Here is a 57,671-nt window from a genome sequence, read left to right on the forward strand (position 1 = left end):
CGCCAGTCGACCGGCTCGCGGCCCGCTTCGACGAGATAGTCGTTCGCGAGCGCGAAGTGGCGGCAACCGAGGAAGCCGCGGTGCGCGGACAGCGGTGACGGATGCGGCGCCTCGAGCACACAGTGGGCGCTCGCATCGAACAGCGCGCGCTTCGCTTGCGCGTGCGCGCCCCACAGCATGAACACGAGCCCGCGATGGCGATTGGCCAGTTCGCGGATCAGCGTGTCCGTGCATTGCTCCCAGCCGCGCTTTGCGTGGCTCGCAGCCGCGCCGCGCTCGACCGTCAGCACGGTGTTGAGCAGCAGCACGCCCTGGCGCGCCCAGGTATCGAGGCAGCCGTGACGCGGCGTGTCGTGGCCGAAATTCGCGGCGATTTCCTTGAAGATGTTGCGCAGCGACGGCGGCGTGCGGACGGCCGGCGGCACCGAGAACGCCAGGCCGTGGGCCTGCGGTGTGCCGCGATCGTCGCCGTGGTAGGGATCCTGGCCGAGAATCACGATCTTCACGTCGTCCGGGCTCGTCAGGCGCAGCGCGCGAAACACGTCGGTCGGGTAGACCGTCTTGCCGGCCGCGCGCTCGTCGTCGACGAAGCGGCACAGCGGCGCATACGCGTCGCTGTCGGTGAACGGTTTCAACACGTCGCGCCAGGCGGCCGGCAGCGCGTCGAACTGCGCGGCGAGGTGAGGAATGTTCGCGACAACGGGGCGCGCGGGCTGCGGCGCGGCGGAAACCGGGGCGGCTGCCGCGGCCTTCCTTGCGGGCTTGCGCCCGGCAGCGGCCGGCGCGGGCGCCGTGGCGGAAACATCGTCCTGCGCCGTTTCCGGCACGGGATCGTCGAACAGCGACGCCTGCTGCGGCGTGCGGAGAGTCTTGCGGGTTGCCATGCGTGATGCGTGTTTATTGCGCGCGCAGCCGGTAGCCGCGCTGCGCCTTGCTGATGTTTTCGGGGGCGAGGCCCGGCAGCGCCTGCTGCAGTTCGGCGGCGAGCGTCGCGAGCGCCGCTTCCGGGCCGTCGATCAGTTCGAGTTCGATTTCGCTGATCGGTTCGCGGCGCGTATCGTTTTCCGTCTGGACGACGATCTCGCCGACGTCGACCGCGGCTTCGACGGTTGCGCCGCCGATTGCGATGCGCCACAGCGTACGCGAAAAATCCGTCCGGAACAGCGCGTGCAGCGCCGGCGCCGCGTCGCGCAGTGCGGCGGCAGCGTCCGGCACGTCGCACGCGGCGACGAGCGCATCGATTTCGAGCGCATCGCCCGCAACGGGCAACTCCCATTCGTGGCGAATATGCAGGCCGTCTTGCGCGCTGCCGACCGTCTTGAAGGTCTGCAGCCAGCCATGCGGCGTGCGGCGCACGCGCACCGCGCTCTTCGAACGGGCCAGCGCGAGATCGGGCGTGTCGTAGTAGACGTTCGCAAGCGTGATGACGTCGCCGTCTTCGCCGGTCAGCGTCGCGAAAAAGCGCCGCGCGGCATCGGCCTGACCGGCCGGCAGCGCGAGCTTGATTTCCGTTTCGATCGCCATCAGAAGAACATCCGCGCGAGTTCCTCGCCCGGCTGGTCGGCGCGCATGAACGCTTCGCCGACGAGGAACGCGTTCACGTTCGCCGCGCGCATCGTGTCGACGTCGGTGCGCGACAGGATGCCGGACTCTGTCACGACGATGCGTTCCGGCGGAATCATGTCGAGCATGTCGAGCGTGGTCTGGATCGACGTCTCGAACGTGCGCAGGTTGCGGTTGTTGATGCCGAGCAGCGGTGTCTTCAGCGTCAGCGCCTGTTCCATCTCGTCGCGGTCGTGGACTTCGACCAGCACCGCGAGGCCGAGCGAGTGCGCATACGCCTCGAGATCCTGCATCAGCGGCGTGTCGAGCGCGGCCGCGATCAGCAGGATCGCGTCGGCGCCCATCGCGCGCGCTTCGAGGATCTGGTACGCATCGACGATGAAGTCCTTGCGCAGCACCGGCAGCGTGCAGGCCGCACGGGCTTCCTCGAGGTAGCGGACGCTGCCCTGGAAGAACTGCTCGTCGGTCAGCACCGACAGGCACGCGGCGCCGTGGGCTGCATACGAGCGTGCGATGTCGGCGGGCACGAAATGCTCGCGCAGCACGCCCTTCGACGGGCTCGCCTTCTTCACTTCGGCGATCACTGCCGCGTGGCCGGCCGCCTGCTTCGCGCGCAGTGCGCCGACGAAGTCGCGCAGGTCGCGCGCCGATGCTTCCAGTTTCAGTGCCTCGAGCGGCGCGCTGCGCATGGCCGCCGCGACTTCTTCGCGCTTGACGGCAATGATTCGGTCGAGAATGTCGCTCATGTGGGTTCCTGCTTGATTCGTAAAGGGAGTCAGCGCTTGAACTGCTGCGTGAAGCGCACGAGTTCGTCGACCTTCGCGCGCGCCTTGCCGCTCGCGATCGCTTCGCGGGCGAGCTGGATGCCGTCCGCGATCGATTCGGCGATATTGGCCGCGTAGAGCGCGGTGCCCGCGTTCAGTGTAACGATTTCGCGCGCGACGCCCGGCTGGTTGTCCAGCGCGCCGAGCAGCATCGTGCGCGATTCCTCGGCATTTTCCACCTTCAGCGTGCGGTTCGACACCATCTGCAGGCCGAAATCCTCCGGATGGATCTCGTATTCGTGCACCTGGCCGTCGCGCAATTCACCGACGAGCGTCGCGGCGCCGAGCGACACTTCATCCATCCCGTCCTTGCCGTACACGACCAGCACGTGCTGCGCGCCGAGACGCTGCATCACGCGCACCTGGATGCCGACGAGGTCGGGGTGGAACACGCCCATCAGCTGGTTCGGCGCGCCGGCCGGATTGGTCAGCGGGCCGAGAATGTTGAAGATCGTCCGCACGCCGAGCTCGCGGCGCACGGCCGCGATGTTCTTCATCGCCGGGTGGTGGTTCGGCGCGAACATGAAGCCCATGCCGGTTTCGGCGATCGACGCGGCAACCTGGTCGGGCTGCAGGTCGATGTTCACGCCGAGCGCGTCGAGTACGTCGGCGCTGCCGGACTTGCTCGACACGCCGCGGTTGCCGTGCTTCGCGACCTTCGCGCCGGCCGCTGCCGCGATGAACATCGACGCGGTCGAGATGTTGAACGTGTGCGAGCCGTCGCCGCCCGTGCCGACGATGTCGACGAAGTTCGAGTTGTCCTGCACCTCGACGTGATTCGCGAATTCGCGCATCACGGTCGCGGCGGCGGCGATCTCGCCGATCGTCTCCTTCTTCACGCGCAACCCGGTGATGATCGCGGCCGCCATCACGGGCGACATGTCGCCGCGCATGATGAGCCGCATCAGGTGCAGCATCTCGTCGTGGAAGATTTCGCGGTGCTCGATCGTGCGCTGCAGCGCTTCCTGCGGGGTAATCGTCATCGTGCGTCTCCCGTCAGGCGGCCGGCGCGGCCGCATGGGCCGCTGCGCGATTCTGCTTCAGGAAATTCTCGAGCAGCGCATGGCCGTGCTCGGAGAGGATCGATTCCGGGTGGAACTGCACGCCCTCGATCGGCAGTGTCTTGTGGCGCACGCCCATGATCTCGCCGTCGTCGGTCCACGCGGACACCTCGAGGCAGTCGGGCAGCGACTCGCGTTCGATCGCGAGCGAGTGGTAGCGCGTGACGTCGAAATGCTTCGGCAGGTCGGCGAATACGCCGCGGCAGTCGGTTTCGATCCGGCTCACCTTGCCGTGCATGATGGTCTTCGCGCGCACCACGCGGCCGCCGAACGCTTCGCCGATCGCCTGGTGGCCCAGGCAGACGCCGAGAATCGGCTTCTTGCCCGCGAATTCGCGCAGCACGTCGAGCGTGATGCCCGCGTGCTGCGGGTTGCTCGGGCCGGGCGACAGGCAGATGGCGTCGGGGTTCAGGCGCGCGATGTCGTCGAGCGTGATTTCGTCGTTGCGGTACGTGCGCACGTCCTCGCCCAGTTCGCCGAAGTACTGGACCAGGTTGTAGGTGAACGAGTCGTAGTTGTCGATCATGAGCAGCATGGTCAGTCTCCGGTCAGAAGTCGCTATCGAGGCCGTCCTGGACCTGTTCGGCCGCACGCAGCACCGCGCGCGCCTTGTTTTCGGTCTCTTGCCATTCGGATTCGGGCACCGAATCGGCGACGACACCGGCCGCCGCCTGCACATACAGGTTGCCGTTGTGGATCAGGCCCGTGCGGATCGCGATCGCGAGATCCATTTCGCCCGAGAACGACAGGTAGCCGACGGCACCGCCGTACAGCCCGCGCTTGACCGGCTCGAGCTCGTCGATCAGTTCCATCGCGCGCACCTTCGGCGCGCCGGACAGCGTGCCGGCCGGGAACGTCGCGCGCAGCACGTCGTAGTTCGTCATGCCGGGCTTCAGCTTGCCTTCGACCGAGCTGACGATGTGCTGCACGTGCGAGTACTTCTCGATCACCATCTTGTCGGTGACCTGCACCGAGCCGATCTGCGCGATGCGGCCGACGTCGTTGCGCGCGAGATCGATCAGCATCACGTGCTCGGCGATTTCCTTCGGGTCGTTCAGCAGTTCGGTCGCGAGTTCCGCGTCGCGTTCGGGCGTGTTGCCGCGCGGGCGCGTGCCGGCGAGTGGACGGATCGTGACGATCTGGTCTTCGCCGCGCTTTTCCTGGCGCACCAGGATTTCCGGCGACGCGCCGACCACGTGGAAATCGCCGAAGTTGTAGTAATACATGTATGGCGACGGATTCAGCGAGCGCAGCGCGCGATACAGCGACAGCGGATTGTCGCGGTACGGCTTCGTCAGCCGCTGGCCGACCTGGATCTGCATCAGTTCGCCGGCCGCGATGTATTCCTTCGCCTGGCGCACGGCGGCCAGATAGTCTTCCTTCTTGAATTCGCGGAACGTCTCGGTGCGCACGCTCGCCGACGTGACGGGCGGCTGCACGGTCGTGCGCAGGCGCTGCTTCAGCTCGCGCAGGCGTTGCTTCGCCTTCGTATAGGCCTCGGGCTGGGCCGGATCCGCATAGATGATCAGGTAGAGCTTGCCGGCGAGGTTGTCGATTACCGCGACTTCTTCGGTGAGCAGCAGCTGGATGTCGGGCAGGCCGAGATCGTCGCGCGGCGCGGTATTCGCGAGCTTCTTCTCGATGTAGCGCACCGCGTCGTAGCCGAAATAGCCGGCGAGGCCGCCGCAGAAGCGCGGCAGGCCCGGGCGCTGCGCGACCTTGAAGCGCGCCTGGAACGACTCGATGAATTCGAACGGGTCGCCGTCGTGCGTCTCGACGACCTCGCCGTCGCGCACCACTTCGGACACGCCGTTGCGGGTGCGCACCAGCGTGCGCGCGGGCAGGCCGATGAACGAATAGCGGCCGAAGCGTTCGCCGCCGACCACCGACTCGAGCAGGAACGAGTTGGCGCCCGCACGTTCTGGCTGGGCCAGCTTCAGGTAGAGGGACAGCGGTGTTTCGAGGTCGGCGAGCGCTTCCGCGATCAGCGGGATACGGTTGTAGCCTTCGTTCGCGAGCGATTGGAATTCGAGTTCGGTCATGTTCCGGTCCTGTTCGGGACGAGCGGCGGTGTGCGCCAGGGATCACTTGACGCTGTGCGGGCTGCCGTCGGCGAAAGGGCGGTCGATCGAGAAGTGCCTGTTGCCGGCCGGCATTCCGGGCGTGAGCGTCGCGAGCCTGCGGCCGATCCTGAACGCAAGGGTTCGGGCGCGGTGGAACTCGAGGTGGTGCGACGATCGGCGCGCGGATGCGCAGCGAGATAAAAAACGGCGCTGAAGACGTGCCTCAGCGTACCTCATCGAAGAGGTTAGCGCGACCAGCGACGCCAGGGCCAGGCTCCCCGGTCGATGCTGCTCAGACTCCGTTTTTTATTCAGAAACATGCGGATGGAAGAAATAATCAGATGGTTGGCCGGCCGGCGTTGTGCGCGGTGATCGCGCGTGCTGCGACCAGCAACGAATCGACTATACCATCCGAATTTATCGTTTGTATAGCCTTGCCGTGGTTGTACCCGTACGGCACCGTCAGCGTCGCCATGCCGGCCGCACGGCCCGCCAGCGCGTCGTTTTCCGAGTCGCCGATCGCGACCGCCGCGTCCGGCGCGACGCCGAGCGCGTCGCACGCCGCCAGCATCGGCAGCGGATCGGGCTTCTTGCGCGCGACACTGTCGCCGCCGAGTACGATGCCGAAGCGATCGATCAGCCCGTATTGCTCGAGCAGCTCGACCGCGAAGCGGTGCGGCTTGTTCGTCACGCACGCGAGCCGGATGCCGGCCGCGCGCAATGCCTCGAGACCGGCCGCGACCTCGGGATAGAGGCGCGTGTGACGGCCGTTGATCTTTGCGTATTCGGTCTGGTAGATCGCGAGCGCGTCGTCGAAGCGCGCGTGCGCTTCGTCGGGCGTGAAGCGCGCCTTCAGCACGCTCTGGATCAGATGCTCGGAGCCCTTGCCGACGTAGCCGATCACCTCGTCGCGCGACGTGGCCGGCGCGCCGAGCTGCGCGAGCATTCCGTTCAGCCCGGCCGTGAAATCGTCGGCCGTATCGACCATCGTGCCGTCGAGGTCGATCAGCGCCGCGTCGATGCGCGGCGCCGCGAAACGGATCGGGCCGTCGGCTTCGGCCGGTGCCCGGCCCGCCAGCGGGGAATCGGCCACGGCGTCAGCTCCGCTCGACGGTAGCGAGCGCGGCGCGCATCTCGTCGATCACCGTGCGGTAGTCGGGCTTGCCGAAGATCGCCGAACCCGCGACGAAGGTGTCCGCGCCGGCTGCCGCGATTTCCGCGATGTTGTCGGCCTTCACGCCGCCGTCCACCTCGAGCAGGATCTCGCGGCCGGTGCGCTCGGTGTACGCGTCGATGCGGGCACGCGCCTCGCGCAGCTTGTTCAGCGTTTCCGGAATGAACGACTGGCCGCCGAAGCCGGGGTTCACCGACATCAGCAGCACGAAGTCGAGCCGGTCCATCACGTGGTCGAGATAGTTCAGCGGCGTGGCCGGATTGAACACGAGGCCGGCCTTGCAGCCGTGATCGCGGATCAGCGACAGCGTACGGTCGATGTGGTCCGAGCCTTCCGGGTGGAAGCTGATCAGGTTCGCGCCGGCTTTCGCGAAATCGGGCACGATCCGGTCGACCGGGCGCACCATCAGGTGCACGTCGATCGGCACCTGCACGTGCGGGCGGATCGCCTCGCACACGAGCGGGCCGATCGTCAGGTTCGGCACATAATGGTTGTCCATCACGTCGAAGTGAATCCAGTCGGCGCCGGCGGCGACCACGTTGCGGACTTCTTCGCCGAGCCGTGCAAAGTCGGCCGACAGGATGCTGGGAGCGATGCGGAATTGAGTCATGACAGGGGAGCGGGGACGCTGCGGCGCAAAACCGTCATTCTACCGTCCGGCGACCCGCTGCGCGGCGACAGGCCGTGCGGTGGCGGCCCGATTGCGCATAGAATGCCGAACCAATGCGGCGCGCCCGCGGCCCGGCCGCTCGAATCGGCGCGGGCGCTTACCTACAGCGGAAACATCATGAGTCAGTATCAGTTCACCGTTTCGGTGAAAACCAGCTACTTGCCGGAACAATCCGACCCCGATCGACGTCAATACGCATTCGCGTACACGCTGACCATCCGCAATACCGGACAGATCGCGGCGCAGCTGATCGCGCGTCACTGGATCATCACGGACAGCGAAAACCACGTGCAGGAAGTGAAGGGGCTCGGCGTCGTCGGGCACCAGCCGCTGCTGCAGCCGGGCGAACACTTCGAATACACGAGCTGGGCCGTGATCGCGACGCCGGTCGGCACCATGCGCGGCGCGTACTTCTGCGTGGCGGAGGACGGCGAGCGGTTCGAGGCGCCGGTCGAGGAATTTGCGCTGCACATGCCGCGCACGCTGCATTGAGCGTGCGGGCGGGGCGGTCAGCGCGGCTGGCGGTCGTTGCCGCGGGCATGCTTCTTCCTGCCCGACGACGTCCACACGACGATGAAGATCAGCAGGGCGAGCGCGACGAAAGCTTCGAGCGCGAAGATGAGCATCGGATATTGGTCGAGAAAATCTGACATGGCGGTTTCCATCAAGAACGGACATTGTATGTGGTTTGGGCCCCGGCTGGCCGGCTGGGTTGCAGCGGCCGCGACGGCCGCACTGCTTGCCGCATGCGGCGGCGCGCCGACGCGGACGTCGACGCTCAAGCCGCCGACCGGCACGGCGATCGTGCCGGGGCAGATCGCCGCGAAGCGGCTGACGCCGGTCGCCTGGCAGCAGGTGCCCGGCTGGCAGGACGATTCGCTGATCGGCGCGGCGGCCGCGCTGCGGCAGAACTGCGTGCGGCTCGCGCGCCAGCCGGCGTGGCAGCGCGCTTGCGCCGCGGCCGATCGCCTCGACGAACTCGACGTCAGCGGCGCGCGCGCATTCTTCGAAACGTATTTCACGCCGTTTCAGCTGGCGAACACCGACGGCACGCTCGACGGGCTCGTGACCGGCTATTACGAGCCGCTGCTGCACGGCTCGCGCGTGCGGCGCGGTCCTTACCAGTACGCGCTGTACCGCTGGCCGGCAGGCTATCGCGCCGGTGCCGCGCTGCCCGCTCGCGCGCAGCTCGAACGCGCCGGCATCCTCAACGGCAACGAACTCGTGTGGGTCGACGATCCGATCGAGGCGTTCTTCCTGCAGGTGCAGGGTTCGGGGCGCGTGCTGCTCGACGACGGCTCGGTGATGCGGGTCGGTTTCGGCGGGACCAACAACCAGCCGTACCGCTCGATCGGCAAGTGGCTGCTCGATCGCGGCGAGTTGACGCCGGCACAGGCGACGATGCAGGGCATCAAGGCGTGGGCGAAGGCGAACCCGACTCGCGTCGACGCGTTGCTCGACACGAATCCGCGATTCGTGTTCTTCCGCGACATGCCGACCAAGGAAGATGCGCCGCACGGCGGCGCGGACGGCCCGATCGGCGCGCTCGGCGTGCCGCTCACGCCCGAGCGTTCGATCGCGGTCGATCCGTCGTCGATCCCGCTCGGCACGCCCGTGTTCCTGCAGACCACGCGTCCGTTGACGAATACGCCGATGAACCGGCTCGTGTTCGCGCAGGATACGGGCTCGGCGATCCGGGGCGGCGTGCGGGCCGACTATTTCTGGGGGCTCGGCGACGACGCTGGCGATCAGGCCGGCCGGATGAAGCAGACCGGCCGGATGTGGCTGCTGTTCCCGAATTCGTGATGCGCGGCGGTGCCGGCGTGCACGTGTAGCCGGGTATCGCAACGAAACAGCCCGATCGGTTGGTTGGCCGGTCGGGCTGTTTTTTTGTGTACGCGATTGCTGCTTCGCGGGGCGACGGGGCCGCGGCGGGTGTCAGCCCTTGCGCTTGTCGATCACGCGGCGGGCCTTGCCGACCGAGCGTTCGATCCCGTTCACGGGCAGCACGTTGATCACGGCCGTCACGCCGATCAGTGACTTGATGTCGTGCGCGAGCGCCTGCCTGGCTGCATGGATCGCCGCCGTGTCGGGGGCCGTTTCGGGACACGGTTCGACGTTGAGCGTCAGCACGTCGAGCGGCCCTTCCTTCGTCAGCACGATTTGATAGTGCGGTGCGAGCGCGTGCTGCTTCAGCAGCTGCTCCTCGATTTGCGTCGGAAAGACGTTGACGCCCCGCACGATCATCATGTCGTCCGAACGCCCGGTGATTTTTTCCATCCGGCGCATCGTGCGCGCGGTGCCGGGCAGCAGACGCGTCAGGTCGCGTGTCCGGTAGCGGATGATCGGCAGCGCTTCCTTCGTCAGCGACGTGAACACCAGCTCGCCGAGTTGGCCGTCCGGCAGCACGTCGCCGGTCTCGGGATCGATGATTTCCGGATAGAAGTAGTCTTCCCAGATGGTCGGACCGTCCTTGGTCTCGACGCATTCCGACGCGACGCCAGGACCCATCACTTCGGACAGTCCGTAGATGTCGACCGCATCGATGCCCATGCGCTGCTCGATGGCCACCCGCATGTCGTTGGTCCACGGTTCCGCGCCGAAGATGCCGATGCGCAGCGAGCTTTGCGCGGGGTCGAGGCCCTGGCGCTCGATCTCGTCGGCGATCGACAGCATGTAGCTCGGCGTCACCATGATGATGTCGGGCCGGAAATCCTGGATCAGCTGCACCTGCTTCTCGGTCTGGCCGCCGCCGAACGGAATCACCGTCAGCCCCGCGCGTTCGGCGCCGTAGTGCGCGCCGAGCCCGCCCGTGAACAGCCCGTAGCCGTAGCTGACGTGAACCTTGTCGCCACGGCGCGCGCCGGCCGCGCGGATCGAGCGCGCGACGAGATTCGCCCACGTGTCGATGTCGCGCGCCGTATAGCCGACGACGGTCGGCTTGCCGGTCGTGCCCGACGACGCGTGAATGCGCGAGATCTGGTCCTGCGGCACCGCGAACATCCCGAACGGATAGCTGTCGCGCAGGTCGCTCTTGGTCGTGAACGGGAAGCGCGACAGATCCGCGAGCGTTTTCAGGTCGTCGGGATGCACGCCCGCTTCGTCGAATTTGCGGCGATAGACGGGGGAGTGCTCATACGCATGCCGGAGCGACCATTTCAGGCGTTCGAGTTGCAGCGCGGTCAACTCGTCGCGTGAAGCGGTCTCGATCGGCTCGAGCGGTAGCGGGGTGGTCATGCGTGTCTCCAGTGATTGTTATGAGCGAGCCGTGCACGTCAGCGGTCTTCCGGGAGGACCGTGCCCTTGATCTGGGCCGATTTGCCGCGAAACATTGCGACCGTTTCGCCTGCCTGGTTCGTGACGCGGATGTCGTAGATGCCGTACCGGCCGTTGCGTGTCTGTTCGATCGCTTCGGCCGTCAGCAGGTCATTGCCGTATACGGGACGCAGGTATTCGATCGAGCAGCCCGCCGCGACGGTATTCAGGTTGTACGAGTTGCACGCGAACGCGAACGTCGAATCGGCGAGGGTGAAGATGATGCCGCCGTGGCAGGTCTGGTGTCCGTTCAGGAATTCCGGCCGTACGCGCATCTGCAGGCGAGCGTAGCCGGCGCGCACTTCGGCGATTTCCATGCCGAACGCACGGCTGCAGGCATCCGCATCGTACATGGCCTGCGCTGTCGCGCGGGCGAGCGCATCGGGGGCGAGCGTGTCGGTGGACGTGGTCATGTCAACGCCCCTCGAAGCGCGGCGCGCGCTTCTCGATGAACGCCTGTACGCCTTCCGCGTAGTCGGCCGACTGGCCGAGCTTGCGCTGCAGGTCGCGCTCGAGGTCGAGCTGCTGGTCGAGCGTATTCGTCATGCTGTCGCGCATCGCCTGCTTGATCGATGCGATCGCGAGCGTCGGCTGCTGCGCGAGCTGGTTGGCGACCTGGCGGGCCGACGCGGCGAGCGCGTCGTCGTCGACCGCGCGCCAGATCAAGCCCCACTGTTCGGCCTGTTCGGCGCCGAGCTTGTCGCCGGTCAGGGCGAGCCCGAGCGCGCGGGCCATGCCGACGCGTTGCGGCAGGAACCAGGTGCCGCCCGAATCGGGCACGAGCCCGATCTTGACGAAGGCCTGGATGAAACTGCTCGAGCGCGCGGCAAATACGATGTCGCATGCGAGCGCGAGATTCGCGCCGGCGCCGGCCGCCGTGCCGTTGACGGCGGCGATCACCGGAATCGGCATGCGTTGCAGGCGGCGGATCAGCGGATTGAAATGCTCGTCGATCAGCGTGCCAAGGTCGGTGGACGCGCCTGGCGTGAAGTCGAGGTCGGCCAGATCCTGGCCCGCGCAGAAGCCGCGCCCCGCACCCGTCAGGATCAGCGCACGCGCGCCGCCCGCCTCGACTTCATCGAGCGCCGCCTGCAGTTCGCGGTGCATCGCCCGCGTGAAGCTGTTCAGCTTGTCCGGACGGTTGAGGGTGATCGTGGCCGCGCGGGCCGCCTGATCGATATCCAGCTGGATCGCCTGATATGACATGCAGAGTCTCCTTCATGACTTCGTTATAGGCGCGCGGCGCGTCGGTTACACGCGTTCGATCGCGATCGCGATGCCCTGGCCGACGCCGATGCACATCGTACAGAGCGCAAAGCGGCCGCCCGTACGCTCGAGTTGGTGAAGCGCCGTGGTCACGAGTCGCGCACCCGATGCGCCGAGCGGATGGCCGAGTGCGATCGCACCGCCGTTCGGGTTCACGCGCGGATCGTCGTCGGCGACACCGAGCATGCGCAGCACCGCGAGACCCTGCGAGGCGAATGCTTCGTTCAGCTCGATCACGTCGAACTGATCGATTGTCATGCCGAGCTGGCGCAACAGTTTCTGCGTGGCCGGCGCCGGGCCGATACCCATCACGCGCGGCTCGACGCCGGCGCTCGCCATGCCGACGACACGTGCGCGGCGGCGCAGCCCATATTGATCGGCGGCTTCTGCATTCGCGAGCAGCAGTGCGCATGCGCCGTCGTTGACGCCTGACGCGTTGCCGGCCGTGACCGAGCCGTCGGGACGCACGACGCCCTTCAGCTTCGCGAGCGCTTCGAGCGATGTTTCGCGCGGATGCTCGTCGAGCGATACGACGAGCGCGTCGCCTTTTTTCTGTGCAATCGTGACCGGGACGATTTCCTCGGCGAGCGTGCCGTCCTGCTGTGCACGCGCGGCCTTCTGCTGGCTGCGCAGCGCGAACAGATCCTGGTCGGCGCGGCTGATGTTGTAGTCGACCGCGACGTTCTCGGCCGTCTCGGGCATCGAATCGACGCCATATTGCTGTTTCATCAGCGGATTGATGAAACGCCAGCCGATCGTCGTGTCGAACATGGCGGCCTGGCGCGCGAATGCGCTGGCGGCCTTGCCCATCACGAAAGGCGCACGCGTCATGCTTTCGACGCCGCCCGCGATCATCAAGCGCGCCTCGCCCGCCTTGATCGCGCGCGCGGCCGTGCCGACGGCGTCCATGCCCGAGCCGCACAACCGGTTCAGCGTCGTGCCCGGCACGGCGGTCGGCAGGCCCGCGAGCAGCGCGGACATGCGCGCGACGTTGCGGTTGTCTTCGCCGGCCTGGTTCGCGCAGCCATAGATCACGTCGTCGATCGCCGACCAGTCGACGTTCTGGTTGCGTTCGATCAGCGCCTTGAGCGGCACCGCGCCGAGATCGTCGGCACGAACGTCTTTCAGGGCGCCGCCGTAGCGGCCGATGGGAGTGCGAATCGCGTCGCAGATGTAGGCGTCGGTCATGGATATGTCGATGTGCAACGAACCCGCCGGGTGGCGGATTCGTTCATGGTAGGGAATGTGGCGGCGTTTGCACGTCGGCCATTCGGGTTATGCAGTCTGGCCGGCTTCCGCGGGCACTGCCTTCGGCGCAACATGGACGCGGCTTTGCACCACGCGGAACCGGTTGGCGACGAACGCCGGGTCGGCCAGCGCCGCGTTGGCGGCCGGGTTCGCACCGGTGCCGTGGAAGTCGGAGAACGCGGCCGATTGGTTGACGAACACACCACCCGTCAGGTTGATCGACAGTGCGACGCCACCACGCACCGCCGCATCGTGCGCGGCGTCGAGGATCGTGTCGTCGATGCTATAAACGGAAAGCGTCAGCGCGCCATGCTCCGCGGCGATTTCGCCGGCGAGATCGAGCGACTGGGCGGTCGAGTCGGTCGCGATCACGAACGAGATCGGGCCGAACCACTCCTGCGTGAATTTCGCGCGGTCGGCCACGTCGAGCTGCAGCACCAGCGGCGTGCGCAAGCGCGCGTCGGGGAACGCCGGGTGCTGGAGCGTCTGGCTGTCGGCGAGCACGCGGCCGAGCTTGCGGGCATCGTCGATGCGCGCGGTCACGCCGTCGTTCTGGATCGCGCCGATCAGTTCGACCGAGCGAGCCGGGTCGCCGGTCAGCTTTTGCACGGACACGGCGATCGCCTGCGCGACTTCGTCGAAGCTCGCGTGGCCGTCCGCCGTCCGGATGCCGTCGCGCGGCACGTAGATGTTCTGCGGTGCGGTACACATCTGGCCGGAGTACAACGCCAGCGAGAACGCGATGTTCTTCACCGCGGCCTTCAGGTCGTCGGTCGAGTCGATCACGATCTGGTTGACGCCGGCCTTCTCCGTATACACCTGGGCCTGATGGGCATGGCGTTCGAGCCACGTGCCGTTTTGCGTGCTGCCCGTGAAGTCGATCAGCTTGATTTCAGGACGCAGCGCGAGGTCCTGGACGAGGGCGCCGTCGTTAGGTTCGGTTGCGAGGAGCGTGATGACGTTCGGATCGAAGCCGGCCTCGCGCAGCACGTCGCGGGCGATGCGGACCGTGATCGCGAGCGGCAGGATCGCACCCGGGTGCGGTTTGACGATGACCGTGTTGCCGGTCGCCAGGTCGGCGAACAGGCCGGGGTAGCCGTTCCAGGTCGGGAACGTGCAGCAGCCGAGCACGAGGCCGGTGCCGCGCGGGACGATCGTATAGCGCTTGTGCATCGCGAGCGGCGGGTTCTTGCCTTGCGGCTTTTCCCAGTGCGCATCGGCGGGGATGCGACGCAGTTCGTCCCACGCATAGGCGACCGCTTCGAGTGCGCGATCCTGCGCATGCGGGCCGCCGGCCTGGAACGCCATCATGAACGCCTGGCCCGTGGTGTGCATCACGCTGTAGGCAATCTCGAAGCTTGCACGGTTCAGCCGCGCAAGGATTTCGAGACTGACGCCGATCCACGCGCTCGGGCCGGCTTCGCGCCATGCCCGCTGGGCAGCGGCCGCGGCTGCAATCAGCTCGTCGGGCGTCGATTTCGGATAGCGGATGCCGAGTGCGATCCCGTACGGCGACTGCTCCGCGCCGACGGTTCCGCCGGACGCCGGCTGGTCGAGCACGAACGTGTTGCCGAGGTGTGCTTTGAACGCCGCTTCACCCTCCGCGTTGGCGCTTTCCCCGTACACTTTGGGACTCGGCATCTCCGCGAACGGGCTCCAGTACCCGCGGCTCTCGATGGCGGCGAGGGCGTGTTTCAGCGTGTCTTCGTGCTTCGTGAACAGTGCATGGGTCATGACGGCGGCCTGATGGACGTTGAGAGGGGTTGGATCGATTAATTAACCGACCGGTTGGTCGGAGAATGGTAGCATCAAACTATTCGCATGTGCGAGGCGTTTCTCATTTCATTGATCGAGGAGAAATAGATGTCTTACGAGAACATCCTGGTGGAGACCCGGGGGCGTGTCGGGCTGGTCACGCTCAACCGCCCGAAGGCGCTCAATGCGCTGAACGATGCGTTGATGGATGAGTTGGGCGCTGCGCTGAAAGCGTTCGACGCGGACGACGAGATCGGCGCGATCGTCGTGACGGGGAGCGAGAAGGCATTCGCGGCGGGGGCCGACATCGGCATGATGGCGACCTATTCCTATATGGATGTTTACCGCGGCGACTACATCACGCGTAACTGGGAGACGGTCCGCGAGATCCGCAAGCCGATCATTGCTGCCGTGGCGGGGTTCGCGCTCGGCGGCGGCTGCGAGCTCGCGATGATGTGCGACATCATCTTCGCGGCGGATACAGCCAAGTTCGGCCAGCCCGAAATCAAGCTCGGCGTGATGCCGGGTGCGGGCGGCACGCAGCGCCTGCCGCGCGCGGTGTCGAAGGCGAAGGCGATGGACATGTGCCTGACCGCGCGCTTCATGGATGCGGCCGAGGCTGAGCGGGCCGGGCTCGTTTCGCGCGTGCTGCCGGCCGACAAGTTGCTCGACGAAGCGATTGCCGCAGCGACGACGATCGCCGAGTTTTCGCTGCCGGCGGTCATGATGGTCAAGGAGTCGGTGAACCGTGCGTATGAGACGACGCTGGCCGAGGGTGTTCATTTCGAGCGTCGACTGTTCCATTCGCTGTTCGCGACCGAAGATCAGAAGGAAGGGATGGCGGCATTCGTCGAGAAGCGGAAGCCGGTATTCAAGAACCGCTGATCCGGTGGCGACGGGTGTCGGTCGCCGGCAGGATCTCCTGGTGCAACGGACCCCCAGCCCCCGGTGCGCGACAGCGCCCGGGGGCTTTTTCAAAATATTTTCACAAAGGGGTTGCGTCGGCAGGGGCGGGTGCTTAGAATCACGCCTCTTTCGCGCTAACGGAAACGCGGCGCGGGAGGAAGGGAAGCGGTGCTGACGAAGGTTGCTGTAGCGACCTCGGCGCACACGAAGTTGAACCCCTCGCGGTCGCAACGAAGCAGTTCAGAAAGTTGTTGACGAGCGAAGAAGGATGGTTCATAATCTCTCTTCTCTGCTGCTGAAAACGCAGCGCTGCTGGGAAGCGGAAGGTTTCTCGCAGAAATGCTCTTTAAAAATTAACAGCCGATAAGTGTGGGCGCTTGATGGCAGCGAGCTGATCCTCGGATCAGATAGCGAAAGTATCAAGAGTCTCACACTAAAGTAAGTCAGGTTTATGAAGTGATTCATATTCCTGTCAGCTTTGAGTGAGCGACCGGTTCTTAACCGAACCGAAAACAGTAACAGGTTTAAACTGAAGAGTTTGATCCTGGCTCAGATTGAACGCTGGCGGCATGCCTTACACATGCAAGTCGAACGGCAGCACGGGTGCTTGCACCTGGTGGCGAGTGGCGAACGGGTGAGTAATACATCGGAACATGTCCTGTAGTGGGGGATAGCCCGGCGAAAGCCGGATTAATACCGCATACGATCTACGGATGAAAGCGGGGGACCTTCGGGCCTCGCGCTATAGGGTTGGCCGATGGCTGATTAGCTAGTTGGTGGGGTAAAGGCCTACCAAGGCGACGATCAGTAGCTGGTCTGAGAGGACGACCAGCCACACTGGGACTGAGACACGGCCCAGACTCCTACGGGAGGCAGCAGTGGGGAATTTTGGACAATGGGCGAAAGCCTGATCCAGCAATGCCGCGTGTGTGAAGAAGGCCTTCGGGTTGTAAAGCACTTTTGTCCGGAAAGAAATCCTTGGTTCTAATACAGCCGGGGGATGACGGTACCGGAAGAATAAGCACCGGCTAACTACGTGCCAGCAGCCGCGGTAATACGTAGGGTGCGAGCGTTAATCGGAATTACTGGGCGTAAAGCGTGCGCAGGCGGTTTGCTAAGACCGATGTGAAATCCCCGGGCTCAACCTGGGAACTGCATTGGTGACTGGCAGGCTAGAGTATGGCAGAGGGGGGTAGAATTCCACGTGTAGCAGTGAAATGCGTAGAGATGTGGAGGAATACCGATGGCGAAGGCAGCCCCCTGGGCCAATACTGACGCTCATGCACGAAAGCGTGGGGAGCAAACAGGATTAGATACCCTGGTAGTCCACGCCCTAAACGATGTCAACTAGTTGTTGGGGATTCATTTCCTTAGTAACGTAGCTAACGCGTGAAGTTGACCGCCTGGGGAGTACGGTCGCAAGATTAAAACTCAAAGGAATTGACGGGGACCCGCACAAGCGGTGGATGATGTGGATTAATTCGATGCAACGCGAAAAACCTTACCTACCCTTGACATGGTCGGAATCCCGCTGAGAGGTGGGAGTGCTCGAAAGAGAACCGGCGCACAGGTGCTGCATGGCTGTCGTCAGCTCGTGTCGTGAGATGTTGGGTTAAGTCCCGCAACGAGCGCAACCCTTGTCCTTAGTTGCTACGCAAGAGCACTCTAAGGAGACTGCCGGTGACAAACCGGAGGAAGGTGGGGATGACGTCAAGTCCTCATGGCCCTTATGGGTAGGGCTTCACACGTCATACAATGGTCGGAACAGAGGGTTGCCAACCCGCGAGGGGGAGCTAATCCCAGAAAACCGATCGTAGTCCGGATTGCACTCTGCAACTCGAGTGCATGAAGCTGGAATCGCTAGTAATCGCGGATCAGCATGCCGCGGTGAATACGTTCCCGGGTCTTGTACACACCGCCCGTCACACCATGGGAGTGGGTTTTACCAGAAGTGGCTAGTCTAACCGCAAGGAGGACGGTCACCACGGTAGGATTCATGACTGGGGTGAAGTCGTAACAAGGTAGCCGTATCGGAAGGTGCGGCTGGATCACCTCCTTTCCAGAGCTTCTCGCAAAGTTGAGCGCTCACGCTTATCGGCTGTAAATTAAAGACAGACTCAGGGGTCTGTAGCTCAGTCGGTTAGAGCACCGTCTTGATAAGGCGGGGGTCGTTGGTTCGAATCCAACCAGACCCACCATTGTCTTGTCTGCGGTAGGTACCTGAGGAAATCTGTACTCATGGGGGCATAGCTCAGCTGGGAGAGCACCTGCTTTGCAAGCAGGGGGTCGTCGGTTCGATCCCGTCTGCCTCCACCAATCACCAACGCTAAGGGCTTGGTTCAGACACTGAACCGAGAATTTTGCATTGGCGATTGAGCCAGTCAGAGCGGTACGAAAGTATCGGCTGTCGTTCTTTAACAATCTGGAAGAAGTAAGTAATTTGGATAGCGGAAGCGTCTTGAGATGGACGTGAAAGTTATCCGGGTTGTGATTGTATCGATGTATCTCAAGATGATTCGAACTCTATGTTTGACTCAATTGGAATACGGCACAACGCGAGAACTCAACCTGTAGCGACTGTCGCGTCGAAAGATGAGACAGACTCGTTATAGGGTCAAGCGAACAAGTGCATGTGGTGGATGCCTTGGCGATCACAGGCGATGAAGGACGCGGTAGCCTGCGAAAAGCTACGGGGAGCTGGCAAACGAGCTTTGATCCGTAGATGTCCGAATGGGGAAACCCACTCCTTTTGGAGTATCCATGGCTGAATACATAGGCCATGCGAAGCGAACGCGGTGAACTGAAACATCTAAGTAACCGCAGGAAAAGAAATCAACCGAGATTCCCAAAGTAGTGGCGAGCGAAATGGGATGAGCCTTGTACTCTTTATTTGTATTGTTAGCCGAACGCTCTGGAAAGTGCGGCCATAGCAGGTGATAGCCCTGTAGGCGAAAACAGTATGAAAGAACTAGGTGTACGACAAGTAGGGCGGGACACGTGAAATCCTGTCTGAAGATGGGGGGACCATCCTCCAAGGCTAAATACTCGTGATCGACCGATAGTGAACCAGTACCGTGAGGGAAAGGCGAAAAGAACCCCGGGAGGGGAGTGAAATAGATCCTGAAACCGCATGCATACAAACAGTCGGAGCCTCGTAAGGGGTGACGGCGTACCTTTTGTATAATGGGTCAGCGACTTACGTTCAGTAGCAAGCTTAACCGTATAGGGCAGGCGTAGCGAAAGCGAGTCCGAATAGGGCGTTCAGTTGCTGGGCGTAGACCCGAAACCAAGTGATCTATCCATGGCCAGGATGAAGGTGCGGTAACACGTACTGGAGGTCCGAACCCACTAACGTTGAAAAGTTAGGGGATGAGCTGTGGATAGGGGTGAAAGGCTAAACAAACTTGGAAATAGCTGGTTCTCTCCGAAAACTATTTAGGTAGTGCCTCGTGTCTCACCTTCGGGGGTAGAGCACTGTCATGGTTGGGGGGTCTATTGCAGATTACCCCGCCATAGCAAACTCCGAATACCGAAGAGTGCAATCACGGGAGACAGACATCGGGTGCTAACGTCCGGTGTCAAGAGGGAAACAACCCAGACCGCCAGCTAAGGTCCCCAAATATAGCTAAGTGGGAAACGAAGTGGGAAGGCTAAAACAGTCAGGAGGTTGGCTTAGAAGCAGCCACCCTTTAAAGAAAGCGTAATAGCTCACTGATCGAGTCGTCCTGCGCGGAAGATGTAACGGGGCTAAGCTATATACCGAAGCTGCGGATGCGTGCTTTGCACGCATGGTAGGAGAGCGTTCCGTAAGCCTGCGAAGGTGCGTTGAAAAGCGTGCTGGAGGTATCGGAAGTGCGAATGCTGACATGAGTAGCGATAAAGGGGGTGAAAGGCCCCCTCGCCGTAAGCCCAAGGTTTCCTACGCAACGTTCATCGGCGTAGGGTGAGTCGGCCCCTAAGGCGAGGCAGAAATGCGTAGCTGATGGGAAGCAGGTCAATATTCCTGCACCATTGTTAGATGCGATGGGGGGACGGATCGCGGAAGGTTGTCCGGGTGTTGGAAGTCCCGGTCGCTGCATTGGAGAAGGCACTTAGGCAAATCCGGGTGCGCAATTCAAGGGTGTGGCGCGAGCTCCCTCGGGAGCGAAGCAATTGGAAGTGGTTCCAAGAAAAGCCTCTAAGCTTCAGTCTAACGATGACCGTACCGCAAACCGACACAGGTGGGCGAGATGAGTATTCTAAGGCGCTTGAGAGAACTCGGGAGAAGGAACTCGGCAAATTGGTACCGTAACTTCGGGATAAGGTACGCCCTTGTAGCTTGATGCGCCTGCGCGCAGAGGGTGAAGGGGTTGCAATAAACTGGTGGCTGCGACTGTTTAATAAAAACACAGCACTCTGCAAACACGAAAGTGGACGTATAGGGTGTGACGCCTGCCCGGTGCCGGAAGATTAAATGATGGGGTGCAAGCTCTTGATTGAAGTCCCGGTAAACGGCGGCCGTAACTATAACGGTCCTAAGGTAGCGAAATTCCTTGTCGGGTAAGTTCCGACCTGCACGAATGGCGTAACGATGGCCACACTGTCTCCTCCCGAGACTCAGCGAAGTTGAAGTGTTTGTGATGATGCAATCTACCCGCGGCTAGACGGAAAGACCCCATGAACCTTTACTGTAGCTTTGCATTGGACTTTGAACCGATCTGTGTAGGATAGGTGGGAGGCTATGAAACCGGAACGCTAGTTTCGGTGGAGCCGTCCTTGAAATACCACCCTGGTTTGTTTGAGGTTCTAACCTTGGCCCGTGATCCGGGTCGGGGACAGTGCATGGTAGGCAGTTTGACTGGGGCGGTCTCCTCCCAAAGCGTAACGGAGGAGTACGAAGGTACGCTAGGTACGGTCGGAAATCGTGCTGATAGTGCAATGGCATAAGCGTGCTTAACTGCGAGACCGACAAGTCGAGCAGGTGCGAAAGCAGGTCATAGTGATCCGGTGGTTCTGTATGGAAGGGCCATCGCTCAACGGATAAAAGGTACTCTGGGGATAACAGGCTGATACCGCCCAAGAGTTCATATCGACGGCGGTGTTTGGCACCTCGATGTCGGCTCATCTCATCCTGGGGCTGTAGCCGGTCCCAAGGGTATGGCTGTTCGCCATTTAAAGAGGTACGTGAGCTGGGTTTAAAACGTCGTGAGACAGTTTGGTCCCTATCTGCCGTGGGCGTTGGATATTTGAAGGGGGCTGCTCCTAGTACGAGAGGACCGGAGTGGACGAACCTCTGGTGTACCGGTTGTCACGCCAGTGGCATCGCCGGGTAGCTATGTTCGGAAGAGATAACCGCTGAAAGCATCTAAGCGGGAAACTCGCCTTAAGATGAGATATCCCTGGGGACTAGATCCCCTTGAAGGGTCGTTCGAGACCAGGACGTTGATAGGTCAGGTGTGTAAGCGCAGTAATGCGTTCAGCTAACTGATACTAATTGCCCGTAAGGCTTGATCCTATAACAAGTCTGCCTTGTAGATCGGCGCCGTGCGCAAGCACTGGCCGCGATCCCAAGCGACAAGTTGGATTCTCGTGTGTGATACACACAACTCAAAATTACTGCTTCTTCCCAGATTGGTCGCGTTGCGAAGCAGCGCGACAACCCTCTTTGCCTGATGACCATAGCGAGTCGGTCCCACCCCTTCCCATCCCGAACAGGACCGTGAAACGACTCTACGCCGATGATAGTGCGGATTCCCGTGTGAAAGTAGGTAATCGTCAGGCTCCCTAAGCCAGAAACCCCCGCCCGAAAGGCGGGGGTTTTTGCATTGGCGTGGCGAAAAAGCGATGGATCCCGATCGGTTCTCCAGCCTATTCGTTTCTATCCCGGATCAAACCTGCGACCCGTATCGGCGCAGCGAAGCCACCACCAGGGTTGCATCTACACCCGTACCGCCGCCGCACCGGCCGTTCGAAGCCGCTCAACCGTCGATATTCCCCATCCTCCGCTTCTGCTTTTCTCCAAAATAGACGGGAAATTCGTGCGAATTGACGTCTTATTCGGCCCACCCACGTAAAATTTGCGAATCCTCCCCACCGAGTTGCATCCGGAACGATGAACGCAGCCACTCAAATAGCTCGGGCCGTATGCCCACACGATTGTCCGGACACGTGCGCGATGCGCGTGACCGTCGAAAACGGCCGGGCGATCAAGGTCACCGGCGATCCCGACCATCCGCCCACGCAAGGCGTGTTGTGTACGAAAGTCAGCCGATATGCGGACCGCGTTCATCATCCGGACCGTCTCACCGTTCCGCTCAGGCGCGTCGGCGCGAAGAGAGAAGGGCGTTTCGCGCCGATCAGCTGGAGCGAAGCGTTCGACGAGATTGGTCGCCGCCTCGGTGAAATCGCCGCGCGCGCGCCGGAGGCGATCCTGCCGTACAGCTATGCGGGAACGATGGGGCTTGTGCAGGGCGAAGGCATTGCGCAGCGGTTCTTCCACAAAATCGGCGCGTCGCGGCTCGAGCGGGCAATTTGCTCCGCGGCCGGCGCGGCCGGGCTGCGCTATACGTACGGCGGAAACGTCGGCATGCATCTCGAGCATTTCGAGGAAAGCGAGCTGATCCTGATCTGGGGCGCCAATCCCATCGCATCGAGCCTGCATTTCTGGACCCGCGCGCAGGAAGCCAAGCGTCGCGGTGCTCGTCTGGTCGCGATTGATCCGTACCGCTCGCTGACGGCGGAGAAATGTCACCAGCACATCGCTCTGAAACCGGGCACCGATGGTGCGTTCGCGCTCGGGATGATGCATGTGCTGATTACCGAAGATCTGCTCGATCACGACTACATCGCGCGTTATACGCTCGGCTTCGATGCGCTCAAGGCGCGAGCCCTGTCCTATCCGCCGGAACGTGTCGCACGGATCTGCGGCATCGAAGCGTCGGACCTGATCGAACTCGCACGTCGTTACGGCGCAACCCGCAAGGCAGCGATCCGGCTCAATTACGGGATGCAGCGCGTCCGCGGCGGCGGCAATGCCGTGCGCGTGGTCGCGAGCCTGCCTGCGCTGACGGGCGCGTGGCGCGACCGGGCAGGCGGCCTGCTGCTGTCGTCGTCGGAATCGGCGCCGGTCAATCACGCGGCACTGCTGCGCCCCGATCTGATGCCCGGCTGGCCGCACAAGCTGCCGCGCATCATCAACATGAACACGATCGGCGACGCGTTGCTGAATCCGGGCGACGCGGCTTTCGGGCCGAAGGTCGAAGCGGTGGTTGTCTACAATTCCAATCCGGTCGCGGTCGCGCCCGATTCGTCGAAAGTAGCGGCGGGGTTCGCGCGCGAAGATCTGTTCACGGTCGTTCTCGAGCACTTCAAGACCGATACGGCCGATTTCGCCGACATTGTATTGCCGGCCACGACGCAGCTCGAGCATCTCGACGTCCACAAGTCGTACGGCCACACCTATGTGATGGCGAATCTGCCGGCGATTCCGCCGGTCGGCGACGCGCGGCCAAACACCGAAATCTTTCGGGGCATTGCCCGCAGCATGGGGCTCGACGAGCCCGCGCTTTTCCACAGCGATGAAGAGGTCGCACAGGCTGCGCTCCGTTGGGACGACCCGGCGCTCGACAGCAATTGGGATACGTTGAAGCGTGCCGGCTGGCTGAAGCTCAAGCTGGCGGAGGCGCCTTTCGCGAATGGCGGCTTCCGTACGCCGTCAGGCAAATGCGAGTTCCATAGCGCGCGACTCGAACAGATGGGCATGGATCCGGTGCCCGATTACCTGCCGCCGTTCGAATCGGCGGAGGCCGCGCCCGAACTCGCCGCCCGCTATCCGCTCGCGATGATTTCGCCGCCGGCGCGGCACTTCCTGAACAGCACGTTCGTCAACGTGGACAGCCTGCGCAGCACGGAAGGCCAGCCGCACCTCGACTTGCATCCGGCCGACGCCGATGCGCGCGGCATCCACGACGGCGATGTCGTACGCATCTTCAACGACCGCGGCTCGATGCAGGCAGTTGCGCGAGTGACCGATCGCGCGCGACAAGGGCTCGTCGTCGGTCTGTCGATCTGGTGGAAGAAGCTCTCGGCGGATGGGCGCAACGCAAACGAAGTGACAAGCCAGGCGCTCACCGATCTCGGCAACTCGGCGACGTTCTACGATTGTCTCGTCGAAGTTGAGCGGATTTGACCGAACTTCGGGATATGATCAGACGAAATCGTTCGAAAGTTGGAACTGGGCATCTAACCCTGTTGTCTCGGAACCGGCGAGCCGCTACGATGCGTTTTAGCACGACCATTCGAAAATCTGTGAGGAGACGCGCAGTATGGAAAAAATTTGGCTGAAATCGTACCCACCCGGCGTTCCAGCCGAAATTGACGCGTCCCCATACCCCTCCATTCCGGATCTCCTCGACGAAAGCTTCAGGCAGTATCGCGACCGCAAGGCGTTCGTCTGCATGGGCAAAAGCATCACCTACGGCGAGCTCGATGCACTGTCGCGGCAGTTCGGCGCGTGGCTGCAGTCGCGCGGTCTGGCGCGCGGCGCGCGCGTCGCCCTGATGATGCCGAACGTGCTGCAGTATCCGGTGGCGATCGTCGCGGTGCTGCGCGCGGGCTACACCGTCGTCAACGTCAACCCGCTCTATACGCCGCGCGAGCTCGAACATCAGCTGAAGGACAGCGGGGCGGAGGCGATCGTCATCCTCGAGAACTTCGCGTCGACGTTGCAGGCCGTCATCGCCAATACCGCGGTCAAGCATGTCGTGGTCGCGTCGATGGGCGACCTGCTGGGCATCAAGGGCTGGCTGGTCAATTACGTCGTGCGCAGCGTGAAGAAGATGGTGCCGGCCTGGCAGCTTCCGTCGTTTACGCGCTTCAAGGCCGCGCTGTCGGAAGGCGCGCGCCAGACCTTCAAGCCGCAGAAGCTCGGCCCCGACGACGTCGCGTTCCTCCAGTACACGGGCGGCACGACGGGTGTCGCGAAGGGCGCGACGCTGCTGCACCGGAACATCGTGTCGAACGTGCTGCAGGCCGGCGCTTGGCACCATCCCGCGCACGAGAAGTACCCCGACGTGAAGCAGTTCGTGACGGTCGTCGCGCTGCCGCTCTATCACGTGTTTGCGCTGACGGTCTGCGGATTCCTGACGATGCGCACGGGCGGCATGGGGATCCTGATTCCGAACCCGCGCGACATCGGCGGCATGATCAAGGAGCTGAAGGGTTACCAGATCTCGACGATCCCGGCCGTCAACACGCTGTACAACGCGCTGCTGAACCATCCCGAATTCAATCAGCTCGACCTGTCGAAGCTCGCGATCGCCAACGGCGGCGGCATGGCGATCCAGGAAAGCGTCGCGAAGCGCTGGTATGAGAAGACCCATACGGCAATCGTCGAAGGGTATGGCCTGTCCGAAACGTCGCCGGTTGCCACCTGCAATCCCGTGACGGCGACCGAGTACAGCGGGACGATCGGCTTGCCGCTGCCGTCGACCGAGGTTGCCATCCGCGACGATGCCGGCGCCGACGTCGCGCTCGGCGAGCCTGGCGAGATCTGCATCCGCGGACCGCAGGTCATGGCCGGCTACTGGAACCGTCCGGATGAAACCGCGAAGGTCATGTTCCCGGACGGCTTCTTCAAGACCGGCGACGTCGGCGTGATGGACGCGCGCGGTTACGTGAAGATCGTCGACCGGAAGAAGGACATGATCCTGGTATCCGGCTTCAACGTGTATCCGAACGAGGTCGAGGACGTGGTGGCGTCCCACCCGGGCGTGTTCGAGGTGGCGGCGGTCGGCGTGCCGGACGAGCACTCGGGCGAAGCCGTGAAGCTGTTCGTCGTGAAGAAGGATCCGGCGCTGACCGACAAGGATATCCTCGCGTACTGCAAGGAGCGGCTCACCGGCTACAAGCGGCCGAAACTCGTCGAATTCCGCACGGAGCTGCCGAAGACGAACGTCGGCAAGATCCTGCGGCGCGAATTGCGCGACGGACGCGCGTAACACCGAAGTCGAACAACGAGCCCGGCCTGTGCCGGGCTTTTTTGTTTGTGATGCCGGCATCGGGGTTGCGGCGCACCGATTCGGCTATCGCTGGAACGGCGCGCGCGTTCGGCCGGATGAGTCGCAGCCGATGGAACGCCTCAACCGCGTCGGATGGCGCTCGGTGCATTCCGCGAGCAATCGGCTAAGGCGTGCGCGTCGATGGCGCCTCGCGAACGATACGTTGCAGTCGGCGCGATGTGCTGCGACCGTCCCGCTTGCCACTTCGCTCCCGGCACCACAAAGAAAAAGGCGCCCGAAGGCGCCTTCAATATGCTGCGGCTTGTCAGGCAAGCTGATTAGAACTTGTGACGGATGCCGACGCGGGCTGCGACCTGGTTGCTGGTCGTCGACGGGTCGAGACCGTTGATTGAAGCATGTGCTTGAACGACGTTGCCTGCTGCGTCGAGCGCGTTGCCCGATGCATGCTGGTACACGCCGATCACGTAGACGTCCGTGCGCTTCGACAGGAAGTAGTCGACACCCAGCGAGCCCTGGTGGTACTTGGCTGCCGAGTTGCCGTCGATCTTGCTGCCTTGCGTGTAGTCGTACGCGGCGCCGACGATCAGCGCCGGGGTCAGCTGATACTTGAAGTTGATTTCGCCGTTGTTGAACGTCGCGGTCTGGTTCACGAACGGACCCACCGAGAAGCCCTTGAACTTCGTGTTCGAGTACGTCGCGCCGATCGTCGCCGCGCCGAACGTATACGCGCCGCCCGCACCGATGACCTGGTACGTGTTCGCGCTGTTCGCGTACGCACCGTACACCGGCGACGACACGGCCGTCGTGGCAGCCGACGCGCCGGTGTTGAACATGCCGCCGAAGTTCGCCGGCGTGCGTGCGTTCAAGTAGCCGACACCCAACACCAGCGGGCCGTTGTTGTAACCGGCGCCGAGCGACCAGACCTGGTTCCGCGAGAACTGGCCGGCCTGACCGCCGAAGCTGTACATGCCGCCGAACGAGAAGCCGCCGTAGGTCGGGCTCGTGTACTTGACCGCGTTGTTCACACGGTACGCGTTGTTGAAGTTGTCGAGGTCGCCCGGGTGAGCAGCGATGTAGCCGCCCCACTGGTCGCCTGCCTCGAGCGGGCCGACGAAGTCGACGACGGAGTCGTACTGACGACCCAGCGTGACCGTACCGAACTGGCTCGACAGGCCGACGTAAGCTTGGCGACCAAACATCAGGCCGCCCTGGCCGAGCCTGCCGGAGTTGACGTCAAAACCGTTCTCGAGCACGAAGATCGCCTTGAGGCCACCGCCCAGATCTTCGGTGCCGCGCAGGCCGAAGCGGCTGCCTTGCATCACGCCGCTCGACAGACCGTACAGATGGCCGCCCTTCGCATTGTTGTTGAAGATGAAGCCTTCATCGATGATGCCGTAAAGCGTCACGCTGCTTTGCGCATGAGCTGCGCCAGCGAACGCGCCCAGCGCGACGAGCGCGAGAAGCGACTTTTTCATTAACGGATCTCCAAGAATCACTGAATTTTTTTGGCGGGGCGGATAGTTATGTTCTGTTGACGGGCCCCACCAACTTCGCAAGAAGTCGCACGTAATGTAGCAAAACCGATTTTTCGGACAAAGCGAAATGCCGTCGCTCAAGGTCGCCATGTTTCCTTTATGCAACAATGGTTAAAATCACGGGTTAACCGCAATTTCCGCTGAATAATCAAGTCGGTTACGCAGCGGAGCACGTGCCTTTGCCGCCCGCGGCGGCACACGCAGCCAGGAGAACAGGATGGTGTTGGATGAACTGATCAGCGAATTCGATCGCGGCTTGCGCTCGCTGACCGGCATTAGCCGGATGAGCCGCCCGGTGCCCGTGCCGACGGAGCCGACCGTCGGCGAACTGACGCCCGCGGAGCGCGCGCATGCCGCCGGGCTGATGCGCGTGAACCACGTCGGCGAGGTCTGTGCGCAAGCGCTTTATCAGGCGCAGAAGCTGACCGCGCGCTCGGCGTCGTCGAAGGCGATGTTCGAGGAAGCCGCCCGCGAGGAGGAGGATCACCTCGCGTGGACCGCGCATCGGCTGAAGGAACTCGATTCGCGTCCGAGCCTGCTCAACCCGCTGTGGTACGCGGGCGCGCTCGCGATCGGCGTCGCGGCCGGCACGCTGGGCGACAAGGTCAGCCTCGGCTTCATGGCGGAGACGGAGCGTCAGGTCGAGAGCCACCTCGACGGGCACCTTTCCGAGTTGCCGGCCACCGACACGGCGTCGCGCGCGATCGTCGAGCAGATGCGGGTCGACGAGGTGAAGCACGGCAAGGCCGCGACCGACGCCGGCGGCATCGAACTGCCGCTGCCCGCGCGGATGCTGATGCGCGCCGCGTCGAAAGTCATGACGCGCACTGCGTACTATCTCTGACGTCCGGGGCCGGCGCGACGCACGACGCCGCGCCGGTCCGCCGAACCCGATACCGCCCGTTTTTTCCGCGTTTTCCCGCCCCCGAAAGTCCCGTCCGCACGCCAGTCTGGCCCGCCTTTCTCACGTATCACCTTCACAAGCTTCCCTAGCCCATTCATTTATAACGGTTTTTGGTATGAGGGGTGGCATGAGCATGTGCGCGTAAGTCCTTGTTCTAACTAACAAAATTCGTCAAAAAACCGGGCCGCTCCCTTGACCGTGCCAAACCCTTCCTCTAAAGTGGGAGACAGTGTGAGAAAGTGTATTTTTGTGTGATTTGGCGGGCTGTTCGGGCTAAATTCTTGAGCGTTGGGCGGGTGCTTCGGTGCCCTGAACGGGAGAGCGGAAAGTGTTCCAAGGGGCGTCGGCGCTGACGCTCGATGCGAAAGGGCGGATGTCGGTGCCGGCTCGCTATCGCGAAGCGCTGCAAGGACAGGCAGAAGGACGGGTGACTGTGACCAAGCACCCGGACGGCTGCCTGTTGCTGTTTCCGCGCCCCGAATGGGAAGTATTCCGCGCGAAGATCGCCGCGCTGCCGATGGACGCCCATTGGTGGCGGCGGATTTTTCTCGGCAATGCGATGGATGTCGATCTCGACAGCGCGGGCCGGATTCTCGTATCGCCCGAGCTGCGGATGGCAGCCGGACTGGAAAAGGAAGTCATGTTGTTGGGAATGGGTAGTCACTTCGAGCTGTGGGATTCGCAGACCTACATCGCGAAGGAGCAGGCAGCGATGGCGCAGGGCATGCCCGATGCGCTCAAGAACTTTACGTTCTGATTGCGGTGACGGAGACGCCCGCGATGGGAAATGAATTGCAGCATCGGACCGTGCTGTTGGACGAAGCAGTCGAGTCGCTCGTGACGCGGCCGGACGGCATTTATGTCGACGGCACGTTCGGGCGCGGCGGTCACAGCCGCGCGGTACTCGCGCGGCTGGCGGAGGCCGGCCGGCTGATCGCGTTCGACAAGGATCCGAGGGCGATCGAGACGGCGCAGCGCATCGAGGATGCGCGCTTCTCGATCGTGCATGACAGCTTTGCATCGATGCGCGACGCGCTTGCGGCGCGCGGTATCGAGAAGGTGTCGGGTGTGTTGCTGGACCTGGGCGTGTCCTCGCCGCAGGTGGACGATCCGGCGCGCGGTTTCAGCTTTCGCGCCGATGGCCCGCTGGACATGCGAATGGATCCGACGCGTGGGGAGTCGGCGGCCGAGTGGCTCGCGCGGGCTTCGGTGCAGGAATTGACGGAGGTGATACGGGATTATGGGGAAGAACGGTTTGCTTTTCAGATTGCAAAGGCGCTTGTTGCTCGCCGGGCAGAGTCCGACCGTCTTGGGCCTCTCGACACCACGGGCGAGCTTGCCCAAATCGTGGGTCACGTCGTCAAAACCCGTGAGAAGGGCAAGGATCCGGCAACCCGCACCTTTCAGGCTATACGGATTCACGTCAATCAAGAGCTTGCGGACCTGCAAGTCGTACTAGACGCGGCATTGTCGTTGCTGGAGCAAGGGGGGCGGCTGGTGGTCATCAGCTTTCATTCACTCGAGGACCGGATCGTCAAGCGATTCATGCAGGCGCACGCGAGTGCGCCCGCGGTCGATCGTCGCCTGCCGATCCGTGCCGTCGACCTCCCGAGCCCGCCGCTCAAGATAATCAGCCGTCAATTCCCGAGCGAAGCGGAAGTCGTCGCGAATCCGCGCGCCCGGTCGGCCGTGATGCGCATCGCGGAGCGCGTCACGCCATGAGCCGCTTCAATATCTTCCTGCTGATTATCGTGATGGGTTGCGCGCTGTCGGTCGTCAACTCGACGAACCAGCAGCGCCAGATCTTCATCCAGCTGCAGCGCGCGCAGTCGCAGGAGCGTCAGCTCCAGCAGGACTATGCGCAGCTTCAATATCAGCAGAGCGCGCTGTCGAAGACGTCGCGCATCGAGCAACTCGCGAACGATTCGCTGAAGATGCAGCCGATCACGACGGGCCGCACCCAATACCTGACGCTGCCGCCGGGCGCCGTGAAGGCGATCGATGCGCCGATTCCCGCGTCGGCCGACGCGGTCGCGAAGGGCCACGGAGGCGCGCGATGAAGCCGTCGCAAAAGCGCCAGGACGTGAAATTCTCGTCGAGCCCGGTGCTCGGCGTGCACCTGCCGATGTGGCGCTCGAAACTCGTCGTGTTCATGCTGTTCATGGCGTTCGTCGCGCTCGCCGCGCGGGCGTTCTGGATCCAGGGGCCCGGCAACGCGTTCTATCAGAAGCAGGGCGAAAGCCGCTATCAGCGCACGCTCGAGCTGCCCGCCACGCGCGGCAAGATCCTCGACCGTAACGGGCTCGTGCTCGCGACGAGTCTGCCCGTGCGCGCGATCTGGGCGATTCCGGACGCCGTGCCGGACGATCTCGGCGCCGACAAGATCAACCAGCTCGGCAAGCTCCTCGGCATGACGCCGAAGGAGTTGCGCGTGAAGCTGTCGGAAGACAAGGGTTTCGTCTACGTGAAGCGCCAGGTGCCGATCGACGTCGCGGACAAGGTCGCCGCGCTCGATATCCCCGGTATCTATCAGCGCAACGAGTACAAGCGCTTTTATCCGGAAGGCGAGATCACCGCGCACCTGATCGGCTTCACGAACGTCGAGGACGAAGGTCAGGAAGGCGTCGAGCTCGGCGACCAGAAGCTGCTGTCCGGCACGTCCGGCGTGCGCCGCGTGATCAAGGACCGGCTCGGGCACATCGTCGAGGACGTCGCCGAACAGGTTCCCCCGCACAACGGGACGGACGTCGGCCTGTCGATCGACAGCAAGATCCAGTACATCGCCTATGCGAACCTGAAGGCCGCCGTCGAGAAGTTCAAGGCGAAGGCCGGCGCGGCGATGGTCGTCGACGTGCGCACCGGAGAGGTGCTCGCGCTGGTCAACTATCCGACCTACAACCCGAACGACCGTACGCGCCTGACGGGCGAGCAGCTGCGCAACCGGATCCTCACCGACGTGTTCGAGCCGGGCTCGATCATGAAGCCGTTCACGGTGTCGCTCGCGCTCGACCTGCATCGCGTGACGCCGAACACGCTCGTCGAGACGGGCAACGGCCACTTCGTGCTCGACGGCGCGCCGATCACGGATGATGCGGGCTTCGGCACGCTGACGGTCGGCGGCGTGATCCAGAAGTCGAGCAACATCGGCGCGACGAAGATCGCGATGACGATGCGGCCCGAGGAAATGTGGAATATGTATACGAGTATCGGCCTCGGCCAGGCGCCGAAGGTCGGCTTCCCGGGCGCCGCGGCCGGCCGCCTGCGTCCGTGGAAGAGCTGGCGCCGCATCGAGCAGGCGACGATGTCGTACGGCTACGGCCTGTCGGTGTCGCTGTTCCAGCTGGCGCGCGCTTACACGGCGATCGCGCACGACGGCGAGATGATGCCGGTCACCATTTTCAAGACCGACCCCAATCAACAGATCACCGGCACGCAGGTATTCACGCCGACCACCGCGCGTGAAGTGCGCACGATGCTCGAGACCGTGGTCGCACCGGGCGGTACGTCGCCGGACGCTGCCGTGCCCGGCTATCGTGTCGGCGGCAAGAGCGGTACCGCGTACAAGCATGAAGGCCACGGCTACACGCGCAAGTACCGCGCGTCGTTCGTCGGGATGGCGCCGATGCCGAATCCGCGCATCGTCGTTGCGGTGTCGGTCGACGAACCGACCGCCGGCAGCCACTTCGGCGGCCAGGTGTCCGGCCCCGTATTCTCGGCGATCGCCGGCGATACGATGCGCGCGCTGAACGTGCCGCCGAACATGCCGATCAAGCAGCTGGTCGTGTCCGACGACGCGCCGGGCGCGCCCGCGAAGCCGGGGCCGCAAAAGCTCGCCGCGGGCAGCGGTGCGAAGCATATGATCGTATCCAGCACGACACGAAATTCACCAGGAGTTGTTCGATGAGCGCCGCTCGCAGTTCCCATCCGGCGCATCAGCAGATCGCAGCCGCGCTTGCGTGGCTGCGCCAGCATGTGGCCCCCGCGGCGCAACTGCATGCCGACACGCGCAGCCTGCAGGCCGGAGACGTGTTTCTTGGCTATGCGGTCGACGGGGCAGACAATCGCGCCTTCATTGCCGATGCCGTCGCGCGTGGCGCGGACGCGGTGCTGTATCAGCCGGAAGGCCTCGCGGCCGCGCCGGCCGTGCCCGTCGCACTCGCGGTGCCGGCGCTCGACCAACTGGCCGGCGACATCGCCAGCGGCTGGTACGGCGACCCGAGCGACAGCATGCTCGCAATCGGCGTGACCGGCACGAACGGCAAGACGTCGTGCACGCAATGGATCGCCGCCGCGCTGACGGCGCTGCACCAGCCGTGCGCGGTGATCGGCACGCTCGGCAGCGGCATGCACGGGCATCTGGTGCCGACCGGCTTCACGACGCCGGACGCGCCGCAGCTGCAGCGCAGCCTCGCGCAGTTGCACGATGCGGGCGCGAAGGCCGTCGCGATGGAAGTGTCGTCGCACGCGCTGCATCAGGGCCGCGTGAACGGCACGGCATTCGACATCGCCGTGTTCACGAACCTCACCCAGGATCACCTCGACTATCACGGCACGTTCGACGCGTACGAAGCCGCGAAGGCGAAGCTGTTCGCGTGGCGCGGCCTTCGCGCGGCGATCGTCAATCGCGACGACGCAGCCGGGTGCCGCCTGCTCGAGAAGCTGGCCGGCCGCGTGCGCACGATCGCATACGGGATCGGCGACGCGCAGACGCCCGACGCCGATCGCGAACTCGTCGCGCTCGACGTGCGCGCCACCGCCACGGGCACGGCATTCCACCTGCGTTCGTCGTGGGGCGACGCGGACGTCGAGGTCGGCACGCTCGGCGCGTTCAACGTCAGCAATCTGCTCGCGGTGCTCGGCTCGCTGCTCGCGGCCGACGTGCCGTTCGACGCGGCGGTCGCGGAGATCGCACGGCTCGAGTCCGTCAATGGCCGCATGCAGCGCCTGGGCGGCCGGCTGCAGAACGACGAGCCGCTCGTCGTGATCGACTATGCGCATACGCCCGATGCGCTCGAGAAGACGCTCGACGCGTTGCGCCCGATCGCGGCCGCGCGCGGCGGCCGGCTCGTGTGCATGTTCGGCTGCGGCGGCGATCGCGATGCGACGAAGCGCCCGCTGATGGGCGCGATCGCCGAGCGGCTCGCCGATGAAGTCGTCGTCACGAGCGACAACCCGCGCAGCGAAGATCCGCAGCGCATCATCGACCAGGTCATCGCGGGCATGACGGCGCCCGATCACGCGCGCCGCATCGAGGATCGCGCAAGCGCTATCCTGCAGGCCGTACGCGGCGCCGCGCGCGAGGACGTCGTCGTGCTGGCCGGCAAGGGGCACGAGGCGACGCAGGAAATCATGGGCAAGAAGCGCGCGTTCTCCGATCAGGATCACGCACGGCTCGCGCTCGCGGCACGCGCGACGCACGTCAAGGGAGGTGCCGAATGACGATGCTCAGTCTCGGCGAAGCCGCCCGCCTGATTCCCGGCGCCACCGTCCACGGCGATCCGGACACGACGTTCGAGCGCGTGTCGACGGACAGCCGCACGGTCGGCCCGGGCGACCTGTTCGTCGCGCTGAAGGGCGACCGCTTCGACGCGCACGACTTCCTGGGCGACGTGGCCGCGCGTGGCGCAGCCGCGGCGCTCGTCGCGCACGTGCCGGCGGGTCTCGCGATGCCGGTCGTCGAGGGCGGTGAAACGCGTGCCGCGCTCGGCGCGCTCGCGCACGGCTGGCGCAAGCGCTTCGCGGTGCCGCTCGTCGCGGTGACGGGCAGCAACGGCAAGACGACCGTCAAGGAAATGATCGCGTCGATCTTCGCGGCGGCAGTCGGCGCCGACGCGCGATTGGCGACGGCCGGCAACCTGAACAACGACATCGGCGTGCCGCTGACGCTGTTGCGCCTGTCCGGCGCGCATCGCGTCGCGGTGATCGAACTCGGGATGAACCACCCGGGCGAGACGGAAATCCTCGCGCGCCTCGCGGCACCGACCGTCGCGCTCGTCAACAATGCGCAGCGCGAGCACCAGGAATTCATGGCGACGGTCGAAGCCGTTGCGCTCGAGCACGCGGCCGTGATCCACGCGCTGACGCCGGACGGCGTCGCGGTGTTCCCGGCCGACGATGCGTACGCGAGCATCTGGCGCGTCGCGGCGACCGGCAACCCGATCCTCGATTTCGCGCTGCACGATGCCGAACGGCAGGTCGAAGCGCAGGTCACGGGCCGTCTGCACGGCGGCGAGCTTGCGATCGACACGCCGGCGGGCCCGATGACAGTGCGGCTGCGCGCGCTCGGCGAGCACAACGCACGCAACGCATTGGCGGCAGCGGCGGCGGCACTCGCGGCCGGCATCGAGCTGGCCGCGATCAAGCAGGGCCTCGAATCGTTCGAGCCGGTCAAGGGGCGTCTGCAGGTCCGGCAGGCGGACGTCGGCAGCCTCGCGGGCGCGACGGTCGTCGATGATACCTACAACGCGAACCCCGACTCGATGCGCGCGGCGATCGACGTGCTGGCCGCGCAACCGGCGCCGCGCGTGCTGGTGATCGGCGACATGGGCGAGGTCGGCGACGAAGGCCCGGCATTCCACCGCGAGATCGGCGCGTATGCGCGCGAGCGCGGCATCGATGCGCTGTTCGCGCTCGGCGACGCGTCGCGCGATGCGTGCACGGCGTACGGCGACACGGCCCGCCATTTCGTCGACGTCGGCGCGCTGGTGACGGCGCTGCTCGCCGCAGGCTACGGCGCGCAGGCCACGGTGCTCGTGAAGGGCTCGCGGTACATGAAGATGGAGCGCGTGGTCGACGCGCTGACGAACCAACCCGCGGCGGGCACGGTGCCCGCCACACACTGAGTAGAAGGAAGGAAGCATGCTGCTGGCGCTGGCGCAATGGCTGCAGGGCGACGCAAGCTTTTTGCGCTTGTTCACGTACCTGACGTTCCGTGCGGTGATGGCTACCATCACCGCGCTGGGGATCGGGCTCGTGTGCGGACCGTGGGTGATCCGCAAGCTGACGCAAATGAAGGTCGGGCAGGCCGTGCGCAAGGACGGCCCGCAGAGCCACCTCGTGAAGTCGGGCACGCCGACGATGGGCGGCGTGCTGATCCTGATCGGCATCGCGGTCGCGACGCTGTTGTGGGGCGACCTGACCAACCGTTTCATCTGGATCGTGATGCTCGTCACGTTCGGTTTCGGCGTGATCGGCTGGGTCGATGACTATCGCAAGGTCGTCTACAAGGACCCGCGCGGGATGTCGTCGCGCGAAAAGTACTTCTGGCAGTCGGTGATCGGGCTGTTCGCGGCGGTCTACCTGGCCTTCAGCGTGTCCGAGGCGAACAACGTGCGCGTGTTCGACCTGTTCATGGCGTGGGTGCGCAGCGGCCTGTCGATGGGGCTTCCCGCGCGTGCCGACCTGATGCTGCCGTTCCTGAAGTCGATCAGCTATCCGCTGGGCGTGTGGGGCTTCATCGTGCTGACCTACTTCGTGATCGTCGGCGCGAGCAACGCGGTGAACCTCACCGACGGCCTCGACGGCCTCGTGATCATGCCGGTCGTGCTGGTCGGTGGTTCGCTCGGCGTTTTCGCGTACGTGATGGGCAGCTCGGTCTATTCGAAATACCTGTTGTTCCCGCACATTCCGGGCGCGGGCGAACTGCTGATCTTCTGTTCGGCGATGGGTGGGGCAGGGCTCGCGTTCCTCTGGTACAACACGCACCCCGCGCAGGTGTTCATGGGCGACGTCGGCGCGCTGGCGCTCGGCGGCGCGCTCGGCACGGTCGCGGTGATCGTGCGCCAGGAAATCGTGCTGTTCATCATGGGCGGCATCTTCGTCGCGGAAACCTTGTCGGTGATGCTGCAGGTGTCGTGGTTCAAGTACACGAAGAAGCGTTACGGCGAAGGGCGCCGCCTGCTGAAGATGGCGCCGCTGCATCACCATTTCGAATTGTCCGGCTGGAAGGAAACGCAGGTGGTGGTGCGTTTCTGGATCATCACGCTGATGCTGTGCCTGTTCGGTCTGTCCACCCTCAAGTTGCGGTAAAGGAAAGGTAAAAGGATGTCTGGCGAGATGTTTGGAGATCGGCAGCGGCCGATGGTGCTCGTACTGGGGCTCGGGGAATCGGGCCTCGCGATCGCGCGATGGTGCGCGAGGCACGGGTGCCGGCTGCGTATTGCCGATACCCGCGAGGCGCCGCCGAACCTTGCCGCGCTGCAGGCCGAAGGCATCGATGCCGAGTTCGTCGGCGGGCCGTTCACGCCCTCGCTGCTCGACGGCGGCGTCGAGATCGTCGGCCTGAGCCCTGGCCTGTCGCCGCTCGAACCGGCGCTCGCCGCGCTGATAGCGGCCGCGAACGAGCGCGCGATCGCGGTGTGGGGCGAGCTCGAATTCTTCGCGCAGGCGCTGCGCGCGCTTGGCACGAGCGGCTACCAGCCGAAGGTGCTCGCGATCACCGGCACCAACGGCAAGACCACGACGACGAACCTCACGGGCCTGCTGTGCCAGCGTTCGGGCAAGAAGGTCGCCGTCGCCGGCAACATCAGCCCGGCGATGCTCGACCGGCTCGCGCGCGCGATCGACGAGACGGCGCTGCCCGACGTCTGGGTGCTCGAACTGTCGAGCTTCCAGCTCGAGACGGCGCGCACGTTCGCGCCCGACGCGGCCGCGATTCTCAACATCACGCAGGATCACCTCGACTGGCATGGCAGCTTCGACGCGTATGCGGCGGCGAAGGGCCGCGTCTTCGGCGCGACGACCACCCGCGTGCTCAATCGCGACGATGCGGCCGTGATGAAGTTCGCGCCGGCCGCCGGCGCAGCCGATGCGGCGCGCACGGTCACGTTCGGCCTGAACGAGCCGGCGCAGCAGGGCGACTACGGCCTGTCGCGCGACAACGGCGTCGCATGGCTGGTCGAGGCGGTCGACCGCGACGCGCCGGACGAGACGACGAGCCGCCGGCGCAAGCGCGACGGCGCGCATACGCCCGACATCGCGCAAAAGCGCCTGATGCCGGCCGACGCGCTGCGCATTCGCGGGCTGCACAACGCGGCGAACGCACTGGCCGCGTTCGCGCTCGCGCGTGCGATCGACCTGCCGGCCGCGCCGCTGCTGCACGCGCTGCGCGAATACCGCGGCGAAGCGCATCGCGTCGAGGTGATCGCGACGATCGACGACGTGGACTACGTCGACGACAGCAAGGGAACGAACGTCGGCGCGACGGTGGCCGCGCTCGACGGGCTCGCGCAGAAGATCGTGCTGATCGCGGGCGGCGACGGCAAGGGGCAGGATTTCGCGCCGCTGGTCGCGCCCGTCGCGCGGTGGTGCCGCGCGGTGATGCTGATCGGCCGCGATGCGCCGGCGATCCGCGACACGCTCGCCGAGACGGGTGTGCCGCTTGCCGACCACGCGACGCTCGAGGCGGCGGTGCATGCGGCGGCCGAGCTCGCGGAGCCGGGCGACGCGGTGCTGCTGTCGCCCGCGTGCGCGAGCCTCGACATGTTCAGGAACTACGCCCATCGCGCGGATGTGTTCCGCGCGGCCGTGGACGAAATCGCCATCGACAAAGGAGCGACGACATGAGCTGGTCCGATCGCCTCGTCTCCCGTTTCAACGACCGGCGCGGCACCGGCGGCAATGCCGCGGGCGGCCGCGTCGCGTCGGCCACGCGCGCCGCGACGGGCGGCCTCGCCAGCGTCGTCAACGGCGTGCGGCCGAGCCGCTCGCGGATGCTCGATTTCGACTACTCGCTGCTGTGGGTCGCGATCGCGCTGCTCGGGCTCGGCGTCGTGATGGTGTATTCGGCGTCGATCGCGATGCCCGATTCGCCGAAATACGCGGCGTATCACGATTACGCGTTCCTGATGCGTCACTGCGTGTCGCTCGGCGTCGCGTTCATCGCGGCGGTGATCGCGTTCCGCGTACCGGTGTCGACGTGGGATAAATACGCGCCGCATCTCTTCCTGATCGCACTCGTCGGGCTCGTGATCGTGCTGATTCCGCACGTCGGCAAGGGCGTGAACGGCGCGCGCCGCTGGATTCCGCTCGGCATCACGAACATGCAGCCGTCGGAAATCATGAAGCTCGCGGTGACGATCTACGCGGCGAACTACACGGTGCGCAAGCAGGAATACATGCAGAGCTTCGCGAAGGGCTTCCTTCCGATGGCGTTCGCGGTCGGTCTCGTCGGCGCGCTGCTGCTGCTCGAGCCGGACATGGGCGCGTTCATGGTGGTCGCCGCGATCGCGATGGGCGTGCTGTTCCTCGGCGGCGTGAACGGCAAGCTGTTCGGCGGCCTCGTCGCGACGGCGGTCGGCACGTTCACGATGCTCGTGTGGCTGTCGCCGTGGCGTCGCGAGCGGATCTTCGCGTATCTCGATCCGTGGGACGAACGCTACGCGCAAGGCAAGGCATACCAGCTCACGCACTCGCTGATCGCGTTCGGCCGCGGCGAGTGGTTCGGCGTGGGCCTTGGCGGCAGCGTCGAGAAGCTGAATTACCTGCCCGAAGCGCATACCGACTTCATCCTCGCGGTGATCGGCGAGGAGCTCGGCTTCGTCGGCGTGCTGGTCGTGATCCTGCTGTTCTACTGGATCGTGCGCCGCGCGTTCGAGATCGGCCGCCAGGCGCTCGCGCTCGACCGCACGTTCGCGGGGCTGACCGCGAAGGGCATCGGCATCTGGTTCGGTGCGCAGACGTTCATCAACATGGGCGTGAACCTCGGCCTGCTGCCGACTAAGGGCCTGACACTGCCGCTCGTGAGCTACGGCGGCTCGGGCATTCTGCTGAATTGCGTCGCGCTCGCGGTGTTGCTGCGGGTCGATTATGAAAATCGCGTGCTGATGCGGGGAGGAAAGGTATGACCGCGTCGCGACGCACGCTGATGGTGATGGCAGGCGGCACCGGGGGCCACGTGTTCCCGGGGCTCGCTGTCGCGCACCGGATGGAAGCGGCGGGGTGGCGCGTCGTATGGCTCGGCAATCCGGCCGGGATGGAAGCGACGCTCGTGCCGAAACACGGCATTCCGATGGAATACGTGCGCTTCGGCGGGCTGCGCGGCAAGGGCCTGAAGACCAAGCTGACGCTGCCGTTCAACCTGCTGCGCGCGTGCTGGCAGAGCCTCGGCGCATTGCGCCGCGTGCGGCCCGACGTCGTGCTCGGGATGGGCGGCTACATCACGTTCCCGGCGGGCGTGATGGCCGCGCTGTCGGGTCGTCCGCTCGTGCTGCACGAGCAGAATTCGATTGCCGGCCTCGCGAACAAGGTGCTCGCGAAATTCGCGAAGCGCGTGCTCGTCGCGTTCCCCGGCGCACTGCCGCACGCGGAATGGACCGGCAACCCGATTCGCGCGGAACTTGCGCGCACGGAAACGCCCCAAGCACGCTATGCATCGCGCAGCGGCCCGCTGAACCTGCTGGTGGTCGGCGGCAGCCTGGGCGCGGCCGCACTGAACGAAGTCGTGCCGCGCGCGCTGGCGCTGCTGGCGCCGGGCGAGCGCCCGCGCGTCGTGCACCAGGCCGGCGCGAAGCACATCGACGCGCTGAAGGCGAATTACGAAGCGGCCGGTTTCGCGGGCGGCGACGCCGTGCGGTTGGTGCCGTTCATCGACGACATGGCGAGCGCGTACGCGGCGGCGGATCTCGTGATCTGCCGTTCCGGCGCGATGACGGTGTCGGAGATCGCGGCGGTGGGCGTGGCGGCGCTGTTCGTGCCGTTCCCGTACGCGGTCGACGATCACCAGACGACCAACGCCGCGTTCCTCGCCGATGCGGGCGCGGCGGTGCTGGTGCAACAACGCGACCTGTCGGCCGAGTTGCTCGCCGATTGGCTGCGCAGCCAGTCGCGGGCATCGCTCGCGGACATGGCGGAGCGTTCGCGCTCGCTGGCCAAGCCCGAGGCCACCGATGAAGTCGCGCGCATCTGCGCGACGGTGGCGGGCGCGAACCTGGAAGAAATCAAATGAAACACATCGTCAAACAGATTCATTTCGTCGGGATCGGCGGCGCGGGCATGAGCGGCATCGCCGAAGTGCTCGTCAACCTCGGCTACGAGGTCAGCGGCTCGGACCTGTCGCGCAACGCGGTGACCGATCGCCTCGAGGCGCTCGGCGCGCGGATCGCGATCGGTCACGACGCGGCGAACATCGCGGGCGCGAACGCGGTCGTCGTGTCGACGGCCGTACGCTCGGACAATCCCGAAGTACTGGCCGCACGGCACCAGGGTGTGCCGATCGTGCAGCGCGCGGTGATGCTCGCGGAGCTGATGCGCCTGAAGCAGGGGATCGCGATTGCCGGCACGCACGGCAAGACCACGACGACGAGCCTCGTCGCGAGCGTGCTCGCAGCCGGCGGCCTCGATCCGACCTTCGTGATCGGCGGCCGGCTGATCAGTGCCGGCGCGAACGCGCGGCTCGGCACGGGCGACTTCATCGTCGCCGAGGCCGACGAGTCGGACGCGTCGTTCCTGAACCTGTATCCGGTGATCGAAGTCATCACGAACATCGACGCCGACCACATGGACACCTACGGCCACGATTTCGCGCGGCTCAAGCAGGCGTTCATCGAGTTCACGCAGCGCCTGCCGTTCTACGGCAGCGCGGTCGTGTGCGTCGACGATCCGAACGTGCGGCAGATCATCCCGTTCATCTCGAAGCCGGTCGTGCGCTACGGCCTGTCGCCGGATGCGCAGGTGCGCGCCGAAGACATCGACGCGCGCGACGGCCGCATGCACTTCACGGTGATCCGCGAAGGCCGTGCGCCGCTCGCGGTGGTGCTGAACCTGCCGGGCCTGCACAACGTGCAGAACGCGCTCGCGGCGATCGCGATCGCGACCGATCTCGGCGTGTCTGACGACGCGATCCAGCAGGCGCTGGCGGAATTCAACGGCGTCGGCCGGCGCTTCCAGCGCTACGGCGAGGTGCCGAGCGCGGACGGCGGCCAGTACACGCTGATCGACGACTACGGCCACCACCCGGTCGAGATGGCCGCGACGGTCGCGGCCGCGCGCGGCGCGTTTCCGGGCCGCCGCCTCGTGCTGGCGTTCCAGCCGCACCGCTATACGCGCACGCGCGACTGCTTCGACGACTTCGTCAACGTGCTGTCGACGGTCGACGCGCTGGTGCTGACGGAAGTCTATGCCGCGGGCGAAGCGGCGATCGCGACGGCCAACGGCGACGCGCTGTCGCGCGCGCTGCGTGCGGTGGGGAAGGTCGACCCGGTGTTCGTCGCGTCGGTCGACGACGTGCCGGGCGCACTGGCGGGGGTCGCTCGGAACGGCGACGTGGTGATCACGATGGGCGCGGGTTCGATCGGCGGCGTGCCGGCGAAGATCGTGCAGAACACGCAACAGAAGGAATGACATGAGCGGGATCGATCCGAAACGTTTCGGCAAGGTGGCAGTGTTGTTCGGCGGCGAATCCGCCGAGCGCGAGGTGTCGCTCACCTCGGGCCGCCTCGTGCTGCAGGGCCTGCGCGACGCGGGCATCGACGCGCATCCGTTCGACCCGGCCGAGCGGCCGCTGTCGGCGCTGAAGGATGAAGGCTTCGTGCGCGCGTTCAACGCGCTGCACGGCGGCTATGGCGAGAACGGCCAGATCCAGGGCGCGCTCGATTTCTACGGGATCCGCTACACGGGCAGCGGCGTGCTCGGCTCGGCGCTCGGCCTCGACAAGTTCCGCACGAAGCTCGTGTGGCAGCAGACGGGCGTGCCGACGCCGCCGTTCGAGACGGTGATGCGCGGCGACGACTACGCGGCGCGCGCGACGGACATCGTCGCGAAGCTCGGCCTGCCGCTGTTCGTGAAGCCGGCGAGTGAAGGCTCGAGCGTCGCGGTGCTGAAGGTCAAGACGGCCGACGCGTTGCCCGCCGCACTGTCGGAAGCCGCGACGCACGACAAGATCGTGATCGTCGAGAAGAGCATCGAAGGCGGCGGCGAATACACCGCGTGCATCGCCGGCGATCTCGATCTCCCGCTGATCAAGATCGTGCCGGCGGGCGAGTTCTACGACTACCACGCGAAGTATGTCGCCAACGATACGCAGTACCTGATTCCGTGCGGGCTGCCGGCGGAGCAGGAAACCGAACTGAAGCGCATCGCGCGCCGCGCGTTCGACGTGCTCGGCTGCACCGACTGGGGCCGCGCGGATTTCATGCTCGACGCCGCCGGCAACGCGTATTTCCTGGAAGTGAACACGGCCCCCGGGATGACCGACCATTCGCTGCCGCCGAAGGCCGCGCGCTCGATCGGCATCGGCTATTCGGAGCTGGTCGTGAAGGTGCTGTCGCTTACGCTCAACGACTGACGCAGGAACGGAACGACGTATGTGGAACAACGTTCGCCAACTCAACCTTGCCGCCAGCGCGCTGTACGCGCTGCTGCTGCTCGTGTTGGCGGCGGCCGGCTGCTACTGGCTGATCCAGCGTCCGACGTTCGCGTTGCGCGAGATCCGGATCGACGGCGACACCGAGCACATCAACTCGCCGACGGTGCGCGCGGGCGTGGTCGGCCGGCTGAAAGGCAATTTCTTCACGGTCGATCTCGACTCGGCGCGGGCCGCGTTCGAGCAGATGCCGTGGGTGCGTCACGCGAGCGTGCGCCGGGTGTGGCCGAATGCGCTGGCTGTCACGCTCGAGGAGTACAAACCGCTCGGGACCTGGGGCAGCGCGCAGCTCGTGAGCGTCGACGGCGAGCTGTTCACCGCGAACCAGGGCGAGCTCGATCAGGAGCTGCCGGCGTTCGACGGCCCGGAGGGCAGTGCGAAGGAAGTCGTCACGCGGTATCGCGACTTCGCGAAATGGTTTGCGCCGCTGAAGGCGGCGCCGGAAGAAGTGACGCTGTCGGCGCGCTACGCGTGGACGGTGAAGCTGTCGAACGGCATGCAGGTCGAACTGGGCAAGGAGCGCACCAGCGAGACCCTGCATGACCGGAGCCAGCGCCTCGTCGCCGCATGGCCGGCCGTCACGGAGCGTTGGGGCAACGACATCGAGTACGCGGACCTGCGTTATCCGAACGGATTCGCGATTCGTGCGGCAGGCATGCGGTTCCTGACCGATACCGACAAGCGCAAGAAGTAACGAGAGATCACACGCAAGAGCACTTTATGAGCAAAGACTACAAGGATCTGCTGGTTTCCCTCGACATCGGCACGTCGAAGGTGGTGGCCATCGTCGCCGAGCTGAAGGGCGAAGGCCATTACGAGGTCATCGGCCTCGGCCAGAGCGAATCGAAAGGTCTGAAGAAGGGCGTGGTGGTCAACATCGAGGCCACCGTGCAGTCAATCCAGCGCGCGCTCGAGGAAGCCGAGCTGATGGCCGATTGCAAGATCACCAACGTGTTCACGGGGATTGCCGGCAGCCACATCCGCAGCTTCAATTCGAGCGGGATGGTCGCGATCAAGGACAAGGAAGTCACGCAGACCGACGTCGCGCGCGTGATCGAGACCGCGAAGGCGATCAACATCCCGACCGACCAGCAGGTGCTGCACATCCTCACGCAGGAATTCATCATCGACGGCCAGGAAGACGTGCGCGAGCCGATCGGGATGAGCGGCATCCGCCTCGAGGTGAAGGTGCACATCGTGACGGGCGCGGTCAGCGCCGCGCAGAACATCGTCAAGTGCGTGCGCCGCTGCGGGCTGGAAGTGAATGACCTGATCCTGCAGCCGCTCGCGTCGTCGCTGGCCGTGCTGACGGAAGACGAGAAGGATCTCGGCGTGGTGCTGGTCGACATCGGCGGCGGCACGACCGACATCGCGATCTTCGCCGAAGGCGCGATCCGTCATACCGCGGTGATTCCGATCGCCGGCGACCAGATCACGAGCGACATCGCGATGGCGCTGCGCACGCCGACGCCGGACGCGGAAGACATCAAGGTCGGCTACGGCATCGCCAAGCAGGCGCTCGCCGATCCGGACGAGATGGTCGAAGTGCCGGGCCTCGGCGAACGCGGTCCGCGCACGCTGTCGCGCCAGGCGCTCGCGGCGGTGATCGAGCCGCGCGTCGAGGAACTGTTCTCGCTCGTGCAGCAGGTCGTGCGCGAGTCGGGTTACGAAGAACTGCTGAGCTCCGGCGTGGTCATTACCGGCGGGGCTTCGATGATGCCGGGCATGGTCGAGCTCGGCGAAGACATTTTCCTGAAGCCGGTGCGCATCGGCGCGCCGGAATACGCGGGCGGCCTCGCCGACGTGGTGCGCAATCCGCGCTATTCGACGGCGATGGGCCTGCTCGTCGAAGGCAGTGCGCAGCGCATGCGTGGCCGCAAGGTCGCCGTGCAGTCCGGCAACGCGGGGCAGATCTTCTCGCGGATGAAGGAATGGTTCCTGAGCAATTTTTGAGTACCCCACGGCTCGGTACGCCGAGCCTGCCCCCGACGGGGCCAGGAAAACGCGGGGCGGCCCGGCGTTGTCCCGAGGATGAACCGAATCGAAATTCGCGCCGGTGCCGGCGGCTGGCGCGCGACAGGGGGTTGCCCGATCTCCTGCCGAATAACGGCCGAGTAGTCTTATTTTCTTGACGGAGGCAACAATGGAATTCGAAATGCTGGAAACCGAAACCAACGGCACCATCATCAAGGTGGTCGGCGTTGGCGGCGCTGGCGGCAATGCCGTTCAGCACATGATCAACCGCGGCGTGCAGGGCGTCGACTTCATCGTGATGAACACGGACGCCCAGGCGCTGTCGCGTTCGCGCGCATCGTCGGTGATCCAGCTGGGCAACACGGGCCTGGGCGCCGGTGCGAAGCCGGAAATGGGCCGTGCCGCGGCGGAAGAAGCGCGTGAGCGCATCGCCGACGCACTGCGCGGCGCGCACATGGTGTTCATCACGGCCGGCATGGGCGGCGGCACGGGCACGGGCGCGGCGCCGGTGGTCGCGCAGATCGCGAAGGAGATGGGCATCCTGACGGTTGGCGTCGTCAGCAAGCCGTTCGAATTCGAAGGCGGCAAGCGCATGCGCGTCGCGGAAGCAGGCTCGCAGCAACTGGAGGATCACGTCGACTCGCTGATCGTCGTCCTGAACGACAAGCTGTTCGACGTGATGGGCGATGACGCCGAGATGGACAAGTGCTTCCAGTGCGCGGACGACGTGTTGAACAACGCGGTCGCGGGCATTGCCGAAATCATCAATGTCGATGGTCTCGTGAACGTCGACTTCGAAGACGTGAAGACGGTGATGGGCGAGCAGGGCAAGGCGATGATGGGCACGGCGACGGTCGCCGGCGTCGATCGCGCCCGCCTCGCGGCGGAACAGGCCGTGGCGAGCCCGCTGCTCGAAGGCGTCGATCTGTCGGGCGCGCGCGGCGTGCTGGTCAACATCACGTCGAGCCGTTCGCTGCGCCTGTCGGAAACGCGCGAAGTGATGAACACGATCAAGAGCTACGCGGCGGAAGATGCGACGGTGATCTTCGGTGCGGTGTACGACGACGCGATGGGCGATGCACTGCGCGTGACGGTCGTGGCGACGGGTCTGGGCCGTGCGGCGAAGAAGCAGCAATCGGCTCCGATGACGCTGCTGCGCACGGGTACCGACAACCAGCCGGTCAGCGCGGTCTCGCACGGTTACGCGCAGCCGCAACACGTCAGCACGGCCGACTACGGCGCGCTCGATACGCCGGCGGTGTGGCGCAACTCGCGCGAAACCGCGGCATCGCACGTGCAGGCGCTGCAGGAGAAGGGCGTCGATACGTACGACATCCCGGCTTTCCTGCGCAAGCAGGCTGACTGACGACGCACACAGGCGAAGCCGCGGCGCAATCGCTGAAATCGCCGCGGTAACGCCGGCGTGACGGATGCCACGGACCACGACAGGCCGCGTCGGATGCGACGCCGGGCCGGGAAACGTGCCCTCTTCGCATGAGCGGAGCGGGATGGGACGTGCTGTCCGCAATACGCTGAAAAACCGTATCGCTATGAGGGACCAGCCATGATTCAAGTGGGCGACGCGCTGCCCGACGCGCAATTGTTCGAGTTCATCGACGACGCGCGCGCAGGCTGCACGCTGGGGCCGAACGCCTTCAGCGTGCGCGACCAGGTGGCGGGAAAGCGGGTGGTGATCTTCGGATTGCCCGGTGCTTTCACGCCGACCTGTTCGGCGCAGCATGTGCCGGGCTATGTCGAGCACGCCGGGCAATTGCGCTCGGCGGGCATCGACGAGCTCTGGTGCGTGTCCGTCAACGACGCATTCGTGATGGGCGCATGGGGACGTGATCTGCACACCGCGGGCAAGGTGCGCATGATGGCGGACGGCAGCGCTGCTTTCACTCATGCGCTGGGGCTGACGCAGGATTTGTCCGCGCGTGGCATGGGAATCCGTTCCCTGCGCTACGCGATGGTGGTCGACGACGGTGTGGTCAAGACGCTGGCCGTCGAAGCGCCGGGCAAGTTCGAAGTGAGCGATGCGGCGAGCGTTCTCGCGACGTTGACGTCCTGATCGTGCGGTGCGCCGTTGCCTGCCGGCAACGCTGCTCACCGCCGTCGGGGCAGTTGTAACACGGGCCGATGACCGGAAACGCCTCCGTTCCGGGCATCGGCCCGTCCCGTATCGGCGCGGGTAAACAGTCGAAACAGATTGATACGCAGTTTCCAACAGCGTTGAATAGGGAATTACGCTATAATCTCACCTATCGAATATAACTCCTGATTGATATTCTCAATCAAGTTGAAGAAGACCATGCTGAAGCAGCGCACCATCAAATCGATCGTGAAGACCGTGGGTATCGGTCTGCACTCGGGCCGCAAGGTTGAACTGACGCTCCGTCCGGCCGCGCCGGGCACGGGGATCGTTTTCTCGCGCGTCGACCTGCCCACGCCCGTCGACATCCCGGCATCCGCGATGTCGATCGGCGACACGCGGCTCGCGTCGGTGCTGCAGAAGGATGGCGCGCGCGTGTCGACCGTCGAGCACCTGATGTCGGCGTGCGCCGGCCTCGGCATCGACAATCTCTATGTCGACGTGACGGCCGAGGAAATCCCGATCATGGACGGCAGCGCCGCGTCCTTCGTGTTCCTGATCCAGTCCGCGGGCATCGAGGAGCAGAACGCGCCGAAGCGCTTCATCAAGGTGACGAAGCCGGTCGAAATCCGTGACGGCGACAAGTTCGCGCGTCTCGAGCCGTATTTCGGCTTCAAGTTGAAGTTCACGATCGACTTCCGTCATCCGGCGGTCGACAAGACCGGCCAGGAGCTCGAGGTCGACTTCGCAAACACGTCGTACGTGCGCGAGATCGCGCGCGCGCGCACGTTTGGTTTTGCCCACGAAGTCGAAATGATGCGCGAGCTGGGTCTCGCGCGCGGCGGCAGCATGGACAACGCGATCGTGCTCGACGAATACCGGATCCTGAACAACGACGGGCTGCGCTACGACGACGAGTTCGTGAAGCACAAGATGCTCGACGCGATCGGCGACCTGTACGTGGTCGGCCATCCGCTGCTGGCGTCGTACACGGCGTACAAGTCGGGTCACGGGCTGAACAACGCGCTGCTGCGCGAGCTGCTCGCCCACGAAGACGCGTACGAGATCGTCACGTTCGACGATCCGCAGGCCGCGCCGAAAGGATTTGCATTCGACGCGCAGACGGCCTTCGCCTGATCGGCGTTCGTCCCGAGCGAATAAAAAAAGCGACCTTCGGGTCGCTTTTTCGTTGGGCGGCGCGGTTGGTGGCGCGCTCAGCGCGACGACTTCGCGCCGTGCCGCGCGGCCATCCGCGCGAGCGCGGCCTGCAGCGGCGACGGCTCGAGGTGATCGGCGAGTTCGCGCAACGCGGCGGCGCCGACGGTCGTCATGCGCGCCTGCTTCACGTGCGGCGGCTCCGGCGCGTCCTTCGGCCGCACACGCACGCGCAGCGCCGAAACCGGCCAGCCGCGCTTCTGCAGTTCGGCGAGCAGCCGCGGCTCGACCTGCCGCAGCCGGGCAGCGAGCGCATTGTGCGCGGCAAAGAGGGTCAGGGTGCCGTCCTTGATCGAGCCCGGTTCGACATGATTTGCAAGATAGTCGGGCAGGAGCGCGGTGAGGTCGCGCTGCAGCGACGCGACCTGCTCGACGCCGGCGCGCAGCGCGGCGAACGCGTCGGTGCGGTTGAGCACTTCGGACACGGGTTGGGGGCGATACGCGGAGAGCGGGCCGAAACGCTTGGAAAATCGGTTCATCGAGGCATTCTTCGGGCGCGCACGTGCGCGGACGTTGATGCCGATTGTACCCGCGCCGGCCCGCGCACGGGCGGCTTTCGGGCCGTGCGCCCGGTGGCCCGCGCGGGTTCGCCGCGCGGCGCGCGTCCAGCCGGCACGCGGGCGCATGCGTCCCCGCGTGCTAAAATTCCTCGTTTGATTCCACTAATTCGCTAAGCCGCCGAGGCTCGGGCGTCGGGGCGCGCAACACGCGCCGGGCGCCGGTGCTGCGACGCAGGATCCGATCCGATGACAACCGGTTTTCTCCAGAAAATTTTTGGCAGCCGCAACCAGCGGCTCGTCAAGCAATATCAAAAGACCGTCGAGACGATCAATGCGCTCGAAACGCAGATCGAGCAGCTGACGGACGACCAGTTGCGCGGCAAGACGGACGAGTTCCGCCAGCGGGTCGCGGCCGGGGAGTCGCTCGACAAGCTGCTGCCCGAGGCGTTCGCGGTCTGCCGGGAGGCGAGCCGCCGCGTGCTGAAGATGCGCCACTTCGACGTGCAGTTGATCGGCGGCATGGTGCTCCACTACGGCAAGATCGCGGAAATGCGCACCGGCGAGGGCAAGACGCTCGTCGCGACGCTGCCCGTGTACCTGAATGCGCTGGCTGGCCGCGGCGTGCACGTCGTGACGGTCAACGACTACCTCGCCCAACGCGACGCCGAATGGATGGCGCGTCTCTACAACTTCCTCGGTCTGTCGGTCGGCATCAACCTGTCCGGCATGGAGCACGAGCAGAAGCAGCAGGCCTACGCGTCGGACATCACCTACGGTACGAACAACGAGTTCGGCTTCGACTACCTGCGCGACAACATGGTCTACGAGACCGAGGCGCGCGTGCAGCGGGCACTGAACTTCGCGGTCGTCGACGAAGTGGACTCGATCCTGATCGACGAGGCGCGTACGCCGCTGATCATCTCGGGCCAGGCCGAAGATCACACCGAACTGTACGTGCGGATGAACGCGCTGCCGCCGCTGCTCGAGCGCCAGATCGGCGAGGAGAAGGCCGACGGCACCGGCGTCGAGAAGCCGGGTGACTACACGCTGGACGAAAAATCGCGCCAGGTGTTCCTGACGGAGTCGGGCCACGAGAAGGCCGAGCGGCTGCTCGCCGAGTGGGGCCTGATCGGTGAGGGCGAGAGCCTGTACGCGCCGCAGAACATCACGCTGATGCACCACGTCTACGCGGCGCTGCGCGCGCACACGCTGTTCTACAAGGACCAGCACTACGTCGTGCAGAACGGCGAAGTGGTGATCGTCGACGAATTCACGGGCCGCCTGATGGCGGGCCGCCGCTGGTCCGACGGCCTGCACCAGGCGGTCGAGGCGAAGGAGCACGTGAAGATCCAGAGCGAGAACCAGACGCTCGCCTCGATCACGTTCCAGAACTACTTCCGGATGTACGCGAAGCTCGCGGGCATGACGGGTACGGCGGACACCGAAGCGTACGAATTCAACGAGATCTACGGGCTCGAGACGGTCGTGATCCCGACCAACCGCCCGCCGAAGCGGATCGACAAGCAGGACCAGATCTACAAGACCGCCAAGGAGCGCTACGACGCGGTTATCCGCGACATTCGCGAGTGCTACGAGCGTGGTCAGCCGGTGCTGGTCGGCACGACGTCGATCGAGAACTCGGAACTGCTGTCGCACCTGCTGAAGCAGGCCGGGCTGCCGCACGAAGTGCTGAACGCGAAGCAGCACGAGCGCGAAGCTGCGATCGTCGCGGAAGCCGGCCGTCCGAAACGCATCACGATCGCGACCAACATGGCCGGCCGCGGTACCGACATCGTGCTCGGCGGCAACGCCGAGAAGCAGGCGGCGTTCATCGAAGCCGACGAAGCGATTCCGGCCGACGAAAAGGCGCGCCGCATCAAGCAGCTGCACGACGAGTGGGAGACGCTGCACGAGCAGGTGAAGGCCGCGGGCGGCCTGCACATCATCGGCACCGAGCGCCACGAATCGCGCCGGATCGACAACCAGCTGCGCGGCCGTGCGGGCCGTCAGGGCGACCCGGGTTCGTCGCGCTTCTACCTGTCGCTGGACGATCCGCTGCTGCGCATCTTCGCGGGCGACCGCGTGCGTTCGATCATGGATCGCCTGAAGATGCCCGAAGGCGAGGCGATCGAGGCCGGCATCGTCACGCGTTCGATCGAATCCGCGCAGCGCAAGGTCGAAGCACGCAACTTCGACATCCGCAAGCAGCTGCTCGAATACGACGACGTGTCGAACGACCAGCGCAAGGTGATCTACCAGCAGCGCAACGAACTGCTCGAAGCCCACGACATTACCGAGACGATCTCGGCGATGCGTCACGGTGTGATCACCGAAGTCGTCCGCCAGTTCGTGCCGGAAGGCAGCATCGAGGAACAGTGGGACGTGCCCGAGCTCGAGGAAGCGCTGCGCAACGACTGGCAGCTCGACCTCGCGATCCAGGAAATGGTGAACGAGTCGTCGTCGATCACGGCCGACGAGATTCTCGACGCCGTGACGACCGCCGCCGACGAGCAGTACGAGGCGAAGGTCGCGATGGTCGGCCGCGAATCGTTCAGCGCGTTCGAGCGTTCGGTGATGCTGCAGACGGTCGACCGCCTCTGGCGCGAGCACCTCGCGGCGCTCGACCACCTGCGCCAGGGCATTCACCTGCGCGGCTATGCGCAGAAGAACCCGAAGCAGGAATACAAGCGCGAAGCGTTCGAGCTGTTCGCCGCGATGCTCGATGCGATCAAGCAGGAAGTCACGCGCATCGTGATGAACGTGCAGATCCAGTCGCCCGAGCAGCTCGAGGAAGCCGCCGAGCAGATCGAGGAGCGCAGCGGTCATCTCGAGAACGTCGAGTATCAGCACGCCGACTACGCGGAATCCGGCGCACCGGTGGCGAACGTCGCGGCCGCCACGGCGGCCACCGCGACGGCCGACATGGTCGGCAGCGCGATGACCCACGGCCACGGCGGCGAGCTGCCGAAGGTCGGCCGCAACGATCCGTGCCCGTGCGGCAGCGGCAAGAAGTACAAGCAATGTCACGGGAAGCTGTCATGATCGGCGGCGGCGCGCATCGGCGTGCCGCTTCATCCGCAGCTTTCGAGTCAGTGAAGTGAGTTGCGGCGGCCCGCTCGTGCGGCCGTCGGTTCTTCCAATCAATGCCGGCGCGTGCCGGCATTTTCCATCCGGCAGGTGTGCCCCATGGCTGTCAATTTTCCGTCGATCGATCCCGCCCAACTGCATCCCGTCGCCGGCGTCACGCTCGGCTGGGCGGAAGCGAACATCCGCAAGCCGAATCGCAAGGACGTGCTGGTCATCTCCGTCGACGAAGGGGCGACGGTCGCCGGCGTATTCACCGAGAACCGCTTCTGCGCCGCACCCGTGATCGTGTGCCGCGAGCACCTGGCCATCGTGCGTGCGGGCGGCGCGGGCATCCGTGCGCTCGTCGTGAATACGGGCAATGCAAATGCGGGCACCGGCGAGCCGGGCCTCGCGCACACGCGCGAAACCTGCGCGGAACTCGCGCGCCTCGCGGGCATCGACGCCGCCCAGGTGCTGCCGTTTTCGACCGGCGTGATTCTCGAGCCGCTGCCGATCGACCGCCTGAAGGCCGGGCTGCCGGCCGCGCTCGCGAACCGCAAGGCCGCGAACTGGTACGACGCCGCGCAGACGATCATGACGACCGATACGCTGCCGAAGGCCACGTCGCGCCAGGTGACGATCGACGGTCACACGGTCACGCTGACGGGCATCAGCAAGGGCGCGGGCATGATCAAGCCGAACATGGCGACGATGCTCGGCTTCCTGGCGTTCGATGCGAACGTCGCGCAGCCGGTGCTCGACACGCTCGTGAAGGAAGTGGCCGATCGCTCGTTCAACTGCATCACGATCGACGGCGACACGTCGACCAACGACTCGTTCATCCTGATCGCGTCGGGCAAGAGCACGCTGCCCGCGATCACGTCGACCGACTCGCCGGCCTATGCGGCGCTGCGCGAAGCGGTCACGCAGGTCGCCCAGGTGCTGTCGCAGCTGATCGTGCGTGACGGCGAAGGCGCGACGAAATTCATGACGGTGCAGGTCGAAGGCGGCAAGAGCGTCGCCGAGTGCCGCCAGATCGCTTACGCGATCGGTCATTCGCCGCTGGTGAAGACGGCCTTCTACGCATCCGACCCCAACCTGGGCCGGATTCTCGCGGCGATCGGCTATGCGGGCGTCACGGATCTCGACGTCGACAAGATCGATCTCTATCTCGACGACGTGCTCGTCGCGAAGGCCGGCGGCCGCAACCCGGCCTACCAGGAAGAGGACGGCCAGCGCGTGATGAAGCAGAGCGAAATCACGATCCGCGTGCTGCTCGGCCGCGGCGACGCGCAGGCTACCGTCTGGACGTGCGACCTGTCGCACGATTACGTGAGCATCAACGCGGATTACCGCTCCTGATCGGGAGCGCTCGGACGACATGGACAAGCTCGAACAGTTTCTGACGCGTGCCGAAGCGCTGCTCGGCCGCCTCGAGGGGATGCTGCCGCCCGCACCGGCGGCTGTCGACTGGAATGCCGCCACCGCATTTCGCTGGCGCAAGCGCCAGGGGCGCGGCTATCTGCAGCCGGTGCCGGCCGCGTCGTCGATCACGCTCGACGATCTGCACAACATCGATCGGCAGAAAGGGCTGATCGAACAGAACACGCGACAGTTCGTGCAGTGCAAGCCGGCGAACAACGTGCTGCTGACCGGTGCGCGCGGCACCGGCAAGTCGTCGCTGATCAAGGCGTGCCTGAACGCCTATGCGAAGGACGGGCTGCGCCTGATCGAAGTCGACAAGGACGACCTGCACGATCTCGGCGATATCGTCGACCTGATCGCGCAGCGTCCGGAGCGGTTCATCGTGTTCTGCGACGATCTGTCGTTCGAGGAAGGCGAATCGGGCTACAAGGCGCTGAAGGTCGCGCTCGACGGCTCGATCGCCGCGCAGTCCGACAACGTGCTGATCTACGCGACGTCGAACCGCCGCCATCTGCTGCCCGAGTACATGAGCGACAACGAGTCGTACAAGCATCTGCCGGACGGCGAGATCCATCCCGGTGAAGTCGTCGAGGAAAAGATTTCGCTGTCGGAACGCTTCGGCCTGTGGGTCAGCTTCTACCCGTTCAAGCAGGACGACTATCTCGACATCGTCGCACACTGGCTGCGCCATTTCGGCTGCGCGGACGGCGAGATCGAGACGGCGCGCGGCGACGCGCTCGTGTGGGCGCTCGAGCGCGGTTCGCGCTCGGGACGCGTCGCGTGGCAGTTCGCGCGCGATTGGTCGGGTCGCAAGGAGCAGGCATGAGCACGGATTCCGCAGTGGGCGCCGTGCGCGCGCCCGACGGCCGCAAGGTGACGGAAGTCGCGGTCGGCGTGATGGTACAGCCCGGCGATGCGGTCGGCCGTTGCCGCTACCTGCTTGCGCAGCGGCTGCAGGGCAAGCCGTACGAAGGCTACTGGGAATTCCCGGGCGGCAAGCTGGAAGCCGGCGAGAGCGTCGAGGATGCGCTGGCGCGCGAGCTGCACGAGGAACTTGGCATCGTCGTTACCGCCAGCCATCGCTGGCATACGCTCGAGCACGACTATCCGCACGCGTACGTGCGGCTCTATTTCTGCAAGGTGACGGGCTGGACGGGCGAGCCGCACAGCAAGGAAGGCCAGGCGTTCGTGTGGCAGCAACTGCCGGTCGACGTCGCGCCGCTGTTGCCGGCGGCGCTGCCGGTGCTGGAATTGCTCGAGAAGGAAGCGGCGTCGCAATGACGCCGCGGCGGCTCGCCTGAAAAGCGGGCCGCATCCGCCTGTGGAGTAGCCGCGCGCCGCTCAGCTGTCGCGGCGGTCGTCCGTGCCGTCTTCCTCGGACGACGGACCTTCGTCGGCGGACCCGCCGATCCGGTACTTTTCCGCGGCCCATGCGCCGAGATCGAGCTGCTTGCAGCGGGCCGAACAGAACGGGCGGAACTTGTTTTCAGGCGTCCAGCGCACTTCTGCGCCGCACGAAGGACATTTCACAACGGTAGTCATACGAAAGCGTCGAACTGGCGCAGGGCCGTTACAGATTGCACAGTGTCAGATGGAACGGCACGTCGATGTCCACCGCGCGCGGCCGCACGTCGCCGTCCTGCATGGTGAACCGTACCCACAGCATGTATTTGTTGGCGCTCGCTTCGGGAATCACGCGCAGTTCCGGCGGCACGCGCACCTGCATCAGCTGGTAGCTGCGCCCCGACAGCATCTGCTGATAGCTGCCCTGCATCGCCATCACCTTCGACGCCTGACCCGATTCGCGAGCGAGCCGCAGCACGATTGCCGCCGCGTCGCGCAGCGGCAGCAGCGGCATGATCCATTTCGCGATGTCCTGGCGCCGCTGTTCCGCGGGCCATTGCTGCCACGCATAGTACGACGGCAGGTCGAACTTGCACGTGCCGCCGGGAATCACCGCGCGGCTGCGGATGCTGGCGAGCCACTCGTTGTCGACCAGGTGCTGCCCGGTCTTGCCCTGCATCTGCGCAAGACTGGCGAGCGTCTGCTCGATTTCACCGAGCACGGCTTCGAGCGCATTCTGTTCGATGCCCGGATTGCCGCGAAAGGGGGCGAGCGTCTGGCGTTGACGTTCGAGCTCCTTCATCAGATCCGATTTCAGGTCCGCGCGGCCCGTGACCTCGGCGATTTCGAACAGCGTCGTCAGCGCGACGTGATGTTCACGCGGGTCCTCCTGAGCCAAAAAGAACGCGAAGCGCTCGAACAAGTCTTCGAGGCGCAACAGCGTGCGAATTCGCTCGTTGAACGGATACTCGTAAAGAATCAAGCGCGCTCGCCTCTCGGGGTAGGAATTGAAACAATGCAGGACATTCTAATGCTCACTCTCTACCCTAGCAACGCGCCAATTTCGTACACCATCACGATCGCGGCGGCGGTCAGTGCGCGGCGGCCGCGAATCCGAGATAGCGTTGGTGCAGTGCATCGACCTGCGCGGCAAGCATATCGGGCGCCGTTGCATCGTTGACGATCACGTCGTCGGCCGCCGCGAGACGCGCTTCGCGCGTCGCCTGTCTTGCGATGATCGCTTCGACCTGTTCGCGCGTGAAACCATTGCGCCGCATCACACGTGCGATCTGCGTTTCGACCGGACAGTCGACGACCAGCACGCGATCGCAGCGGGCCTTCCAGTTGCCTGACTCCACGAGCAGCGGTACGACGAAGATCACGTACGGGCCCTGCGCTTCACGGGCCTCGCGATCAGTCTCCGCGCGGATCAGCGGATGCGTGATCGCTTCGAGGCGCTGGCGTGCGTCGTCGTCGCTGAAAATCAGTGCGCGCATCTTCGCGCGATCGAGCGAGCCGTCGGCCGCGACGAAGTCCGGCCCGAATGCGTGTTCGATCGCCGGCATCGCGAGACCGGCCGGTGCGGTGATGCGGTGCGCGATCAGGTCGGTATCGACGAGCGATGCGCCGCGTGCGGCGAACATGTCGGCGACGGTCGTCTTGCCGCTTCCGATGCCGCCGGTGAGTCCTATTGCAAACATGTGAGCCTCCGCCGGGCCGCCACGACGAAACGAGCGTCGTCCCCGCGACGCAGCGAACAAGTCGGACGGGTTCGGTGCGTCATGTCAGCCGCCGAGCGCCAGATAGAAAGGGGTGCCGAAAAACAGCGTCGCGACGCCGCCTGCCGCGAGGAACGGGCCGAACGGAATCGGCTCCTCGAAGCGCATGCGTCCGCGCCAGGTCGCGACGAGCCCGACGACCGCGCCCGTCACCGCGGCGAACAGCACGACCTGCGGCAGCGCGGCCCAGCCCATCCATGCGCCGAGCGCGGCGAGCAGCTTCAGGTCGCCGAAGCCGATGCCCTCGATGCCGCGCAGCCATTTGAACAGCCAGTAGATCGACCACAGGAACAGGTACCCGGCCATCGCGCCGACCACGGCCGAACGCAGCGACGTGAACGTGCCGCCGAGGTTCAGTGCGAGCCCTGCCCACAGCAGCGGCAGCGTCATCGAATCGGGAAGGTAGCCGGTCTGGATGTCGATCGCGCTCATCGCCAACAGCGCGGCGCAGAGCCCGAACGCGGCGAGTGCGGCGGCGGTCGGGCCGAACACGGCGAGCGAGCCGGCGGCGAGCAGCGCGCCCGCGACCTCGACGAGCGGATAGCGCACGCCGATCGCATGACCGCACTGGCGGCAGCGCCCGCGCAACATCAGGTAGCTGACGAGCGGGATGTTTTCCCACGCGCGCAGCACGTGGCCGCAGTGCGGACAGGCGCTGCGCGGGCGCCACAGATCGTAGTGCGGCGGATAGCCGTCGTCGGGCGCCGCGCTCGCGCTGCCGGTCGCTTCGGCGATTTCGGCCTGCCATGCGCGCTGCATCATCACCGGGATCCGGTGCGCGACGACGTTCACGAAGCTGCCGACGCACAGCCCAAGCACGACGGCGAATGCATATTGCACCGCGGGCGGCAGCATCGCCAGCGCGAGCAACGTGCTGTCGGGCGAATCGAAAACGGTGGTCAGGGGCGCGGGCGTCATGGGGCTCGGGTTCGGGCTTGAAAGGCGACAGAATCGGTTGCGATGCTACACCACGTTGCCCAGCTGAAGGATGGGCAGATACATCGCGATCACGAGGCCGCCGACGAGTGCGCCCAGCACGATCACGATCAGCGGCTCGCCGAGCGCGGCGAGCGCATCGAGACGCGCGTCGAGCTGACGCTCGCAGAGCGCGGCGATGTCGGCGAGCATCGTGTCGAGTGCGCCGGTTTCCTCGGCGACGGCGATCGGCTGTACCACGTCGTCCGGGAAGCAGCCCGCCGCGTGCATCGCATCGGCAAGACGCGCGCCGCGCAGCACGCGCGCCGTGATTTGCGCGGTGGCCTGCTCGAACACCGGGTGGCCGGCCGTGCGTTCGAGCGTGGCGAATGCATCGGCGAGCGGTACGCCGGCGCCGAGCAGCGTGGCAAGCGAGCGGCACCAGCGCGCGGCCGCGAACCGCGTGAGCGCGCTGCCGACCAACGGCGCATTCAGCACGTGCCGCGCGGCCGTGTAGCGCAGCGACGGCGAGCGCCGCAGCGCGTGGCGTGCGACGAGCCCCGCCACCGCGGCGCCGGCGACGAACGTGCCGCCCCACGCCGATGTCGCGGAGGACAGGGCGAGCAGCGCGCGGGTCGGCGCCGGCAGTGCTGCGCCGAAGCCGTCGAAGATCTGCCGGAACGTTGGCACGACCCACACCATCAGCGCGGCCGAGATCGCC

The 57,671-nt window shown here is 65.1% G+C and carries 48 protein-coding genes, 2 tRNA genes and 3 rRNA genes (2 of these 53 cut by a window edge); 32 read left to right on the plus strand and 21 right to left on the minus strand.

The features are described from left to right. The 8 genes from FFI87_RS02470 to rpe all read right to left on the minus strand — a co-directional run. A protein-coding gene (locus tag FFI87_RS02470) for a uracil-DNA glycosylase (RefSeq protein ID WP_138848299.1) crosses the window boundary here: on the minus strand, positions 1–884 show its 5' portion. The gene continues 31 nt to the left of window position 1, outside the view; 884 of the gene's 915 nt are visible here — the first part of the coding sequence; its start codon is at positions 882–884; the stop codon falls past the left edge of the window. 13 nt (positions 885–897) lie between these two features. Further along, positions 898–1,524 carry a CYTH domain-containing protein gene (locus FFI87_RS02475; RefSeq protein WP_138848298.1) on the minus strand — a complete coding sequence of 209 codons (627 nt, stop codon included), beginning with the start codon at positions 1,522–1,524 and terminating at the stop codon, positions 898–900. Beyond that, positions 1,524–2,309 (minus strand): indole-3-glycerol phosphate synthase TrpC, encoded by a 786-nt coding sequence (gene trpC / locus FFI87_RS02480; protein WP_138848297.1) that lies wholly within the window; start codon positions 2,307–2,309, stop codon positions 1,524–1,526. The genes FFI87_RS02475 and trpC overlap by 1 nt, the downstream gene beginning before the upstream one ends. A 29-nt stretch (positions 2,310–2,338) precedes the next feature. Beyond that, complete coding sequence (gene trpD, locus FFI87_RS02485) at positions 2,339–3,370, minus strand: anthranilate phosphoribosyltransferase (protein WP_012363010.1); 1,032 nt, start codon at positions 3,368–3,370, stop codon at positions 2,339–2,341. Positions 3,371–3,383: 13 nt separating this feature from the next. Continuing rightward, positions 3,384–3,983 (minus strand): aminodeoxychorismate/anthranilate synthase component II, encoded by a 600-nt coding sequence (locus FFI87_RS02490; RefSeq protein ID WP_138848296.1) that lies wholly within the window; start codon positions 3,981–3,983, stop codon positions 3,384–3,386. Between the two features lie 13 nt (positions 3,984–3,996). Continuing rightward, positions 3,997–5,490, minus strand: coding sequence for an anthranilate synthase component I (gene trpE / locus FFI87_RS02495; RefSeq protein WP_011655873.1), 1,494 nt, complete (start codon positions 5,488–5,490; stop codon positions 3,997–3,999). 358 nt (positions 5,491–5,848) lie between these two features. Further along, positions 5,849–6,604: a phosphoglycolate phosphatase gene (locus FFI87_RS02500; protein WP_138848295.1), complete on the minus strand. Its 756-nt coding sequence runs from the start codon at positions 6,602–6,604 to the stop codon at positions 5,849–5,851. A 4-nt stretch (positions 6,605–6,608) separates the two neighbouring features. Beyond that, a complete protein-coding gene (gene rpe / locus FFI87_RS02505) occupies positions 6,609–7,295 on the minus strand; it encodes a ribulose-phosphate 3-epimerase (protein WP_006752695.1) in 687 nt (228 codons plus the stop codon). 177 nt (positions 7,296–7,472) lie between these two features. Here rpe and apaG point away from each other — a divergent pair, with 177 nt between their 5' ends. Next, on the plus strand, positions 7,473–7,847 hold the full coding sequence (apaG, locus tag FFI87_RS02510; RefSeq protein ID WP_138848294.1) for a Co2+/Mg2+ efflux protein ApaG: 375 nt from the start codon (positions 7,473–7,475) through the stop codon (positions 7,845–7,847). A gap of 17 nt (positions 7,848–7,864) precedes the next feature. Here apaG and FFI87_RS34770 read toward each other — a convergent pair whose 3' ends face one another. After that, complete coding sequence (locus FFI87_RS34770) at positions 7,865–8,008, minus strand: hypothetical protein (protein WP_006758475.1); 144 nt, start codon at positions 8,006–8,008, stop codon at positions 7,865–7,867. A gap of 28 nt (positions 8,009–8,036) precedes the next feature. Between FFI87_RS34770 and FFI87_RS02515 the strand changes: the two genes are divergently transcribed. Beyond that, entirely contained in the window at positions 8,037–9,161 is a 1,125-nt protein-coding gene (locus tag FFI87_RS02515; protein WP_012363013.1) for a murein transglycosylase A, read from the plus strand. Positions 9,162–9,293: 132 nt separating this feature from the next. On the opposite strand, the gene paaK is transcribed toward FFI87_RS02515, so the two are convergent. From paaK to paaN, 5 genes are all read right to left on the minus strand, one after another. Further along, entirely contained in the window at positions 9,294–10,592 is a 1,299-nt protein-coding gene (gene paaK / locus FFI87_RS02520; RefSeq protein WP_012363014.1) for a phenylacetate--CoA ligase PaaK, read from the minus strand. Positions 10,593–10,630: 38 nt separating this feature from the next. Then, complete coding sequence (gene paaI, locus FFI87_RS02525; protein WP_138848293.1) at positions 10,631–11,083, minus strand: hydroxyphenylacetyl-CoA thioesterase PaaI; 453 nt, start codon at positions 11,081–11,083, stop codon at positions 10,631–10,633. Between the two features lies 1 nt (position 11,084). Beyond that, on the minus strand, positions 11,085–11,876 hold the full coding sequence (gene paaG, locus FFI87_RS02530) for a 2-(1,2-epoxy-1,2-dihydrophenyl)acetyl-CoA isomerase PaaG (protein ID WP_012363016.1): 792 nt from the start codon (positions 11,874–11,876) through the stop codon (positions 11,085–11,087). A 45-nt stretch (positions 11,877–11,921) separates the two neighbouring features. Next, on the minus strand, positions 11,922–13,124 hold the full coding sequence (pcaF, locus tag FFI87_RS02535; RefSeq protein ID WP_012363017.1) for a 3-oxoadipyl-CoA thiolase: 1,203 nt from the start codon (positions 13,122–13,124) through the stop codon (positions 11,922–11,924). 87 nt (positions 13,125–13,211) lie between these two features. Further along, entirely contained in the window at positions 13,212–14,918 is a 1,707-nt protein-coding gene (gene paaN / locus FFI87_RS02540) for a phenylacetic acid degradation protein PaaN (protein ID WP_138848292.1), read from the minus strand. A 129-nt stretch (positions 14,919–15,047) separates the two neighbouring features. Between paaN and FFI87_RS02545 the strand changes: the two genes are divergently transcribed. From FFI87_RS02545 to FFI87_RS02595, 8 genes are all read left to right on the plus strand, one after another. Further along, positions 15,048–15,824 (plus strand): enoyl-CoA hydratase, encoded by a 777-nt coding sequence (locus FFI87_RS02545; RefSeq protein WP_006762438.1) that lies wholly within the window; start codon positions 15,048–15,050, stop codon positions 15,822–15,824. A 547-nt stretch (positions 15,825–16,371) separates the two neighbouring features. After that, positions 16,372–17,904, plus strand: a 16S ribosomal RNA gene (locus FFI87_RS02560). A 62-nt stretch (positions 17,905–17,966) separates the two neighbouring features. Next, positions 17,967–18,043 (plus strand) — tRNA-Ile (locus FFI87_RS02565). Between the two features lie 42 nt (positions 18,044–18,085). Next, a tRNA-Ala gene (locus FFI87_RS02570) sits at positions 18,086–18,161 on the plus strand. A 296-nt stretch (positions 18,162–18,457) separates the two neighbouring features. Then, a 23S ribosomal RNA gene (locus FFI87_RS02580) occupies positions 18,458–21,339 on the plus strand. Positions 21,340–21,492: 153 nt separating this feature from the next. Next, positions 21,493–21,605: ribosomal RNA gene (rrf, locus tag FFI87_RS02585) — 5S ribosomal RNA — on the plus strand. Together the 16S, 23S and 5S rRNA genes with 2 tRNA genes alongside form the textbook arrangement of a ribosomal RNA operon. Before the next feature lie 331 nt (positions 21,606–21,936). Beyond that, positions 21,937–24,012 (plus strand): molybdopterin-dependent oxidoreductase, encoded by a 2,076-nt coding sequence (locus tag FFI87_RS02590; RefSeq protein WP_138848291.1) that lies wholly within the window; start codon positions 21,937–21,939, stop codon positions 24,010–24,012. A gap of 136 nt (positions 24,013–24,148) precedes the next feature. Further along, a complete protein-coding gene (locus FFI87_RS02595; protein WP_138848290.1) occupies positions 24,149–25,822 on the plus strand; it encodes a long-chain fatty acid--CoA ligase in 1,674 nt (557 codons plus the stop codon). Between the two features lie 338 nt (positions 25,823–26,160). On the opposite strand, the gene FFI87_RS02600 is transcribed toward FFI87_RS02595, so the two are convergent. Continuing rightward, entirely contained in the window at positions 26,161–27,318 is a 1,158-nt protein-coding gene (locus FFI87_RS02600) for a porin (protein ID WP_012363021.1), read from the minus strand. 277 nt (positions 27,319–27,595) lie between these two features. On the opposite strand from FFI87_RS02600, the gene coq7 reads away from it, so the two are divergent. The 18 genes from coq7 (at position 27,596) to lpxC (ending at position 47,844) form a co-directional block, all read left to right on the plus strand. After that, positions 27,596–28,222 carry a 2-polyprenyl-3-methyl-6-methoxy-1,4-benzoquinone monooxygenase gene (gene coq7 / locus FFI87_RS02605; RefSeq protein WP_012363022.1) on the plus strand — a complete coding sequence of 209 codons (627 nt, stop codon included), beginning with the start codon at positions 27,596–27,598 and terminating at the stop codon, positions 28,220–28,222. Between the two features lie 388 nt (positions 28,223–28,610). Continuing rightward, entirely contained in the window at positions 28,611–29,039 is a 429-nt protein-coding gene (mraZ, locus tag FFI87_RS02610; protein WP_006400450.1) for a division/cell wall cluster transcriptional repressor MraZ, read from the plus strand. A 23-nt stretch (positions 29,040–29,062) separates the two neighbouring features. Continuing rightward, positions 29,063–30,004: a 16S rRNA (cytosine(1402)-N(4))-methyltransferase RsmH gene (rsmH, locus tag FFI87_RS02615; protein ID WP_006752434.1), complete on the plus strand. Its 942-nt coding sequence runs from the start codon at positions 29,063–29,065 to the stop codon at positions 30,002–30,004. Beyond that, positions 30,001–30,342, plus strand: coding sequence for a cell division protein FtsL (gene ftsL / locus FFI87_RS02620; protein WP_006756811.1), 342 nt, complete (start codon positions 30,001–30,003; stop codon positions 30,340–30,342). The genes rsmH and ftsL overlap by 4 nt, the downstream gene beginning before the upstream one ends. Next, positions 30,339–32,186: a peptidoglycan D,D-transpeptidase FtsI family protein gene (locus FFI87_RS02625; protein ID WP_012363023.1), complete on the plus strand. Its 1,848-nt coding sequence runs from the start codon at positions 30,339–30,341 to the stop codon at positions 32,184–32,186. Before ftsL ends, FFI87_RS02625 begins: the two co-directional genes overlap by 4 nt. Further along, positions 32,183–33,721: a UDP-N-acetylmuramoyl-L-alanyl-D-glutamate--2,6-diaminopimelate ligase gene (locus FFI87_RS02630; RefSeq protein WP_138848289.1), complete on the plus strand. Its 1,539-nt coding sequence runs from the start codon at positions 32,183–32,185 to the stop codon at positions 33,719–33,721. Before FFI87_RS02625 ends, FFI87_RS02630 begins: the two co-directional genes overlap by 4 nt. Further along, a complete protein-coding gene (gene murF / locus FFI87_RS02635) occupies positions 33,718–35,124 on the plus strand; it encodes a UDP-N-acetylmuramoyl-tripeptide--D-alanyl-D-alanine ligase (RefSeq protein ID WP_138848288.1) in 1,407 nt (468 codons plus the stop codon). The genes FFI87_RS02630 and murF overlap by 4 nt, the downstream gene beginning before the upstream one ends. A 16-nt stretch (positions 35,125–35,140) precedes the next feature. After that, entirely contained in the window at positions 35,141–36,310 is a 1,170-nt protein-coding gene (gene mraY, locus FFI87_RS02640) for a phospho-N-acetylmuramoyl-pentapeptide-transferase (protein ID WP_006752439.1), read from the plus strand. A gap of 27 nt (positions 36,311–36,337) precedes the next feature. Further along, positions 36,338–37,846 carry a UDP-N-acetylmuramoyl-L-alanine--D-glutamate ligase gene (gene murD / locus FFI87_RS02645; RefSeq protein WP_138848287.1) on the plus strand — a complete coding sequence of 503 codons (1,509 nt, stop codon included), beginning with the start codon at positions 36,338–36,340 and terminating at the stop codon, positions 37,844–37,846. Further along, positions 37,843–39,126 carry a putative lipid II flippase FtsW gene (gene ftsW / locus FFI87_RS02650; protein ID WP_006752441.1) on the plus strand — a complete coding sequence of 428 codons (1,284 nt, stop codon included), beginning with the start codon at positions 37,843–37,845 and terminating at the stop codon, positions 39,124–39,126. The genes murD and ftsW overlap by 4 nt, the downstream gene beginning before the upstream one ends. Beyond that, a complete protein-coding gene (gene murG / locus FFI87_RS02655; RefSeq protein WP_011655892.1) occupies positions 39,123–40,226 on the plus strand; it encodes an undecaprenyldiphospho-muramoylpentapeptide beta-N-acetylglucosaminyltransferase in 1,104 nt (367 codons plus the stop codon). The genes ftsW and murG overlap by 4 nt, the downstream gene beginning before the upstream one ends. Then, positions 40,223–41,620, plus strand: a complete 1,398-nt coding sequence (gene murC, locus FFI87_RS02660) for a UDP-N-acetylmuramate--L-alanine ligase (RefSeq protein WP_138848286.1) — start codon at positions 40,223–40,225, stop codon at positions 41,618–41,620. Before murG ends, murC begins: the two co-directional genes overlap by 4 nt. A gap of 1 nt (position 41,621) precedes the next feature. Further along, positions 41,622–42,563, plus strand: coding sequence for a D-alanine--D-alanine ligase (locus FFI87_RS02665; RefSeq protein ID WP_012363028.1), 942 nt, complete (start codon positions 41,622–41,624; stop codon positions 42,561–42,563). A gap of 19 nt (positions 42,564–42,582) precedes the next feature. Then, complete coding sequence (locus FFI87_RS02670) at positions 42,583–43,335, plus strand: cell division protein FtsQ/DivIB (RefSeq protein ID WP_006756822.1); 753 nt, start codon at positions 42,583–42,585, stop codon at positions 43,333–43,335. 26 nt (positions 43,336–43,361) lie between these two features. Beyond that, positions 43,362–44,594, plus strand: coding sequence for a cell division protein FtsA (gene ftsA / locus FFI87_RS02675; protein WP_006752447.1), 1,233 nt, complete (start codon positions 43,362–43,364; stop codon positions 44,592–44,594). Between the two features lie 190 nt (positions 44,595–44,784). Next, positions 44,785–45,981 carry a cell division protein FtsZ gene (gene ftsZ / locus FFI87_RS02685; protein ID WP_006752448.1) on the plus strand — a complete coding sequence of 399 codons (1,197 nt, stop codon included), beginning with the start codon at positions 44,785–44,787 and terminating at the stop codon, positions 45,979–45,981. Between the two features lie 198 nt (positions 45,982–46,179). Beyond that, complete coding sequence (locus tag FFI87_RS02690) at positions 46,180–46,686, plus strand: peroxiredoxin (RefSeq protein WP_012363029.1); 507 nt, start codon at positions 46,180–46,182, stop codon at positions 46,684–46,686. Positions 46,687–46,926: 240 nt separating this feature from the next. Continuing rightward, the gene (gene lpxC, locus FFI87_RS02695) at positions 46,927–47,844 is read left to right on the plus strand and encodes a UDP-3-O-acyl-N-acetylglucosamine deacetylase (protein WP_006756824.1); all 918 of its coding nucleotides are present in this window, start codon (positions 46,927–46,929) and stop codon (positions 47,842–47,844) included. Positions 47,845–47,921: 77 nt separating this feature from the next. Here the strand turns inward: lpxC and FFI87_RS02700 are convergent, their stop codons facing one another. Next, a complete protein-coding gene (locus FFI87_RS02700; protein ID WP_006756825.1) occupies positions 47,922–48,401 on the minus strand; it encodes a DUF721 domain-containing protein in 480 nt (159 codons plus the stop codon). A 267-nt stretch (positions 48,402–48,668) separates the two neighbouring features. Here FFI87_RS02700 and secA point away from each other — a divergent pair, with 267 nt between their 5' ends. The 4 genes from secA (at position 48,669) to FFI87_RS02720 (ending at position 54,194) form a co-directional block, all read left to right on the plus strand. Beyond that, a complete protein-coding gene (gene secA / locus FFI87_RS02705; protein ID WP_012363031.1) occupies positions 48,669–51,464 on the plus strand; it encodes a preprotein translocase subunit SecA in 2,796 nt (931 codons plus the stop codon). Between the two features lie 144 nt (positions 51,465–51,608). Further along, entirely contained in the window at positions 51,609–52,850 is a 1,242-nt protein-coding gene (argJ, locus tag FFI87_RS02710) for a bifunctional glutamate N-acetyltransferase/amino-acid acetyltransferase ArgJ (RefSeq protein ID WP_138848285.1), read from the plus strand. Positions 52,851–52,869: 19 nt separating this feature from the next. After that, positions 52,870–53,739 carry an ATP-binding protein gene (locus FFI87_RS02715; RefSeq protein ID WP_011655899.1) on the plus strand — a complete coding sequence of 290 codons (870 nt, stop codon included), beginning with the start codon at positions 52,870–52,872 and terminating at the stop codon, positions 53,737–53,739. Further along, positions 53,736–54,194, plus strand: coding sequence for an NUDIX domain-containing protein (locus tag FFI87_RS02720; RefSeq protein WP_011655900.1), 459 nt, complete (start codon positions 53,736–53,738; stop codon positions 54,192–54,194). The genes FFI87_RS02715 and FFI87_RS02720 overlap by 4 nt, the downstream gene beginning before the upstream one ends. 60 nt (positions 54,195–54,254) lie before the next feature. On the opposite strand, the gene FFI87_RS02725 is transcribed toward FFI87_RS02720, so the two are convergent. The 5 genes from FFI87_RS02725 to FFI87_RS02745 form a co-directional block, all read right to left on the minus strand. Continuing rightward, the gene (locus FFI87_RS02725; protein WP_138848284.1) at positions 54,255–54,455 is read right to left on the minus strand and encodes a DNA gyrase inhibitor YacG; all 201 of its coding nucleotides are present in this window, start codon (positions 54,453–54,455) and stop codon (positions 54,255–54,257) included. Positions 54,456–54,483: 28 nt separating this feature from the next. After that, positions 54,484–55,239 (minus strand): cell division protein ZapD, encoded by a 756-nt coding sequence (zapD, locus tag FFI87_RS02730; RefSeq protein WP_138848283.1) that lies wholly within the window; start codon positions 55,237–55,239, stop codon positions 54,484–54,486. A gap of 109 nt (positions 55,240–55,348) precedes the next feature. Then, a complete protein-coding gene (coaE, locus tag FFI87_RS02735; protein WP_138848282.1) occupies positions 55,349–55,957 on the minus strand; it encodes a dephospho-CoA kinase in 609 nt (202 codons plus the stop codon). A gap of 84 nt (positions 55,958–56,041) precedes the next feature. Then, positions 56,042–56,953 (minus strand): prepilin peptidase, encoded by a 912-nt coding sequence (locus FFI87_RS02740; protein ID WP_012363035.1) that lies wholly within the window; start codon positions 56,951–56,953, stop codon positions 56,042–56,044. Positions 56,954–56,998: 45 nt separating this feature from the next. Next, positions 56,999–57,671: the 3' portion of a type II secretion system F family protein gene (locus FFI87_RS02745; RefSeq protein ID WP_138848281.1), read on the minus strand. It continues 533 nt past the right edge of the window; 673 of the gene's 1,206 nt are visible here — the last part of the coding sequence; its start codon lies beyond the right edge, outside the window; the stop codon is at positions 56,999–57,001.

The sequence above is a fragment of the Burkholderia sp. KBS0801 genome (assembly GCF_005937855.2).
Classification (GTDB): Bacteria; Pseudomonadota; Gammaproteobacteria; order Burkholderiales; family Burkholderiaceae; genus Burkholderia; species Burkholderia ambifaria.

Coding starts and splice junctions, on each gene's coding strand:
- FFI87_RS02600 (WP_012363021.1), bottom strand. CDS start 27,318: ATGAAAAAGTCGCTTCTCGCGCTCGTCGCGCTGGGCGCGTTCGCTGGC.
- coq7 (WP_012363022.1), top strand. CDS start 27,596: ATGGTGTTGGATGAACTGATCAGCGAATTCGATCGCGGCTTGCGCTCG.
- ftsW (WP_006752441.1), top strand. CDS start 37,843: ATGAGCTGGTCCGATCGCCTCGTCTCCCGTTTCAACGACCGGCGCGGC.
- paaN (WP_138848292.1), bottom strand. CDS start 14,918: ATGACCCATGCACTGTTCACGAAGCACGAAGACACGCTGAAACACGCC.
- FFI87_RS02725 (WP_138848284.1), bottom strand. CDS start 54,455: ATGACTACCGTTGTGAAATGTCCTTCGTGCGGCGCAGAAGTGCGCTGG.
- trpC (WP_138848297.1), bottom strand. CDS start 2,309: ATGAGCGACATTCTCGACCGAATCATTGCCGTCAAGCGCGAAGAAGTC.
- lpxC (WP_006756824.1), top strand. CDS start 46,927: ATGCTGAAGCAGCGCACCATCAAATCGATCGTGAAGACCGTGGGTATC.
- murF (WP_138848288.1), top strand. CDS start 33,718: ATGACGATGCTCAGTCTCGGCGAAGCCGCCCGCCTGATTCCCGGCGCC.
- FFI87_RS02630 (WP_138848289.1), top strand. CDS start 32,183: ATGAGCGCCGCTCGCAGTTCCCATCCGGCGCATCAGCAGATCGCAGCC.
- trpE (WP_011655873.1), bottom strand. CDS start 5,490: ATGACCGAACTCGAATTCCAATCGCTCGCGAACGAAGGCTACAACCGT.
- FFI87_RS34770 (WP_006758475.1), bottom strand. CDS start 8,008: ATGTCAGATTTTCTCGACCAATATCCGATGCTCATCTTCGCGCTCGAA.
- FFI87_RS02590 (WP_138848291.1), top strand. CDS start 21,937: ATGAACGCAGCCACTCAAATAGCTCGGGCCGTATGCCCACACGATTGT.
- murC (WP_138848286.1), top strand. CDS start 40,223: ATGAAACACATCGTCAAACAGATTCATTTCGTCGGGATCGGCGGCGCG.
- ftsA (WP_006752447.1), top strand. CDS start 43,362: ATGAGCAAAGACTACAAGGATCTGCTGGTTTCCCTCGACATCGGCACG.
- ftsZ (WP_006752448.1), top strand. CDS start 44,785: ATGGAATTCGAAATGCTGGAAACCGAAACCAACGGCACCATCATCAAG.
- paaK (WP_012363014.1), bottom strand. CDS start 10,592: ATGACCACCCCGCTACCGCTCGAGCCGATCGAGACCGCTTCACGCGAC.
- rpe (WP_006752695.1), bottom strand. CDS start 7,295: ATGACTCAATTCCGCATCGCTCCCAGCATCCTGTCGGCCGACTTTGCA.
- argJ (WP_138848285.1), top strand. CDS start 51,609: ATGGCTGTCAATTTTCCGTCGATCGATCCCGCCCAACTGCATCCCGTC.
- ftsL (WP_006756811.1), top strand. CDS start 30,001: ATGAGCCGCTTCAATATCTTCCTGCTGATTATCGTGATGGGTTGCGCG.
- rsmH (WP_006752434.1), top strand. CDS start 29,063: ATGGGAAATGAATTGCAGCATCGGACCGTGCTGTTGGACGAAGCAGTC.
- paaG (WP_012363016.1), bottom strand. CDS start 11,876: ATGTCATATCAGGCGATCCAGCTGGATATCGATCAGGCGGCCCGCGCG.
- murD (WP_138848287.1), top strand. CDS start 36,338: ATGTTTGGAGATCGGCAGCGGCCGATGGTGCTCGTACTGGGGCTCGGG.
- coaE (WP_138848282.1), bottom strand. CDS start 55,957: ATGTTTGCAATAGGACTCACCGGCGGCATCGGAAGCGGCAAGACGACC.
- FFI87_RS02690 (WP_012363029.1), top strand. CDS start 46,180: ATGATTCAAGTGGGCGACGCGCTGCCCGACGCGCAATTGTTCGAGTTC.
- FFI87_RS02700 (WP_006756825.1), bottom strand. CDS start 48,401: ATGAACCGATTTTCCAAGCGTTTCGGCCCGCTCTCCGCGTATCGCCCC.
- FFI87_RS02625 (WP_012363023.1), top strand. CDS start 30,339: ATGAAGCCGTCGCAAAAGCGCCAGGACGTGAAATTCTCGTCGAGCCCG.
- apaG (WP_138848294.1), top strand. CDS start 7,473: ATGAGTCAGTATCAGTTCACCGTTTCGGTGAAAACCAGCTACTTGCCG.
- FFI87_RS02720 (WP_011655900.1), top strand. CDS start 53,736: ATGAGCACGGATTCCGCAGTGGGCGCCGTGCGCGCGCCCGACGGCCGC.
- FFI87_RS02595 (WP_138848290.1), top strand. CDS start 24,149: ATGGAAAAAATTTGGCTGAAATCGTACCCACCCGGCGTTCCAGCCGAA.
- paaI (WP_138848293.1), bottom strand. CDS start 11,083: ATGACCACGTCCACCGACACGCTCGCCCCCGATGCGCTCGCCCGCGCG.
- FFI87_RS02670 (WP_006756822.1), top strand. CDS start 42,583: ATGTGGAACAACGTTCGCCAACTCAACCTTGCCGCCAGCGCGCTGTAC.
- secA (WP_012363031.1), top strand. CDS start 48,669: ATGACAACCGGTTTTCTCCAGAAAATTTTTGGCAGCCGCAACCAGCGG.
- trpD (WP_012363010.1), bottom strand. CDS start 3,370: ATGACGATTACCCCGCAGGAAGCGCTGCAGCGCACGATCGAGCACCGC.
- FFI87_RS02740 (WP_012363035.1), bottom strand. CDS start 56,953: ATGACGCCCGCGCCCCTGACCACCGTTTTCGATTCGCCCGACAGCACG.
- FFI87_RS02475 (WP_138848298.1), bottom strand. CDS start 1,524: ATGGCGATCGAAACGGAAATCAAGCTCGCGCTGCCGGCCGGTCAGGCC.
- FFI87_RS02490 (WP_138848296.1), bottom strand. CDS start 3,983: ATGCTGCTCATGATCGACAACTACGACTCGTTCACCTACAACCTGGTC.
- mraY (WP_006752439.1), top strand. CDS start 35,141: ATGCTGCTGGCGCTGGCGCAATGGCTGCAGGGCGACGCAAGCTTTTTG.
- pcaF (WP_012363017.1), bottom strand. CDS start 13,124: ATGACCGACGCCTACATCTGCGACGCGATTCGCACTCCCATCGGCCGC.
- FFI87_RS02715 (WP_011655899.1), top strand. CDS start 52,870: ATGGACAAGCTCGAACAGTTTCTGACGCGTGCCGAAGCGCTGCTCGGC.
- FFI87_RS02665 (WP_012363028.1), top strand. CDS start 41,622: ATGAGCGGGATCGATCCGAAACGTTTCGGCAAGGTGGCAGTGTTGTTC.
- FFI87_RS02545 (WP_006762438.1), top strand. CDS start 15,048: ATGTCTTACGAGAACATCCTGGTGGAGACCCGGGGGCGTGTCGGGCTG.
- murG (WP_011655892.1), top strand. CDS start 39,123: ATGACCGCGTCGCGACGCACGCTGATGGTGATGGCAGGCGGCACCGGG.
- FFI87_RS02515 (WP_012363013.1), top strand. CDS start 8,037: ATGTGGTTTGGGCCCCGGCTGGCCGGCTGGGTTGCAGCGGCCGCGACG.